We start from the raw sequence: 57671 nt of genomic DNA, 5'->3' as shown, positions 1-57671 counted from the left end.
CAGAGAGGCGACCAAGAGGACGGGGTTGATTTCACCAAGGTCCATTACGCTACCTCGCTACGGGCCGCACGGATGCGGTAGTTTGTCAGAAGATCGAAAGCCAGCAGGAAGAACAGAAGCATCCCCTGAAACACCTGAATGGCGGCGGCAGGCAGGCCAAGCTGGGACTGCGCGATTTCACCGCCGATATAGGTCAGCGCCATCAGGCCACCGGCCAGCAGGATGCCCACCGGGTGCAGGCGGCCGAGGAAGGCCACGATGATCGCGGTAAAGCCATAGCCGACGTTGAAGTCGATGCTGACCACACCCGAAGGTCCCGAGACCTCGAACATCCCGGCCAGTCCTGCCAGTGCTCCGGAAACGCCCAAGCAGAACAGGATCAGGCGGGCCGGGTTCACGCCTGCGAACTTGGCGGCGCGCGGTGCCTCTCCCGTCAGGCGGATGTGGAAGCCCAGCATGTGACGATTGAGCAGGACATAGGCAAAGATCACGGCGATCAGCGCTGTCACTACGCCCCAGTGCATCCCGGACCCGGCGATCAGTTCCGCGTTATGCGCACTGTCATAGGCTTGCAGGTTGCGCGACCCGGGAAAGCCGAACCCTTCGGGGTTTTTCAGCAGGCCCAGCGAAACCGAGGCCAGCATCTGTTCGGCCACATAGACCAGCATCAGCGACACGAGGATTTCGTTGGTGCCAAAGCGGACTTTCAGAAAGGCAGGGATCATCGCCCAGAGCCAGCCACCGAACGCACCGGCAATCACCATGATTGGAAAGATGTAGAACGCGTCCAGCGGATAGAAGGCCAGACCTGCACCTGCGCCAAAGATGGCACCCATGATGTACTGACCCTCGGCCCCGATATTCCAGATACCGGCGCGAAAGCCCAGCGACAGCCCAATTGCGATCAACACCAAAGGCGCACCTTTCACCAGAAGTTGCGGGCGGTAATAAAAGGCGAACTCACCAAACAGCGGTTCCCAGAAAATGGTACCGATGGCTTCGACCGGGTTCTTGCCCAGAATGGCGAACAGAATGCCGCCGAAAACCATTGTCGCCACTACCGCGACCAGAGGGGTGGCATAAGACCACGCCTTGGACGGCTGAGGCCGTTTCTCCAACACAATCATCTACTCACACCCCCGTTTTCATCTTTTTCTGTAATGCTTTAGACATGGGCCACCTCCATGCCGTGTGCGCCGCCCATCATCAGGCCGATTTCGTCTACCGTCAGCCCGGTGGTCGGGCGGGGCGCGCTTAGTCGTCCTTCGTTCAAGGCCGCGAAACTGTCTGAGATCTCCATCAGCTCATCCAGATCCTGACTGATGCAGATGACCGCAGTGCCCTTGGCCGCCAGGTCCAGAATGGCCTGCCGGATCGAGGCCGCCGCCGCCGCGTCCACACCCCAAGTGGGTTGGTTCACGACCAGCACATCCGGGTTTTGCAGAACTTCGCGACCGATCACGAATTTTTGCAGGTTCCCGCCCGATAGCGAACGCGCAGCGTTCTCTGGCCCCGGCGTGCGTACGTCAAACGCCTCAATGATCTTTTCCGCAAAGTTTTTGGTGTCGGCCCATTTCAGGAACCCGTTGTTTTCCAGCCCTTCGCGGACAGAACCCGTCAGCAGGGCGTTTTCGGTCAGGCTCATATCCGGTGCGGCCGCATGGCCCAGACGTTCTTCGGGCGCGGTCAGCACGCCCAGCTTGCGTCGCGCGGTGGGGCCGAGCTTGCCGATCTTCTGACCGTTGAACTTGATCGCATCGGCTGTTGTGAGAATTTCACCCGACAAAACGCCCAGCAGTTCGTCCTGACCGTTACCGGCGACGCCACCAATGCCCAGAACCTCACCTTTGCGGACAGTCATGTGCACATTGCGCAGTGCCGTACCAAATTCCGACGGCGAGGGTACCGACAATCCGCTGACATCCAGCGCGACGTCGCCAAATTCTCGGCCACCGCGTTCTGGTGTTTGCAAGGTCGAACCCACCATCATTTCAGCCATGTCGCGGGCCGAGGTTTCCGCCGGAACACATTCGCCGACGTTCTTACCCAGCCGCAGGATTGTGGCGTGGTCGCAGAGCGTGCGGATCTCTTCCAGCTTGTGCGAAATATACAGGATCGAGGTGCCCTCGGACCGCAGTTTGTTGAGCGTTTCAAACAGGATATCGACCTCTTGCGGGGTCAGAACCGAGGTCGGCTCGTCCATGATCAGCAGCTTGGGGTCCTGCAACAGGCAGCGGATGATTTCGACCCGTTGCCGCTCACCCGCGGACAGATCGCCGACGGTGCGATACGGGTCCAAAGGCAGCCCATAGGTCTCGGACACTTCGCGGATACGCGAGGCCAGATCGCCCATTGGCGGCGGGTTCTCCATCCCCAGCGCGATGTTTTCGGCCACGTTCAGCGCGTCAAACAACGAGAAATGCTGGAACACCATCGCGATCCCGTCCGCCCGAGCCGCGCGGGGTTCGGGCGGGGCAAAAGGCTGACCTCGCAGCAGCATCGTGCCACTGTCTGGCTTCACCAGCCCATAGATCATTTTCACCAGCGTGGACTTGCCCGCGCCATTCTCGCCCAGCAGGGCGTGAACTTCGCCTTCGCCGATGTCAAAGGACACCTGATCATTGGCCACGACGCCGGGATAGGCTTTGGTCAGCCCTTGTAAGCTTAGGAGTGGAGTGGTCACGCGCTCAGGTCCTTCTTCAACTCGTTCTGCCGGGCGGGGCGCAGCAATTGGGCTGCAACGCCAACGGCGATCATCTGCGGGTGTTTGCCCAGACCGGGGTCACCGATGGGGCAGGTGATCCGGCCGATCCGCTCGGGCGCGTGCCCAAGGGCCGCCAGCCGCGACCGGAATCGCGCCCATTTCGTAGCCGAGCCGATCAGCCCGGCAAAGCCAAAACCGTGCGTCAACAAGCGGTTGCAAAGTTCCAGGTCCAGATTGTGGGAATAGGTCAAAACCAGATGTTCGGCGTCACGCGGGGCATGACGGACAAGTTCGGCGGGTTTTGCGGCGGGTACAGCCGTAACAGAGGCCGGGATATGGTCGGGAAACCGTTCCGGGCCGGTATCGACCCATGTGATTGCCAGCTCGGGCAGCGGTGACAGAACGTCAACCAATGCGCGCCCGACATGGCCCGCGCCCCAGATCCACAGCTTGCGGGTCGGTTTGTGGACGGGCTCAACCATCCAACCGTCCAGAAGCTGGGGCTGCGGGACTGTTCCTTGCCCGCGCGCCTGAGCCATCAGACGTTTGACCATCAACGGCATTTCGGTGCTGGACGCTGAACGTGCGATGATCGTGTCGTCCAGCGCATTCAACGCATCAACGTCATAGACCTCTGTCAGCAAAGACACAGCGCCACCGCAGCATTGCCCCAGATCGGGACCAAGCGCGTGTTGCGTCAGGCGGGACGGTACAGTTTGAGACCGCGCTGCCTCTGCCGCCTGATATTCCAGCGTGCCGCCGCCGATCGTGCCGGATTGCCCGTCCTGCCAGACCAGCATGGCGGCGCCGACTTCGCGCGGGGATGACCCCTTGATCGCAGCGATGACGACCCGGGTGACTTTCCCGTGGGTTTTGACCGCCTCCCTCAAAGCCTCCAAGTCAAATCCCATCAGATGTCTCCCTTCATCCGTTGAATGCCATGCCAGACCTGTTCCGCCGTGGCAGGGGCATCCAGCGCGGGATAGCTGTCTCCGCACGCGGCGACCGCGTTCGACAGCGCCAGCCATGCCGAGATACCCAGCATGAAGGGCGGTTCACCCACCGCTTTCGAGCGATAGATCGTGTCCTCGCGGTTCTCGCCATCCCAAAGTGCGACGTTGAAAATATCGGGTCGGTCCGAGCAGGCCGGGATTTTGTAGGTCGAGGGCGCATGCGTGCGCAGATTGCCCTTGCCGTCCCAGACCAGTTCCTCGGTCGTCAGCCACCCCGCGCCTTGCACATAGCCGCCTTCGACCTGTCCGATGTCCAGCGCCGGGTTCAGGGACGCGCCTGCATCGTGCAGGATATCGGTACGCAGGATACGGTTTTCGCCGGTCAGCGTGTCCACCGCGACCTCGGTGATCGAGGCCCCATACGCGAAATAGAAGAACGGTCGCCCTCGGCCCGCAATCCTGTCCCATTCGATCTTGGGGGTCTTGTAGAACCCCGTCGCGGACAGGCTGATCCGACCCTGATAGGCCAGCGCCGCAGCCTCGGCGAAGGTATAACGTTCTTCGCCAACCGAAACGTGGCCATCCGTAAAGGTGACCGTCGACGGATCGGCCTGATGCCGCTCGGCCAGATAGTCAGCCATCCGGTCGCGGATCGTGTCGCAGGCGGCTTTGACAGCCATGCCGTTCAGGTCACTGCCCGAGGATGCTGCGGTTGCCGATGTATTCGGCACCTTGGCGGTGTCGGTCGCGGTGATCTTGACCATGTCCAGTGGAATTCCGAACCGAGACGCAGCAACTTGCGCAACCTTCTGGAACAGGCCCTGTCCCATCTCGGTGCCGCCATGGTTCAGGTGGACCGAGCCGTCTTGGTACACATGCACCAGCGCACCCGCCTGATTAAGGTGAGTCAGCGTGAAGGAAATCCCGAACTTGACCGGGGAGAAGGCGATACCCTTCTTGATCACGCTGTGCTCGGCGTTCCATTTCTGGATCGCGGCCTTACGCGCGGCATAGTCGCTGGATTCCAGCAATGCCTCGGTCATGCCGTGCAGCTCAAAATCGCTGACCTCCATGCCGTAGGGCGTGGTGTTGCCGCCAGCGGGCAGCGGGCGCACAGGGGCATCGCCGGTTTCAACCGCGCCACGGCTGGTCAGGTCTTCGTGCGGGTCCGGGTGGCCGAGTGGCTTGTCGGCTTGTTCAGCTTCGGCCACCTTGTGCGCGGGTTCATAGTAGTTCCGGCGGCGCAGTTCGACCGGGTCCATTGCCAACGCATGCGCGGCGTGGTCCATCACCCGCTCAATCCCGACCATCCCCTGAGGGCCGCCGAATCCGCGATAGGCGGTGGCGGATTGGGTGTTGGTCTTCAGCCGGTGGCTCTCAATCCGCGCGTTGGGCAGTAAATAGGCGTTGTCGGAATGCAGCATCGCGCGGTCCGCCACGGGCAGGGACAGGTCCTGTGCCCAGCCGCAGATGGCGTGGTGCAGGAACGACACGCCCTGAATATGACCGTTCTCATCGAACCCGGCTTTGTAGGAGATGCGGAACGCATGGCGCTTGCCGGTGATGATCATGTCATCATCGCGGTCATAACGCATCTTGCAGGCCTTACCTGTCTCACGCGCGGCCACGGCGCAGGCAACCGCCAGAGCGTTGCCCTGACTTTCCTTGCCGCCAAACCCGCCCCCCATCCGGCGGGTTTCCACACGAACAGCGTGCATTGGTACGCCCAACGCGTCTGCCACCTTGTGCTGAATCTCGGTCGGGTGCTGGGTCGAGCTGTGCACCAGCATATCCGCGCCCTCGTTCGGCACGGCAAGCGCAGCCTGACCTTCCAGATAGAAATGCTCCTGCCCGCCAAGTTCAAACGACCCTTCGATCACATGAGCCGCGTCCGCAATGGCTGCATCCGCGTCGCCTTTGGCATAGATGCGCGGACCGTCCTCGAACCGGCTGTCGGCGGCCAGCGCGTCTTCGATGGTCAGGATCGGAGTTTCCTCGGCATAGTCGATCTTGCCCAGACGCGCCGCCTTTCGCGCGGCCAGGTGGCTGGTGGCGACGACCAGAAACACCGGTTGGCCGATATAGTGAACGGTCCCGTCCGACAGCAGCGGTTCATCATGGATCGAAGGCGAGACGTCGTTGGCAAAGGGCAGGTCATCAGCTGTCATGACCATAACGACCCCGTCCGCGGCCTTCACAGCCGACAGGTCCATGTCCGAGATTTTGCCTTTGGCAATCGGGCTGAGGCCAAAGGCCAGATGCAGGCTGCCCTTGGGTGTGGGGATATCATCCACGTACCGCGCCGAGCCTGAGACATGCAGCGGGGCTGCGTCGTGGGGGAGGGGTTTGGTCACGCTCATGCCGAAACCTCCAGCACGTTGGTGATCTCGCCCTGATCTTCGAGGAAATAGCGCTCGAGCATCGCTTTGGCGGTTTCCAGACGATAGGTGGCCGAGGCGCGCATATCCGTGAGTGGTTGGTAGTCGTCAGCAAAGGCAGGCAGCGCGGCCTGAATGGTCGCAGCGGTCCACGGTTTGCCGGTCAATGCGGCCTCGACATGGGTTGCCCGTTTCGGAGTGCCTGCCATGCCGCCAAAGGCGATCCGGGCCTGAGTCACGGTGCCCTCTGAAACGGTGATATTGAAACACCCGCAGACGGCCGAGATATCCTGATCGAACCGCTTGCTGAGTTTGTACGCCTTCAGGCGGTCCGCCTGACGCGGGAAGCTGACGGCTTCGACGAATTCTCCGGGTGCGCGGTCTTGTTTGCCGTAGTCGATGAAGAAATTCTCCAGCGGCATAGACCGGCGCTTATCCCCCTTGCGCAGATGCAGGGTTGCGCCAAGGGCAATTAGCGCGGGCGGGTTGTCCCCGATGGGCGATCCGTTGGCGATGTTACCGCCCACGGTCGCGGCGTGGCGGACCTGTACGCTGGCATAACGACGGATCATCTCGGCGTAAGAGGGGTGGTGGTCGTTCAGAGCCGCGCCCATCCGGTTCATGTCGACCATGGCACCAAAGCGGATTTCTTCGTCAGAGATTGTGATCTGCTTGAGATCATCGCACTGGTTGAGGAAAATCACCGGGTCTAGATCGCGCAGTTGTTTGGTGACCCAAAGGCCCACATCCGTGGCCCCGGCAACCAGTGTCGCATCCGGGTGTTGCGTGTAAAGGGCGGCCAGTTCGTCGGCGGAGTTGGGGAGGTAGGGGGGCTCTGCCCCCCGGCCTGCGGCCTCCCCCCGAAGTATTTTTGAACAAGAGAAGGACTTGTCGTCGGTGACCCATTTCGGGACGGGGTGGGGTTCGGCGGCTTTGGCGGCACGAATAATCGGGGCGTAACCAGTGCAGCGGCAGAGATTGCCTGCAAGCTGTGTATCGTGGTCGGTTGCGCCATTTGTGTGGCTTGCGACCATCGACATCACGAAGCCGGGGGTGCAGAAGCCGCATTGCGAGCCGTGCAGGTCAACCATGGCCTGTTGCACCGGATGGGCCTCACCGCTCGGGCTGCTGGCGCCTTCGACGGTGCGCACCGCTTTGTCATGCAATTGTGGGAGAAACAAAATGCAGGAGTTCAGCGCCTTTGCGCCGCCCTCATCCGTGACCATGACGGTACAGGCCCCGCAGTCGCCTTCGTTGCAGCCTTCTTTGGTGCCGGTCAGACCGCGATCGTCGCGCAGCCAATCCAGCAGGGTGGCCGTCGGATCAACATCCGACAGCTCCACGGTCTCTCCGTTCAGAAGAAACGTGATATCCATTCGTGAAACCCGTCGCCTTACCCGGTTGCGCCCTTGGGTGCCCTCCTTCGATGCGACGTAGAAAGAGTGGCGGGCGGAGTGCTTGCCGTCAGATGTTAGAAACAGCGCGCCTTATCTGGCAAGAAAAACTGCCTGTGATATGCACCATTACGCGCGTCTGACGCGAATTCTTGTGGTTTGCTTAACAATTAGTCGGCTGTTTTTAAATAATTTTTTGGGGTGGTGTTGTTACCATTCCCGAAGCACCTTCTGGAAAAGCCGAATAATAGACGCTGATTTTTTAGGCATTGAAAGGGTGCGGTTCGCGCTTTTGCCGGGCCGCAGGCTGGGATAGCGTAGCGGTTATGAGCAGTACCCCTCGATTCATTCACCTCCGCGTTCACACCGAATATTCCCTGCTGGAAGGCGCTGTGCGGCTGAAAAAGCTGCCGGGTCTGTGTGAGAAGATGGAGATGCCCGCAGTTGCGGTCACCGACACCAATTCGATGTTCTCGGCATTGGAGTTTTCCGTGACGGCCAGCGGCGCGGGTGTGCAGCCGATCATGGGATGCCAGGTTGATTTGGCCTACGTTCAGGCGCAGCCCGGGGAAAAGCCCAAGGCACCCGCACCGCTGGTGCTGCTGGCGCAATCCGAGGTTGGGTATGAGAACCTGATGAAGCTCAGCTCGTGCCTCTATGTTGATAAGGGCGGGCAGTTGCCGCAGGTCACGTTGGAAGAATTGGCGGACCGGTCAGACGGCTTAATCTGCTTGTCCGGCGGCCCGGATGGGCCAGTTGGTATGCTGTTGCAGCAAGGGCAGCGCCCTGCGGCGGAGGCTTTGGTGGATCGGCTGGCGGGGATGTTCCCTGATCGCCTTTATATCGAACTGCAGCGCCATCCGGGGGAAGGTGGGCAGCCCGAGGCCGAACGCCTGACAGAGCGCGGCCATGTTGAGATGGCTTATGCCAAGAACTTGCCCTTGGTGGCCACCAACGACGTCTATTTCCCCTCGTCGGATATGTATGAGGCGCACGATGCGCTGATCTGTATCTCTGAGGGGGCGTATGTCGATCAGCAGGAGGGCCGACGTCGTCTGACAGCGCAGCATTATTTCAAGTCGCAGCAGGAAATGGTGACGTTGTTCGCGGACCTGCCAGAGGCGATCGAGAACACAGTTGAGATTGCACGGCGTTGCGCGTTCATGGCCTATCGCCGCGATCCGATCCTGCCGAAATTTGCCGATGACGAGGTGGCCGAACTGCGCCGTATCGCCAATGAGGGGTTGCAGAAGCGCTTGGCCGTGATCCCTCATGCGGTGACGCCCGAGGAATATCAGGAGCGTCTGGATTTCGAGCTTGGCATTATCGAAGGCATGGGCTTTCCCGGCTATTTCCTGATCGTTGCGGACTTTATCCAATGGGCCAAGGATCATGACATTCCGGTGGGGCCGGGGCGGGGCTCGGGCGCGGGATCATTGGTGGCTTATGCGCTGACGATCACTGATCTTGATCCGTTGCGCTATAGCTTGCTGTTTGAGCGGTTTTTGAACCCCGAGCGGGTCTCGATGCCCGACTTTGATATCGACTTCTGTATGGATCGCCGGGAAGAGGTGATCCGATACGTTCAACAGAAATACGGGCGCGACAAGGTGGGGCAGATCATCACCTTTGGCGCTTTGCTTTCGAAGGCCGCCGTGCGCGATATCGGGCGGGTGTTGCAGATGCCTTATGGTCAGGTGGACCGCCTGTCCAAGATGATCCCGGTTGAGGGTGTGAAACCCGTCTCCATTGAGAAGGCGTTGAAAGACGAACCTCGCCTGCGCGAAGAGGCACGCAACGAAGAGGTTGTGGACCGGTTGCTGACCTATGGCCAACAGGTCGAGGGGCTGTTGCGCAATGCGTCCACTCACGCGGCGGGGGTGGTGATTGGGGACCGGCCTCTGGATGCGCTGGTGCCTCTGTATCAGGATCCGCGATCCGACATGCCTGCGACCCAGTTCAACATGAAATGGGTGGAACAGGCCGGGCTGGTCAAATTCGACTTTCTGGGCCTGAAGACGCTGACAGTGATCCAGAACGCGATGGACATCATCTTTAAGTCCGGGCGGCCTTTGCATATCGCGGCGGATGGCACGGAACTCTATGAACCCGCAGACGGGGCAGAGAACCAGATCAACGCCATCCCGTTGGATGATGAGGCGACATATAAGCTCTATTCCGCTGCTAAGACGGTGGCGGTGTTCCAGGTGGAATCCTCGGGGATGATGGATGCGCTGAAGCGGATGAAGCCCACCTGCATCGAGGATATCGTGGCGCTTGTAGCGCTGTACCGCCCCGGCCCGATGGAGAACATTCCGACCTATTGCGAGGTCAAGAACGGGCTGCGCAAGATCGAATCCGTGCATCCCTTGATCGACCATATCCTTGAGGAAACCCAGGGCATTATCGTTTATCAGGAACAGGTGATGCAGATCGCTCAGGTCATGGCCGGGTACAGCCTCGGCGGTGCCGACCTGCTGCGCCGCGCGATGGGGAAAAAGATCAAAGAGGCGATGGATGCCGAACGCCCCAAGTTCGAAAAGGGCGCGGGTGAAAACGGCGTGGATGCCAAGAAAGCCAGCGAAGTCTTCGACCTGCTGGAGAAATTCGCCAACTACGGCTTCAACAAATCCCACGCGGCGGCTTATGCGGTGGTCAGCTATCAGACCGGCTGGCTGAAGGCGAACCACCCGGTCGAGTTCATGGCCGGGGTCATGAACTGCGATATCCATCTGACCGACAAGCTGGCGGTTTATTTCGAAGAGGTTCGCAAGGGGCTTGAACTGCCCTATGTGCCGCCCTGCGTGAACCGATCTTTGGCGACGTTCGACGTGGTGAACGGAGAGCTGGTCTATGCGCTGGGCGCGTTGAAAAACGTGGGCGTTGAGGCGATGAATCTGGTCGTCGAAGGACGCGCCGACAAGCCTTTCGTGAACCTGTTCGATTTCGCCCGCCGGGTGGATTTGAAAAAGGTCGGTAAACGCCCGCTTGAGATGATGGCACGGGCAGGGGCGTTTGATCAGTTGGACAAAAACCGCCGTCGTGTGTTCGAAAGCCTTGATCCGCTGGTGCAATATTCGGCGGCGATCCACGAACAGAAGAACTCGAACCAGGTATCGCTGTTTGGCGAGGCAGGCGATGACCTGCCCGAACCGCGCCTGTCGCCCACTCCCGATTGGCTGCCCGCTGAACGGTTGAGCGAGGAATTCAAGGCCATCGGCTTTTACCTGTCTGGCCATCCGCTGGACGACTATATGCCCGCGCTGAAACGCAAGCAGGTGATGACGCTGGATGAGGTGACGGAAAAGGCGCGCTCTGGCCCGTTTATTGCAAAGATGGCCGGTGTTGTTGCCGGTCGGCAGGAACGGAAATCGGCGCGCGGCAACCGGTTTGCCTTTGCCCAGCTTTCGGACCCCAGCGGTGCGTATGAGGTGACGCTGTTCTCGGAAACGCTGGAGAAATCGCGCGAGTATCTGGAAACCGGCGCGCAGGTGGTGCTGACGGCTGAGGCGACGATGGAGGCTGATCAGCTGAAACTGCTGGGTCGGTCGGTCGGCCCGGTGGATACGGTCGTAGCCGAAGCAGGCGCAACCGGACTGCGCATATTCGTGGATGAAGAACAAGCCCTTCCCACCGTAGCCAAAGTGCTGGAGGATGCGGCAGGCGCTGCTAAAAACGCCGCGCGCGGGCCGATCCAATTGCTGCTGATGGCCCCCGGACTACCGGGTGAGGTCGAGATGGATCTGGGCCAGAGTTTCCCCATCAACCCGCAAATCAAGGGCGCGATCAAATCGCTGGAAGGCGTGATGTCGGTTGAGGAGTTCTGAACCTCGCCTTTTGTTGCCACAGAGTTTTTGCCCGGCTAGGCTGAGACTATGCCCGTTTGGGGCGTGTCACAGGGAGGGCACTGATATGGCAATTTTAGCTAATGGTTTTAGAACACTCGCGATCGCTGCGACCGCGTCACTGGCGTTGGTCTCTGCGTCGGTCGCGGTGGCAGATGACAAAGATGACAAGAAGAAAAAGCAAACCATCGAAGGCGCCTTGATAGGTGCTGGCGTGGGTGCCTTGATTGGCGATGGCAAGGGGGCTGCCATCGGCGGTGTTGCCGGGGCAATTATCGGACACAACTGGAAGTGATGGCGATGCGGTTTACAACATTCAGAGCGCTGGCATCGGCGGTGACACTTACAGTTCCCTGTACGGCTTTTGCAGACGATGCGGCTGATCAGATGGTGCAGGATGCGCTACCGGTCATGCACTATACCTGCGCCTCGATTGCTGAGGAAGCGGATGGGGATGAAGCCTTTGTCGTGGCGGTTGTCGAGAAAATGACGGCGCTGTCGCTGAGTAACCGCCAGATCAATATCGAGGATCACGCCGCGACGGACGAGGAGAAAGCGCAACTGCGCGAGGCCTTTATCGCCGCCCTGTCCGAAGGCTGCGCGGCAGACAAGGATGCCCTTCTGGGTGGTGTGGTTGATAACGCGGTGAAATCGGCGTTGGGACTATAGGCCTTCAATAATGCGGCGGGCGCTCGTCGCCAAAGACAACACCGCCTGAACCTTCCTGTGCCCGTTCAGCCTCGCGCTGCAACAGCATCTCGACCCGGCGGGTCAGGCGGTCGATCTCGCTTTGCTGCCGCGTGACAACGGTGTTCAGCTCTTCGACCGTGCGGGTCAGATGGGCAATCTGTTCTTCCAGATGTTGCATTTGGGTCTCCTTGGGTGCGGTCATAGCGACCCAGTGGCGTCAAGGCCAGCGAAAGCGCGCCTTGCCCCGATGCGGGGCATGGGATAGACCGCGCGCGGAACACTCAACGCCCAAGGACGCCCCACATGGCCAAGCCCAAGAAACAGCCCCGCCCCAAGGCCGTAACGCCGAAAGGGTTCCGCGACTATTTCGGCCAGGAAGTCTCGCAGCGCGCGCAGATGCTGCAGACGATTGCGGACGTCTATCATCGCTACGGGTTTGACGCGTTAGAGAGCAGCGCCGTGGAAACGGTCGAGGCGCTGGGCAAGTTTCTACCCGACGTGGATCGCCCGAACGAAGGCGTATTTGCGTGGCAGGAATTTGACGAGGGCGGAAATGGCGACTGGATGGCTCTGCGCTATGACCTGACCGCGCCGCTGGCCCGTGTTTATGCGCAGCACCGCAACGACCTGCCGACGCCCTATCGCCGCTATGCGATGGGCCCGGTCTGGCGCAACGAAAAGCCGGGGCCGGGGCGGTATCGTCAATTTTATCAATGCGATGCGGATACGGTGGGCACGGCGTCGATGGCCGCCGATGCCGAGATTTGTGCGATGTTGTCGGATACGTTGGAGACCGTGGGTATCCCGCGCGGAGACTATCTGGTGCGGGTGAACAACCGCAAGGTTTTGAATGGTGTTTTGGAGGCGATGGGTCTAGGTGAAGACGCCGCCGCCCGCGACAATGTTCTGCGCACCATCGACAAGTTCGACAAGGTTGGTGAAGCCGGTGTGCGTGAGTTGTTGACCAAGGGCCGATTGGATGCCTCGGGCGCGTTTATCGACGGTGTGGGTCTGAGCGAAGATCAGGCCGAGCCGGTGATTGCCTTCCTGACCTCGAAAGCTGCGGATACCGCTGGGACGCTGGCGAACCTGCGTGCGGCCGTTGGCGACAGCAAAATCGGGGCCGACGGGATTGCCGAATTGGAACAGATTGGTGCCCTGCTGGATGCGGGCGGCTATGGCGCGGACCGGATCGAGATCGACCCCTCGGTCGTGCGGGGCCTCGGCTATTACACCGGACCGGTCTATGAGGCCGAGTTGACGTTTGAGATTTTCGACGAAAAAGGCCGCAAGCGGCAGTTCGGGTCGGTCTCGGGCGGTGGTCGATATGATGATCTGGTCAAACGGTTCACCGGGCAAGAGGTTCCTGCGACCGGCGTTTCCATCGGCGTTGACCGTCTGCTGGCCGCTCTGCGTGAAAAGGGCCGGATTGCAGCGCAGGCCACCGGCCCCGTGGTTGTGACCGTGATGGACCGCGACCGTATGGCCGATTATCAGGCCATGGTGGCCGAGCTGCGAAATGCGGGCATCCGGGCTGAGGTCTATCTGGGCAACCCCAAGAATTTCGGCAATCAGTTGAAATATGCGGACAAGCGGAATTCGCCCATCGCGGTGATCGAAGGCGGTGACGAAAAGGCCAACGGGATCGTGCAGATCAAGGACCTGATCCTAGGGGCCAAGATCGCCGAAAGCGCCACGCTTGAGGAATGGAAGGAACGTCCCAGCCAATTCGAAGTGCCACGCGGTGATCTGGTCGCCAAGGTGCGCGAAATTCTGGACAGTCAGGACTGACCCATGCCCAACCGTTCCCAGATACAGGCCCGCGCCGCGATGATGCGCGTCAGGTTCGAGGCCGCAGGCGCGCAGGTCGTGGACCCTCCGCTTCTGCAACCGGCGGACACGCTGCTGGACCTTTATGGCGAGGATATTCGCGCGCGCGCCTATGTGACCTCGGACGCATTGCGGGGTGAGCAGATGTTGCGGCCGGATTTCACGCTGCCCGTGGTGCAGATGCATATGCGCGAGGGGGCCGAGCCAGCGCGCTATACCTATTCCGGTGAGGTTTTCCGCCGTCAGGAGCACGACCCGGACCGTTCGAATGAATATATTCAGGTCGGGTACGAAGTATTCGACCGCAACGACCCCGCAGGCGCGGATGCGGAAGTTTTCTCGTTATTTGCGCTGCAACTTCGTGGCTTGCCGCTGCGCGCGGCGACCGGGGATATCGGTATCCTGACCGCAGCCGTTGCGGGTTTGAAAACCACCGACCGCCGCAAATCCGCCCTGATGCGGCACTTGTGGCGGCCTCGCCGGTTCCGCGTTCTTTTGGATCGCTTCGCTGGGCGCAAGCCCGGCCCGGAAGGGCGTGACACTCTGCTGGATGCCAAAGATCCACTTGCCATCGACGCGCCCATGATCGGCAAGCGGCGCGCAGCCGAGATCGAGGCACGGATCGCCGCGCTGCGCGAAGATCGCGATACGCCTCCGATCTCAGACAACGAATTGGTCGGGCTGGAAACCCTGTTGAACGTGCGCGAAACGATGCCCTTCGCGCTGGAGCAACTGCGGGATGTGGCGGTGGATCTGCCTCAGATTACCCCTGCGCTGGACCGGTTGGAGGCGCGGGTTGCGTCGCTGCAAGCGCGCGGAGTGGATGTGGAGCGGTTGGACTTCGAAGCTGCCTATGGCCGCACGTCGATGGAATATTACGACGGCTTTGTTTTCGGTTTCTACGCCGAAGGTCGCCCCGACCTGCCACCGGTTGCAACTGGTGGGCGCTATGACGCGCTGACCCGGCAGTTGGGGAATGGGGCCGAAATCCCGGCCGTAGGCGGCGTGATCCGCCCCGACTTGATGCTTGAAATTGAGGAGGCCGCGCAATGAGCCTGAAACTGGGCGTGCCCTCGAAGGGCCGGTTGATGGAAAAGACCTTCTCATGGTTCGAAAAGCGCGGCATCACCCTGTCGCGCAGCGGATCGGACCGGGAATACGCGGGCAAGGTCGATGGGATCGACGGTGTTTCGCTGATCCTGCTGTCCGCAGGTGAAATCCCGCGCGAACTGGCCGCCGGGCGCATTCATCTGGGCGTGACCGGCATTGATCTGGTGCACGAGAAACTGCCGCGCTGGGAACAGCAGGTCGAGGAGGTTTCGCAGCTTGGTTTTGGCAAGGCGGACCTGATCATCGCGACCCCGGCCTGTTGGGTGGACGTGGACACGCTGGACGATCTGGACGCGGCGGCGGCAGCCTTCCGCAAGACCCACGGTCACCGGCTGCGGATTGCGACCAAGTATCATCGGCTCGTGCGCGAATTCCTGACGGATGCGGGCGTGGCCGATTACACTCTGGTCGACAGTCAGGGCGCGACCGAGGGCACCGTTATGAACGAAACCGCCGAGGCGATTGCCGACATCACCTCGACCGGGGAAACGCTGCGGGCGAACCACCTGAAAATCCTGACCGACGGGTTGATCCTGCAATCGCAGGCGACGCTGTGGCGTAGCCGTGTGGCCAAGTATGAGGCTGAGGACAAAGCCGTTCTGTCCGACCTGTTGGACCGCCTGGGCTAAAGCACCCCGATATCCGCCAATGCGCGGTTCAGTTCGTCGGGCAGGGCATCGTCCTGCGCGCGACCCTTGGGTAGGTCGGCTGGGGTATCCTCGGGTTTGAGATAGCGCCACCCCTGAAACGGGCGCTTCAGGGCGTTCTGGGTGCGGTGCACTTCGGGGTCCAGCACGATGGCGCAGCGGCGGACGCCGTCCTCGCCACGCACTTCATCCAACCGCAGGATGCGCTGGCGGCATTGGATTACACCCTTGATCACCCAATAGATTGATCCGCCGTTCAAAATCTCGGCCTCGCGCTTGGGCCACATGCGGGTGACATGGCGCGGGCAACCGTCCTCATAGAGCGGTTTGCGGCTGTCTTGCCACGCCATCAACGTATCGACGCTTTCCGATCCGACCGAAAGTTTGATGAGGTTTACATAGTTATCCACAGCTTTCCCACAGAGTCGTCCCAAGCTTGATCTCTATATTGTAGCTCGCAATGCGATGTCATCAAGGTGTTGTGGTTTTGTTGTGATTTGAGGTAGTCTGGATACCTCTTTCAGGACAGGGAATCACCAATGAGCCGCTTTGCCGCCCCCATCGCCGAGCAGATCTGGGACATGAAATACCGCTTCAAGCAGGCGGATGGCACACCTATCGACCAGACGGTCGAGGATAGCTGGCGGCGCATCGCCCGCGACTTGGCGCGTGTGGAAAAAGACCCGGCCCATTGGGAGGACAAGTTCTTTGAGGCGCTGGAGGATTTCAAATACCTCCCCGCCGGACGCATCACCGCAGGCGCCGGGACCGCGCGTCAGGTAACGCTGTTCAACTGTTTTGTCATGGGCACGATCCCCGACAGCATGGGCGGTATCTTTGACATGCTGAAAGAGGCCGCGCTGACCATGCAGCAGGGCGGGGGGATCGGTTACGATTTCTCGACCATCCGACCGCGTGGCGCGGATGTGCATGGGGTAGCAGCCGATGCCTCTGGCCCGCTGTCCTTCATGGATGTGTGGGACGCGATGTGTCGCACCATCATGTCTGCTGGTTCGCGCCGTGGGGCGATGATGGCGACGATGCGCTGCGATCACCCGGATATCGAGCAATTCATCACCGCCAAATCCGACCCCGCCCGCCTGCGCATGTTCAACATGTCTGTGTTAGTCACGGACCCGTTTATGGAAGCGGTCAAAGCCGATGGCCCGTGGGAACTGGTCTTTGGCGACAAGGTTTATCACACGGTGCAAGCGCGTGATCTGTGGAACAAGATCATGCAGGCCACTTATGACTATGCCGAGCCGGGCGTGATCTTCATTGACCGTATCAATCAGGCCAACAACCTCAGCTATGTGGAAACCATCGCGGCGACGAACCCCTGTGGCGAGCAGCCCCTGCCGCCATACGGTGCGTGTCTGCTGGGCTCGATCAACCTTGCGCGGCTGGTGGCGGAACCCTTCGAGGGCGCCGCCCATCTGGATGAGACCGCGTTGCAGGAACTGGTCGCTACTGCCGTCCGCATGATGGACAACGTGGTGGATGCGTCGAAATTCCCGCTGATCGAGCAAGAGGCCGAGGCGCAGGACAAGCGCCGCATCGGGCTGGGCGTGACCGGGTTGGCCGACGCGCTGCTGATGTTGGGTCTGCGCTATGGCTCGGACGAAGCGGCGCGTCAGACCGAGCGCTGGCTGCACGCGATCGCGCGCGCCGCGTATCTGGCGTCGGTGGACTTGGCGAAGGAAAAAGGGGCGTTCCCTTTGTTTGATGCCGAGAAATATCTGGCCAGCGGCACCATGCAGCAGATGGATGAGGATGTGCGCGACGCGATTCGCGAACACGGTATCCGCAACGCTCTGCTGACCTCGATCGCGCCGACGGGGACGATTTCGCTTTATGCCGGTAACGTGTCTTCGGGGATCGAGCCGGTCTTTGCCTATGCCTATACGCGCAAGGTGTTGCAGAAGGATGGCTCGCGCACCGAGGAAGAGGTGGTGGATTATGCCGTGCAGATGTGGCGCGACAAGTTCGGTGATGCCACCTTGCCCGACTATTTCGTGAACGCTCAGACGCTGTCCCCGTCCGATCATGTCAGGATGCAGGCGGCGGCGCAGAAATGGATCGACAGTTCGATCTCGAAGACGATCAACTGCCCCGAGGATATCAGCTTTGACGCATTCAAGGACGTTTACATGCAGGCTTGGGATCAAGGCTGCAAAGGTTGCACGACCTATCGTCCGAATGATGTGACCGGATCGGTCCTGACTGTTTCTGAAAGCGCAGACAAAGTGCCGGGCGAGAGCGCCGACGCGCCGCACGAGGTTGATGGCGGCGACGTGATCTACATGTCCGAACCGCTGGACCGGCCGCAGTCGCTGGAGGGGTCGACCTACAAGCTGAAATGGCCCGACAGCGAGCACGCGATCTACCTGACTATCAACGATATTGTCATCGGTGGCCGCCGTCGTCCGTTCGAGGTGTTCATCAACTCGAAGAACATGGAACACTACGCCTGGACGCTGGCGCTGACGCGCATGATTTCTGCCGTATTCCGGCGCGGTGGCGATGTGTCCTTTGTCGTGGAAGAACTGAAGGCCGTCTTCGATCCGCGTGGCGGGGCATGGGTCAAGGGCAAGTACATCCCGTCGATCCTCGCCGCGATTGGTGGCGTCATAGAACAGCACCTGATCAATATCGGCTTTCTGGAAGGCGAGGGCATGGGCCTCAAGTCCGATCCGCAGGCGCAGGTGGTGAATATGGATGGCCCGCGCGGTAAGGCGTGCCCGTCCTGTGGTCAGTTCGATATGGTAATGATCGAGGGTTGCATGACCTGCCGCAGTTGCGGGCATTCCAAGTGTGGCTAGACGATCGGCTTTGAGGCGATGACTGTGTGGGTGGGCATAAATAGCCCATAAGGTTGATTTTTGCGCCCATTTGAACGGTCTTTAATGCCCACAGATTCTTAAGACATTGAAATAAAATAAAAAAGATTCCTGTAGAGTTTTGAGATTGTGCTGCGTTGGCGACCATCGATAACGTTCGCGCTATTGACCAAGACCAGAAAATCTCAAGACTGTGGCCATGGAACCAAATCGTCTCATACACGTCACACGCAAAAGCTGACCAGAATGTTGTACTTGCCCAGCAAAACCGCTCGGGCAGTTCCATGGCTATCGGATACCGAATTGATGAGAAACAAATCGCCTATCGAGGAGTCCCCTCAGTACTCCGAATTGAACGCTCGATTTTCCCGTTTTCTGCTGGACTTCCGAAAGGAAAAACTCGCGCAGCAACTTGCCGGAGACGACAAAAACCGTGACGAGATTACCCGCGGAGACTTTCAGTCATTCAAAGCGCGGATGACTGAGGGTTTAGAACTAACCGATTACGATCTAGATCGTATTCACCGCCGAGTATTGTCTGTACTTCTCCGCCCCGAAGCGGGCTCGGAGCTAAAAGACGAATGAAGCCGGAAGGCGGGAAACTGGCGTGTAGGCCGATCCGCTTTGACGATGAGTGACGGGTTTGAGTCCCAAGCCTCTTAGTAGTATAGAAAACAAGAGGTGCTCACTCGACCTTTTTGTCAATAAAACCAATTGTATTCGCGTTTTCCAAGAGCGTTCGAACCTTTGAGCGATCCAGCCCGGATTCGACTTCAGCGTCAATCTCTAGCTTCAATGACACCTCAGCACCTTGGAGAGTTGTAAGCTGTTCAACAATTGCTTCGACGATTTGATGCATGTCGCGGGCGGGTCGTTCGGCAGATAACATCACGGTTCCCACAAACCGCGTTGGGTCGGGGTCGTCTTTCGGAGAGTTCGGTGTGTCTACAGGTCCAGGTGGTCTGGGTTGCCCTGAGTCATCCGGTAGGGTTCCTGGTTTTGGATCAACTATGTCAGGGTCAGAAGGTTGTGGCTGCTGGCGATGTGCTTCGGCTACCTCAGGTCTCACAATGACAGAATACTGATCAATGCTCACGACTGTTGAAGACGCAGCCTCGATAGAAAGGCCAACATAGCTTCCGCTGGAGTCATCCCATCCTTCTGCATATGCAAAAGGACCCGGCACAATCGCTCCAACCGCCGCTTGCACAGCTTTTGTCAGTGTTTCTCGACCTCTCAAACGGGGCAAGTAGATATACCGGTTCGAGTATTCCCAAAGGTCCTTCAGCTTTAGGTGATCATTTTCATGCCATATGTTCTTTTCTAGCTCTCTGTTCAGCCGCTCTGGACCAATCTCGGGCAGCAGCGCTTCGTCGCTGACGAGCTTTTTACTTGCCCTGGAAAGCACACCATCCTGAGCGGCCACCTTTGCATAAGCAAATTCAACGTCAGCCGGTGCAGCCTCCTGATACGGGTAGACAAGATAGCACCAAGTGTCCTTCAAACGGGTTTTAGCCGTATCTCTGGCTTCTTTTGCTTTTTCTTTAGCCAAAGCAATATCGCTGGTTCTCAGGTTTAGACGGCCCGTCTCTGCATCGCGAACGATTCCGTCCCAAGCAAGTGATGTACGAAAGGCATCTTTCAAATTTTCCAGCTGACGGTTTTCTGCTGTGATGAAAACAAGAGTGTTTCGATAAACCCGAGGTGTTGTGCCCTTCTGAAGGAGCACATCCTTGATTTCGACCATTGCATCTGACGTATCTCGCCCATTGTGCGGGTGTTTTACGCCCAGAACGACAGCGCGAACACCTCCCGCTTCGTCCGGTACAGAACCCGACCCATCTGGGGCCACTTGTACGGCATCAAAGTGCCCTCTGTCGGCGATACCGTTGATGTACGATGCCAGCGCTTTGTCAATTTCGACGTCGATCAAGGCGTCCTCGAACTGCCCGGCTCTGTCCGCAGCGACCCTGTTCAAACTTGCGGACATGGAATACCAATGCCGGCCCAGATCGCTGTGCATGAACTTTGCTTGGTTCGTTAGTCGGCGGAGTGCATCTCCGAAAATTGCGACTCTCTCGCCAGGCTGCACCACACCCAGATTGATGTGTTTGTCGTCTATTCCCTGATTTTCTTGCCCGCTGAGAGGTGCAGTTCCCATGAATACTGTACGCGCCACCCTGCGTGTGGCCGAATACCGGTTCAAGTTAGGAGCGGCCTGATCGATTTTGTATGGCGTTGAATTGATCCCATCGATGTCACCAGCGATTATCGACTGCCACGACACATCTAGGTAGTGTAGTAATTCAGGCTCTACTCTTGCAGACCCAATCGCCACACTGCCCGGCATTATCATTACCGATCTGTCGTCGGACATCCAAAGCTCATGGATGACTTGAGCCATCAGCCGAAGTACACCTCGGGTTCGTTGGAACTTCTCAAGTGCCCCCCACGCCGTGTACAAGTGATCAAATAGATCGGGGTGAATAGGGTACGCTTTCTCCAGTTTGCGTCGGTAATCTTCATCAGCACAGCCTTGGGGGAATTCGTTCGGGTTTTCCCGATAGAGTTTGGCAAATTGCTTTAGCGTGTTGTCCCGGTGTCTGTATTTGTCCCCAGGAATTTCTTTGAATAGTCGCCGTCGGACAATCTCGTAGCTTTCCTCTTGCGACGCCGGCCGCCATGAGCTTTCGACCCGACTGAATGTCTGCTTGAGACGGGTTAGAGCTTCCTGACCACCTTCGCCGCCAACTTCGATCTGTGAGGCCGGGAGCGATGCAACCAAAAGAGTGTGTGGCGACGCCTTGACCGCTTCTGTTAGGGCTTGAACGAATGACAAGTTTGCGTCGAAAGAGCCAGAGGGAAGGCCCTCAATTTTGTAGATTTGCCGCAAATAGGCGACCCACTCATCAATCAGGATCAAACTGGGGGCGCACATCCTGAAAATCTCTTCCAGCTTCTCAGAACCAGGAGCAATTCCACTCGCGTCCTGATCGGCGACCAAGTCGAACGCACTCTTTCCGCCCAGTTGCCAAGCAAGCTCTCCCCAGGTCGTTCGGATCTCTTGACCGTCATCGAGCTTGACGACGTCGTGTGGACCACGTGAGGTCCCGACGAGAACAGCCCTGCTGACTTTCTCTGGAACGCTTAAGCCATCCTTGGAAAAAAGCTGATCCAAGCCAGGAAGGTCCTGAGCGGGTGTTTCGCCGGCCATGTGATACAGAGCCAGCATTGAGTGTGTTTTGCCGCCGCCGAAGTTGGTTTGCAGTTCGACGACAGGATCGCCCCCTTTGCCGGAAAGACGCTTGGCTGCTCCTTTGATCAGGGTGCTCAAACCGTCCGTCAGATATGTCCGCCCAAAGAACTCCTTTGGATCGCGATACTCAGGAGGAGCGCTGCCATTATGCACTTTGGCCAGATCAGCCGCAAACTCGGCCTGTTGGAACTCACCGGTCGCAACATCCTGATGCGGCTCCACGACCTCGCGCCAGGGTAGCAAGCCCGCGACCGTTTCGGTTGAGATCGCTGTCGCATTCGACTGTTTGCGCTCTTCGGAGCGCGCCATCTCTGTAAATTTAGTCCGCAGGATGCTGTCGCGCATCTTGCTGATTTCAGACGCAGACTCACCGGCGCTCACGGCTTCTAGAAGCCTGCGCATATTGTCCAGCGCACGTTCCGTGTCGTCGTAGGAGAATTTCTCATCATGCGCGAGTTTGTTTCGCACATCGGTCAGTTCGATAACAATCGAACGGTGCCCCTTGTCCAATGTCGAACGGAACGCCTCGTTCCAGCAACGATCCATGATTTGGAGTAGCTTTTGGGTGTCGAGGCTGAACTTTCCGTTTCCCTGGGGCCGCCAGTGCGGGAACTTGGCGATCACTTCCTGAGGCCACCCCTTACCCATTCCGGCTTCCAAAGAACGCATGACATAGGGTTGAAGCCCTTTCTGCATGTGCTCCATGCCTTCGAATACATACTGGCGATTGCTTTTTGCCATGCGCTCGTCCTCAGAGGTCCATCGCCGATTGGCGATTCATATCGGTATCGTGGATCGTGGCGGCCAGACGTGTGAGCTCGGTCCAGCCTGAAATCAAGGCATTGTAATGGGTGGCTTCCTTGGCATCCTGTCGCTTGTTCGAACAGACGTCATAGAGGTAATAGGCAAGATCTTTGACCGCCCCGGCCTTGTCGCTGCCAATCCTCTTCAGAAGAACCGCGGCAGCGTATTCACCATCACTTTCCATGACCCGGATCAGGTGCTGACAGCCTTCCCAGATCGTTGGATGATCGTCAGTGGCGGGATCCCAATCCAGTTCTATCTCTTCCCGCTTCAGTATTCGAACATTGCCCGCGGAACTTTCAACAATTCCAGCGTGCTTGACGTTATCGACGGAAATTCCGCGCGCCCGAGCCAGGTTATCGGCATCTCCAAAAGGACCGGTATTGTAACCATGTTGAGTGAACCATGTAATCGCGAACCTAGTGTCAGGGTCGAAGTCGCCTTCCTGCTCCGACAAGAGTTCATCGAGTGTTTCATTGATGACTTGCAAAGCCCTCCAAACAGACATTGCGGAGTCATCACTTTCCAGTACTTTCCGATATCGGCTAAAGACGCCAATCCCTGGACCGATTGCAGATTGAGGAACATCCACGGGCGCAATGTTCGCTCTTTGCAAGTCTGACATTGCGGCCTGAAGTTCCTTTCTGAGTATTCTGATGAACTCGGATCGAGAAACCGTGTGAGCATTTGCAGACCTTGGTCGACAAGAAAGCACGACTGACGTCGCTAAAGCGTTCCTATTTTTTTTGAGGTTGCCAACCAATTCGGTTCTTACAGGCCAGGTTGCGCCAATTTGGTATCCTGCGCTAATTACCGCTTGCAAGAAGGTAGCCCAGCCTTTTGAGGCCATACCTCCATCGTCAACTTCCCCCTGTCGGAACGCATAGTAAATCGTGGCTGGAATATCCTGCCGCCCTTGGCTAGCCATATTGTGCATGACCTCGGTCATACCTCTTAGAAAGAACTGATCTGCTGGCTCTTTTCCGCTGTGACGCTGATGATCGGCCACTAGTTCCTCCGCCTTCGGGACCAACATCGTACCGAAAATTTCCGGATAGAGCGCTTTCATTGATTTTCTCAACCAAACATAAAAGAAATCTGAAAGATCAGCGTATGGAACATTGTCGTAATAGGGTGGATCGGTTGACACAACACAATCTGAAAAGTCTACAGTTTGCGCGTTTTTTTGGAGCTCACGACTACCGTTCTGCGTTGCCGGCAAATTCGCAACTGCCTTGGCCAAATACTCTACTTGACCCACGAAGTTGCCGGACGATTGCGAAAATGGATTGCCCTCGGCTGTGTCCCAGCGCATGGGAAGAGCCTGCATTGCAAAAACTTGTTCTACTTTTTCTCCTTGCGTGTGCCAAAACGTGCTAGTTGACTGCCGATTTGCCAAACGTCCCACTCCTAGTGACAAGTAAGTTGCAATAGCTTTCTTGTATTCATCACTTGCATCAATGTCCGAGACTACGCTGGGGATTAGGTCTATGAACGTGTTGAGCGCAACGGTTTGTCTGTCAGTGAACAAATCCGACCAATTTGTGGGACCATAGTTTGTCACACTCATATACTGCGGATGTTGCGACATTGGTGCTTCGGGCCGCCAATCGGGTTCTTCAGAGAAAGCAACAGTTTCATGCTTCTCGTTTGGCGAAACATACCGCCTTCCGCCTTTTCCTTCCGCAACGATTGCGAGAAGCTGCCACCCCATGCGCCCCGCCATGCCTTCTGCCTTTACATAATCAGCAGTGATAGCGTCACCTGTCACAGGGCAAGTGAAATTCGCTCCGCGTCCAACCTTGTTTCCTTTTCCGATTTTCTCTTCATCCCTCGGAGTTCCGGTCACTACCTCAAACCGAACTGTTGTTCCTTCGACATGAGGTTCGACCCAAACCTTCTTTTTCGGCTTCTTGCAAAGCCAATAGCTGGACACCAAAGGAACTTGGACGCCGCCTAAAGCAGGATTTGGGCTTGGAACAGTTCTAGCCCAGATCCATGCCAAAACGGTTTCTACGCCACCACCATCACGGTCTTCTAAATCCACCTTGGGGTAGAGGTGACCGATCTTTTCCGATGCGCGTTCTCGCAACACTTTAGCATAAAACAAAATGTCCTCAGCGAGTCCTTGCGCATTGCGATAGCCACCATGACCTGCTTCGGGTTCCCCTGGATGGACGGGCTCCATGTCCTTGAACATTGGCGGAATCTCAATCATCGCCTTGCCGATCATCACCGCCACAGGGTTCAGGTCGGAGCCATAGGCGGGCATACCTAGCCGCTGCGCCTCAAGCGGTATAGACCCGCCACCCGAGAATGGGTCATAGACCGGAGGCAGTTCGCCCCCGCAGCTGGCGCGGATCTCGACCCGCGCGCGCTCCAGTACCTCCTCATTGGTCGAGTTCTCCCACTTCACCAAGTCTTCAATGATTTGGAACAGCCGCTTGCGTTCCGCCTCCACACCCTCCTCGGTGGGGAACTTGTCCGGATGGCTCGAAGGATCGTCCACTAGCTGTGCAAACAGCACCGCCCGACACGCTGCCAATGGCCGCCGTGCCCACCACAGATGAAGCGTCGACGGATGGCCACGTCGGATCGACTTCTCTCGTGCCGACGCTGCATTGATCGCCTCAAGTGGGATGGCGACTTCGATCAGTTTCTTCTTGTAGATTTGGTCCATTGGAATGTCAGCTTTCGTCGGGTTTTTTTGCTCGCGGCTGCGCAATGACCATGTCTACGCCTAAGCCGATCCTGGCAAGTTCTCTTGTTACTACCAATGTGTCAGAAACCGCCATAGTGTCTTCGTCCAAATCTGACTGCTCGGCAATTGCGGAACGCAAAAAACCTAACCTTGCTCTGATTGTGCCTTCTTGGTTCCGCATGTCGGCTGGGAGAAATTTAAAAACGAGCTGCTTCGCTTTGTCGGCGGCCTCACGCAAGTCACCAGTCTGCTTCGAATCCGAGAAGAGTTCACGTAGCCTTCCTGAGATGTCTCTATAGTCGAGAGGTTTTGCTGGCTTAGGTTCGGAACAGAACCACGCAAGCTTCGGATTTTGCTGATACGCAATCGAGTGTTTCTGGTCGTCCGGCAAGGGGCCTATGTCCGTTGGAGAGAAAAAGATGCAGGATTGGTGGACGCTTTGTATGCAATAAGCAGTGTTAAATTGAACTTGATCCTGCATGACGGGCGTCACGTAGAAAACGGAGCCCGGGGAACCAGTTTCTAGATCTATGAGCAACTGGTGCTGATTGGAAAGATCTCTTCGCATCAAAGGCATTCGAAAGAACGGTGTAGTCAGCCGCGGCAGCGCGTAGTCAGAAATCTCTTTTGCTGTGTGACGAACCATCAACTCAGGCAACTTGAACTGGAAAAAGAGGGGAAACCCCGGCAAATCAATCGAAACATCATATCCGAGCTGAGCCTCCTGTACTAGATTTGGAAAAACTGGAGCTCCCGCAGGTCCTGTCGCAGTGGAACGGACCAAATTCTCGGTGAACGCGTAACCAAAGGAAAATTCAGTATAGCCTAGTTTCAAGAAGGCACCTCCGCCCGCTCGAGAAGATGCTTGATTTTGAACTGAATGGCGTTCTGTTCGAAGGGTGGTTCGCGCGTATCAAGTGGACCATGAAAGTACTTTGGTTCGTGTACGACTCCATCACCAATTTGTACAATGGCAAGAATGAATTTCTTTGGCTCATTCAGGGACGTGATTAGTTCCTGCCGAGTGATCATAATAGTGTCAGCACTATCAATACGACCTTTGACCTCGATAAAGCGCATGTGGTCTGTCTTTGGATCGTAGGAAGCGATGTCGTAACCGACTTTTTGGGCAGAAACATCCTGCGGCTCATTGCCTAATGCGATTTCCGCTGACATTACAGCGTTCATGGCTTTGAGTTCGATTTCTCGCCGAGCTACTGGGTCTTCAGAGAAACCAGTTGGTGTTGCCGTTGGCGCACCACCATAGCTTATTTCAGACAACATGCCTCGAGGTACGACGATCATTCCGCCCCGGATCCTTGGCGGTTGAGCAGAGATGAATCGCTCCTGATCAATAACTTGCAGACGCCGTTTGAGACGTTCGGCTAAGTCTTCCGCCCTCCGTTGCGCGTTTTTCCAGTTGAGGCGTGTCTTCTTCCCGGCTTTCTCTTCTTCCTGAAGTTCGAATGCTCTCGAATCCCAGTAGTTTATTTCTTTCTTTAGCCGGGCCTTCACTTCATGTTCAACTTTTTCGATTTCAGGAATCCGGCGCTTGCGAACCTCAGCTAGGTGTTCTTGTGCCATTTCGATGGTAGCGAACTGAACAACCCGTTTTTCAAGGTCATTTCTTAGCCAGTCGGTATTCAGTGCGTCCTTCGCCAGTTCGATTTCTTCTGGCTTAGCTGCACGGAGGTTCAAGTGCGGAGCTATCCCGGCGTTCGTGACCACGTCTTCTTTGCCAATTGAAGCAAACTGTAGCCGTTGCGACAGAACATTTGGGTTTCCTGAGCTTATAATGCGACCGTCTTGTACGCTGTGTTCCAGCAGGAATAATGCCGACAACTCAGTGCCATCGTCTGTATCATCAACAAGCACGGCGCCTTGTTTCATCAAGTGTTCGTTCTGTTCCCGAACAAGGCTGATCACTGCTTCAAGCAACGGATGCCCGGGATACACAAATGCGGCTACAGGCTGCTGATTGATTTTGTCTTTCTCAAAACAGATACGTTCGTACTTCTTTTGTAATGGCGCGCCGATTCCGATCTGGCGATCCCGCTCTCTGACCGCCAAAGGAACATGGGATATCTCCCAGCGACCATCTTCACGGCTCTTTATTTGCCCTCCAAGTTGCCGGAAGGACTCAATAAAAAAGCTCTGAACGTGGTGTGGTTGAAGTCGTTGCGCTTCGGCAAGTTCCATCTGGAGGCGAAGCTCCTGAACGCGAGCTTTCGGCATTGTGTCGTTAGTCAGTTGCCGCTGTTGAAGTAGGTGTAGCAAATGGCTTTGGTCGACAGCTCCATCGACGGTCTCGAATAGACGAGCTTTGACTTCTTCCTGCTCTCCGTATTGGATCGCATCGAACAGTAGGTCTTTCAAGGCTCGCTCTTCAAATAGCTCTCCAAGAACATCATACACGCGTCCACCTAAAGCCTCTCGCGCGGCTTCGAGCTTTTCAAGCAAGCGTGCATAGACTTCACCCTCTCGGGTGTCATTGGCCACGAGGTTCCAAAGATGGCAAACCTCGGTTTGCCCGATGCGATGGATTCGGCCGAAACGCTGTTCAATCTTGTTTGGATTCCAAGGCAGGTCGTAGTTCACCATCAGGTGCCCCCGTTGAAGGTTCACACCTTCTCCAGCGGCGTCATTGGCTATTAGTACCAACAAGTCACGATCCTGCATAAAGCGCTCGACAACTTTTCGTCGTTCTTCTCGTGTCACGCCGCCGTGGATCACCTCTACTGCTTCTGGACGGCCCAATCGTGCGGTCACCCTCTGTCTCAGGTACTCGAGCGTATCTTTGGGTTCAGTGAAGATGATCAGCTTTCGGCGATGTCCCTCGGCATCCACCATTAGATCATCATCCAGAATGCGATCCAATTGCTGCCACTTCGTGTCTTTGCCGGAACTGAGTACAGCCAAGGCCAAGTTCTCCAAACCTTTCAGGGTTTCGACTTCGAGCTCAAGCTGTTCGACTGTCTCCGCCGTCGTCGCTCCCGTAGAGATGAGTTCTTCTAGTTCGTCGATCTCTTCCTGCCCGTACTCTTCGAGGTTTCGGAGCATTTCGTTGCTGATGTTTGGTAAATTAAATGATGCTGACCCACCTCTGACGACCAGTCTCGCCTCAGCTAAGTCGCTTTCGAGCCGCTCTCTACGTCTCTTTAGCGATTGATAGATTGCAGCTGGGCTGGAGGCGAGGCGTCTCTGAAGTATCTGTAGAGCAAATCCAACATTGTTGCGCTTGCGTCCGTCAACTTCGGCGAAACGTTGTACCCTATTCATTTCATTGCGGACGTATTCGGTCACAACCGAGTAGAGTTCTGCTTCTTCAGGCGAAAGATCGTACTTGGCTGTATATGCGCGCCGTTCTGGGAAGAGTGGGCGGCCATCAAAGCGCAGCAACTCCTCTTTGGTTAGCCGCCGCATCATGTCTTCAACGTCTGCTACATGAACACCGTCGCGAAACCGGCCTTCAAACCGATCTCCGTCAAGTAAGGCCATGAAAAGCTGAAAATCCTTCTCTTTACCGTTGTGCGGCGTGGCGGACATCAAAAGAAAATGCCGACATACCTGACCCAGCTTCTGTCCGAGCTGGTAGCGCTTTGTAAACTTGGCTTCGTTTCCAAAAAATGTCGCGGACATCCTATGAGCTTCATCGGCGATGATCACGTCCCACTCGGTTGATGCTTGTAGCTTTTCCTGAAGATCTTCATTTCGAGCTAGAACATCCAAGCGAGCAATCATTCTGTTGCAATCGTTGAACGGATTTCCTGAGCGGGAGCTCTCAATCATATCTCGGGTAAGAATATCGAATTCAAGATTGAACTTGTCCCCCAGCTCGTCCTGCCATTGTTCAACCAGACTGCCAGGAGCAACGATAAGGCACCGCTCTAAGTCGCTTCGCGCAATCAGTTCTTTTACCAAGAGCCCGGCCATAATCGTCTTGCCCGCACCGGGGTCATCCGCCAGCAGGAATCTGAGTGGCTGTCTGGGAAGCATCTCTCCATAAACCGCTGAAATCTGGTGTGGCAGCGGATCTACAAGGCTTGTGTGTATCGCAAGGTATGGGTCAAAGAAGTGAGCCAGTCTGATCCTGTTGGCCTCAGTCACCAGACGCAACATGGAGCCGTCTGCGTCAAAAGACCAATTCTGTCCTCTATCAATAACCTCCAAGCGGTGCTCATCTTCTCGGAATATTGTAGTCTCGGAAACCTGACCCCTCGGCGCTCGATAAACGACGTTCACGGCTTGATCACCAATCCATTCGACGGAAACAATGTCGACCGGGTGCCCGGGTGTTATCCCATTGACTTTACTGCCAGGTTTCAGTTGTTTAAGATCCAATTATTGCTCCATTTTCCGTGCTGACAGAGCTGCACAAACTGCCATTTTCCACTTTGAACCACTGATCGGCAAGCAACAAGTATGATCTCTAAGCCTTCCCAATTAGCAGTGCAAACGGGCTGGGTTCACGCTGATGGCTATTCGGGCTTCAACGGGTTGTTCGGCACGGACAAAGGCGCGGGAGTATCTTGAGAACGGCCGCCTGGAATTGGATAACAACACAGCGGAAACCGTCCCGATTGATTGGCTGAGATAGCACTGACGCAAATTGTTCGAAGTCTGCTGAAGGTTCGAAAGAACTCCGGCTCCAGTTTCAACAAGCGGCGAATCACCTCGCTCAGGACACGGGTGATTTGGCTGTTGAGGCCATTTGACCAGACGAAAGCGAAGGAATTCTATTCTTACACTTGGGCGCTCCCTCATGCCGCAACGACAACCATCTCTCTTTGAATTTATCCTTACTCGCAAGAAGTGAATTAGGCAGAGCCTAATTCAGGGTCGGTTTTTGCAACGCAAGCGCGCCCAAGGATAAATGTTTAAAAACAAAGAGTTATTGAGACATTGGCGGAAGTTTGATATGCTGATTGGCGTGTCAAACCTATCCCAACCTGGGGGGTGCACGAAATGAAAGCGAGGCTGAGAAATATGCCATTCATTGTAGATAAATTTGCTGCCGGTGACGCAGTGCTGAGTTCGGAGGCGCCTTTTCGTTGAAAAAGACGAAAAGCACAAATCGGCTAATCAATGAGGTAGCCAGTTGTTTAGAGTGGGGTCGAATGATCTGACAAATTAGTCACACTTTGTTGGCGTAAAAGTCACGTCATCTGTACCCGCATCTTTTCGCTTGCGCAGACCTCCGAGTTTTGAGTACGAGGAACGCCCATGCAAAATGCTGACCATCATATCGCGCCCAATCAGATACGGGTTTTCTGAGTTTCCGATCCGTTGGTAGCTCTCTTCAGCGATAGGTTCACATATCCTTCTTCTGCTGCGAGCTCCTGTAGGCACTAAGTCGATATGAGGCGCTTGTCATGGCGTTTACTACAAAACTTTTGGGGTTCTTGAAGATGTGTTGCGATAGCCATCGCGACATCAATCCTTCTTTTGCTCCGCGTTTCTTGAATCTCACGCGAATAGCCGTGTGATCGGGCGGTTTCGGCCGCCTGCTTCCCACCAAAATTCAAATCACGAGTTTTTCTACCGAACGCGTTTCGGTGGGCTCGATAAGACGTGAGGTATTCACATGAAGAAAAACCTTCCTGACGGAATCCGACTCCCGTCAGATTTTCGTTCAGACCGTGCCATTGCGAAGGCCGCGAAACACCATTGCACTGCCTACACCGTGATCGGTTCAAACCCGGGTGTAAGAGTTCAGGCGGAGTCTCATCTTGAGTTGGTCAATCTGCTGGTATTGAACGCCCAGCTGGAGATTGAAGACATCTTCGATCAAGTGCGGTTCCGTTGGAATGGCTTCAGCGAAAAGGTCCGGGAGCATGTGTTCGACTACGTCGCACACATTCGTGGAGGCTCTAAAGTTGCCTTTGCCGTAAAGCCAAGTCTCCGGGCTACGAAGCCAGAATTTGTGAAGCAAATGCAGGAGATTGCGTGGTTTTCCACTCGGTCTGGCTTTTGCGATGAAGTACGGATCCTGACGGAGCACAGCGCAGACCGGATTGAACAACAGAATGCTCAGTTGTTCTGGGCGGCGCGTCATCCAATGCCCAGTGCCGACGAAGTGGCCTGGAATGTAGCCCAAGACCTTGTTGGCGCTGCTTCGCTGCGCGACCTGACGATCAAAACTGGGCTTGGCGTAGACGGTTGGCGAGCGCTCGTGCGTTTGGTTGCCGCTCAACACCTTGTGCCACTTACCCGCGAAATCATCGACCCCCAAACACTTGTCCAACGGAAAGGATAATTCCCATGACTGTTCACTATGATCTGACCAAGAAAATGGCTGAAGCGAAGAATATCGCAAGCGCTTCAACAAAAAGCCGCTTCGAAATCTCGATGCATGACCGCGTAACTATTGCAGGCAAACGTATGCGGTTGGCCGGCAAAACTGCAAACGGCTATGTCCTTTACCCAACTTCCGGATCAGGACTTGCCGAGTTTTTTGGTTATGAAGAATTGAGCCGTCGCAACGCCTCTGGCGAAATTGTGCATGAACGTAACCACTTCCTGCCCAAGGCGGATCGCAATCAAAACTTCAATAACTCTATCTCGCTGTTCGATTTGACGGAAAAGCAGAAAGAGCGGTTCTGGAAACGCTACAGCTTGGTAAGCGCTTATCTGGAGCTGGAAAGCGAGGATCGCGTCTCACCAAATGACAAATCGATCAAGGAGCGTATGGCGGATATTTGTCAATTGGCCGCAACAATCGCCTCAGAAGAGATGCCAACCCCAGAAGAGTGCATGCGCGACGAAGAAATTCGGTCTGGAAAGCGGCGGCGTCGGCAGGGCGGCGGACGGATTGTAGGGAGCGTTGAGCCCGTCCATGCGACCACGCTGAGGAAGTGGGTGACTGCATATCGTCGAAACGGCAAGCTTGGTCTTATCGATAGCGTTCATAACCGCGGAAATCGGTATAGTTACTTCAGCTCCGAAGAGAAAAAATTGCTCGATGCAGAAACGCGAAAAAGTTACTTCAATCTCAACCGACCGACTCAAAAGAAGACTACCGAAGACGTTCAGCGGGCGTTTGAAAGGGTCAACGAGGAACGTGAAAAAGAGGGTCTGACCCCATTCCGCGTGCCTAGTCGCGATGCAGTGCGCCGATGCATCAAGAGCTATCGTGAGTTCGAAGTTTTGCTGCACCGGTACGGGTACGACGAGGCGATGAAACGCTGCAAGCCGGTAGGGCGGGGAATTGAGACTTCTCGATTGCTCCAAAAAGCTCAAATGGATGAATGGCGGGTCGATCTTTGCACCCTTGTGAACAGCACAGGTCTTGGCGAACTGTTCAATCAGAAAGAGCTCGAGGACCTTGGTTTGCTTGGCGAAAAAGGGGCGAAGAGCACACGTTGGTGGCTGTCTGTCATGATTGATTGCCGCAGTCGCTGCATTCTTGCGATGAAACTGACGAAGAACCCTAAATCCGCCACGGCAATCGATTGCTTGCAAATGGCGGTACAGGACAAAGGTGCATGGGTGGATTCCGTAGGCGCCGAAGCGGCTTGGGACATGTTTGGCTTGCCGGAAGTCCTTGTTACGGACAATGGAGCTGCCTTCAAATCGCAAGAGTTCATCAGCACTTGCCTGGATCTGGGTATTACCGTTGAAAGAACCATCGCCGGCATGCCCGGTATGCGCGGAACAGTCGAAAGGTTTTTTAAGACTGCATCGACGGGGCTTGCTGCCCGACTTCATGGTCGCACGTTTTCGAATTCAGTTGAACGCGGAGATCATCCGACAGAGGAGCGCACCCGCTTGAACACAGAAGATCTGTGCTTTGCGCTGGTGCGCTGGATTGTGGACGTTTACCACAATACACCCCATGCAGGTCTGCACGGCCGGACACCGCTCGAGCAATGGAACAAAGACATCGCGGACGGCAACTTCCCCGCTCAGGCAACGCCTGATATGCGCAAGAGGCGGCTGATTTTTGGAAAGAAACTTGAGCGGACCCTGAGCAAATCAGGTGTCACCGTTTTGGGTGTTCAGTACCACTCAGAGCAATTGGCGGAGTGGTTTGCACATCGTGGCAAGCAGGATCTGCAAGTCAGCTGGTTGCCTGAGAATATTGGGGCAATCTTTGTGAAGCTTGGGGAACACTGGCATGAAGTGCCAGCGGTTTACGATGAATTCGACAGTGTTCATGCACAACAGTGGGTTGCGGCTCGACGCAAGATGAAGAGTTCTGAACCGCGTAAAAGGGCGTGGGAACAGAATGTCGTTGCAAATGCGCTTGAAGCCATTGATGCAATGAACCTCAAAAAATCGCTCGAGTTCGGTCTGGTTTCACAGGTCTACTCTGAGACACGCATGGCGGCGTTGGAAAAGGAACTGTTTGTCGGATTTACCGTTTCCTCGTCTGAGACACGGCTGGAACAGGGGCCAACGCAGTTTGGCATTACCGTTGCTCCGAAAAAACCCGACTACTTGTCCGAGGACGAGGGTAATCAGGACCGTCATCCACCCGTTGAAAAAGATGTTTGGGAGAGCGACGAGGAGGATTACAAATGAACCAGATCAACCCAGTTATCGATCCTCAGACGGTTATGCAGTCGTTGCGGGCCAAGTACTTCACAAACAATCGGCACCACCAAATTACGCGTGAACTCGACCGTTTGCTTCAACCCGACCAGCAAGGTGGTAGGTTGCCTGCTCCGGAACTCCATGCAGGAGGGCTTGAGGCCAGGGGGCTTATGGTTGTTGCGAAGCCGGGAGATGGCAAAACTACCGCGGTTCACAGGGTCCTGAGTCGCCACCCGTCGTTGCAAGCGGCGACGGGGCAGGACTTGCCTCGGTACATCCGCATTCAGGTGCCAAGTCCAGCAACACTTAAGAGCTTGGGCCGAGCCATTCTCGGAGAACTCGGAATGACCGGTGTTTCAGATCGAGCCCCCGCTTGGGACATCTGGCGTGTCGTGAAGCATCGCTTGTCGTTGTTGGGCATCGTCGTGCTTTGGATCGATGAAGCCCAAGACGTTTTCTTGTCACGCTCAGCACGTGAGATTGACGACATGCTCAAAACGCTGAAATCGTTGATGCAAGGAGACCAAGCAGTGGTCCTCGTTCTCAGTGGTACTGACCGGCTTCTTGAGGTGGCGCGCTACGACCAGCAAGTCGACCGACGGTTCAGGAAAATCATGTCTCGACCGCTTGTCGTGGGTCACCACGAACAAAACCTTCAAAGCTTGATTGATACATATTGTCAGATGGCCGGTATCCGGCCCGACATCGAACCGGATACACTGAGGCGACTTATCCATGGCAGCCGGGGTCTGTTCGGAAGAGCAATCGAGACTATTCTCGCGGCCATCGAACAAGCCCTCTATGAAGAGAGCCGCTGTTTGAAGCGATCTCATTTTGCGGAAGCGTGGAGCATCCAAGAAGGCTGCTCTTGGGATCAAAACGTGTTCGAGATCAATGATTGGGCAGCGCTGGAGATCGATAGCGACGCCGAAGAGTTTGATGCAGAACGAACCCGGCGGCAACATCAGCAAGTTGGACGGGGTTGATTCGTTGAGTACAATTTTGCCAATGATGCCCATTTTGCCAGGTGAGAGCTTTGTTTCATGGGTCAGCCGGTTCGCCCGTGTTCAATGTGATATGTCTGCTAAAGAGTTTTCTTCTTTTGTGCGTATTCCGCTTCAAGACCTCGCCAGGACTCGAGACAACGCGGTTGAGCAGATGCATCAGCTGACCGGCATTCCTGCGGAGCGACTTACGCAGGGCGGATACAAACAGCTTGCCTTTCGCTACTACAAACATCGAGATGAAGAGTTTCATTCAGAGTTCGTTGCGGGCAATCGGGTAAGTTATTGCCCGCAATGCATCTTGAACGACATCTCGGACTGCCCTCAGTCGTTGAGAATGCCGGTTGGGAAGATCAATTGGGCTTTTTCACCTGTGAGAACTTGTCCCGTTCATTCCGTTCCTTTGGTCCGAGAGCCTGGGAGAGGCCGAGGCAATCTCTTTCTGGATTTGGCTGCCCATATGCCAGACGAAGCGCGATTGGCAAAGCTGGCCGAAATTGGGAAACAGAGGCGCGTCTCTGAACTGCAATCTTACCTTGAAGCCAGGCTTGAAGGGCGCCCAGGGCCAGAGTGGCTGGACGGGCAGCTGATTGATCTAGCCTCACGTGCATCTGAAATGCTTGGTGCGTGTATCGTATTTGGTCCAAATGCAAATCTTCCAAATCTGTCGCAAGAGGATTGGGACTTGGCCGGGGCGGTTGGGTACGAGTTTACAAAACGTGGCCCTGGAGGCGTTAGAGAAGGGCTGGAAGCGGTGCAGTCGAAGACGCCATGCTCAAAAATTCAAGCCGGGCCGCAAGGTGTGTTCGGTGTTCTGTATAAGTGGATTCAGTTCAAAAAAAACCGAAAACCGATTGGGCCATTTCGGGAGGTTTTCCGTGAGCATATTCTGGAAACCATGCCAATTGGTGCGGGAACGATTCTGTTTGGAGAACTCGTTTTGCAGCGGCGGCGTCATTCTGTAGTGTCGCTGAGCCAGAAGTTTGGTGTGCATCCCAGAACTGTTCAAAATGCGCTGATGGTCGCCGATCTGCTGCCTGCGGACTATGACGCGAAACAGGATTTAGGAGCCATTGACGTTGCACGTTCTGAAGACCTTCTCAGGAGGATGCGGCGTTCGGTTCCGATTTCTGAGGTTCCAAAATATCTAGGCTGCAAACGGCCCCAAGTGGCGCAGCTCATCGAAGCTGGGATGCTTAAACCAATCGCGGGCTGTAGAGATGGCCGAAGGAGCATTGCTCAGGGAGTTGACGCCAACGACCTGGACAGTTTTGTGAACCGCTTGCGAAGTTTCGGGCAGTCCATTTCTGAACCCTCAGAGGGTGTGTTGGGAATTGCCAACGCGGCCGAAGCCTTGAAAGTGCCCGCTGTCAAGATTGTCGAACTGTTGCTCCATAGGCAACTAACTGGAGTTGAGCTTCTCGACGAAGAACTGCGTTACCAATCTGTACTTGTTGACGTGGCAGAAGTGGGTGAAAAACTCGGTTGCCGAACTGGTTCTCCCGGGAAATCGATTTCGGATGTCGCGCGAAAGCTTGGCCTTTCTGCCACCTCAGTCGACTTCCTTCTTCGAACTCCACCAGACGGAATGGAACCGGTTCTGACAATTTGCGGACAAACTAGACACATGGGGCAGATGCGTGATCTTGTTAGCCCTGCTAGCGTGGACCGTTTCAAGGTGGACTACCAAAAGATCACCGACGTTGCGACGAGAATGGCAACAACAGTTCCGGAAGCCCGAAGGAAGTTAAAATCTCGAGGGATCTTGCCAGTTTGGGAACCCAAAGCGGCGGGAGTGGAGCTCTACAGAACCTCAGAATTCTAGAAGAACAAAAAGCTGAAGTAGCAGCCGCCCTTTGGGGCGGCCTTTTTGTTGCCTAAATTTTTTTGTGGGCGACAATGAGTTGTCAAGATGGGCGAAGTGGCCGCGGCATAATCAAGGGTGATAATAAATATATATAAAAATCAATGCTTTAAATTTTGGGAGCTGCCGATTATGGGTTATTTATGCCCAACGGAACAATGACATGAACCGCCAGGCAATACGAACCCATTTCGGCGGTTTTTGCGCCCATTAACAAAGTCATTAGCGCCCACAACGCGCAAATCTAAGGATTTATAAGGAAACAAGGCGCCGGATCGTTGATCAACGGCGCCTTGTTGTTTGCAAGATTGGGAGTGTAGGCAACCTTACTGGTGATTGAGAGTATTTTGAGTTAGTGGCCTGACGGCATGCCAGGCCCTCACTAATCAAGTCCGGGCGCTAGAGACCTCGAAGTGGGTTTTCACCACACGCAACAAGTGCTCATAATCACCTTGGACGGCGTCCTCAAGGAAGCCCTGAATTCTGGCTTGTTCTGCTCCGGCTCTTTCGGCTGCGGACTGGCAGCGCGCCAGCACTTCAAAAGCGTTTGCGTTTGTCCTGGGCAGGTCAATGGTTGCAAGTTTTTTCATGTCAAATCCTCATGTAGAATACCGTGAAACCATCGCAGGTCGAAATTAATCTCACGTATAAGAATTGCTGACTTTGGCCTCATCCAGCGAACTTCTCCAGATTTGACATAAGCCGCGATAATAGGCTCAGCGGCAAATGATCCCTATTAAAAGCGGCCATACGTTCAGTATGCAGCAAATGACGGTATTGAGCCCACATAGACCGATGCTGCGCGAAGCCCCAATGACATCAATGCGCAGTAAGCGGACATGGCGTATCTGCTCAGCATTCGGCTTCAAGGGCATTGAGAGCGGCTATTGTCGTATCTCGGAATCCTTGAGCTGAAGGAGAGACAACCATGAAAAACTATGTTGGCTTAGACGTAGGGAGCTCGACCCTGAAGAGCTGGAAGATGAGATTGAGCTGCACCTGGAGAGAGGGAAAAAGGCTGCACGCCGGCAAGTCTTTTCCACAAAAGTGAACCCGCGGCTTTATCGCAAGTGGGATAAGATCGCCAAGAAGAAGGGCAAGAGTGTCGTCGTTGCAATGGAGGAATCGATGCTGGCTTTCCTTAGAGAGCACGATGTCGACTTCAAGTTTTAAGTCAGTAAAGACTAGACAAGAGTTTGCCTAATTTTACAGCAGGGCAGGGGCCTCTTCTCAAATCCCCATATTTGTCTTGGAGCCCGACTATTGTAAAATTGTCGGTGCCGGCGGTGGTAAGGCTTCATCTGTTTCCGTTGGATCGGTGCCAGTCATGACGAGAACCGACGCCGTTGTGCCTACAAGTAATTCGACTCCCTCGGGGAGTTGGTCAATTTCTACTCTTACCGGAATTCGCTGTGCCAGTCGGATCCATTCAAACGTTGGACTCACGTTTGGCAAGAGATTGACCCCAACACTCCCATCACTTTTTGCGATTCCTCGCCCGATGCTATCCACCACCCCAGGAATTACGATATCGGGGTTAGACATGAGCGTTATGGCGGCGCGATTACCAGGGGATATATCGCCCACATAGTTTTCGCGGAAATAAGCGTCGACCCAAAAGCTTTGGGCATCAATGAGTGCAAGGATCGGTTGATTAGCGACAGCCTGGCTGCCGAGACGCAATGTCAGATTTGCCACATATCCGTCAACTGAGGCATGTACTTTAGTGAATTCAAGGTTGAGGCGCGCAGCTTCTAGAGCAGCTTTGGCCTCGCGGAGGCTTGAGTTTTCCTCACCAGTTACGCCGCGGCTTGCAATTGAGCCCTCCAGTGAAGCCTGCGCTTGGGCGAGCGCGGCTTTGGCCTGAACCACTCCGCCTTGTGCTCTGGCGGTGTTTGCTTGAGCAACGTCCAAATCTCTTTGTAATTCGTCGAATTGTGACTCGGGGATGCGACCGTCGCTTACCAAAACAGAGGCCCGGTCAAATTGACGTTGTGCCTCTGTCTGCTGGGCTTTTGCGGATGACAATTGAGACTCGGCTTGTTGGATCGACGATTCATATTGCTGAACACTCGCACGGGCGGCCTCAATTTGCTTATCCAAAGAAGCCAGATCTTCGACGGTTTTGTCGAATCTCGCTTGTGCTTGCGACAGTGCTGCTTCGAAAGTGCGCGGATCGATTTCGAAGAGGAGATCCCCAGCCTTTACAAACTGGTTGTCTCGTATCGGAAGGTTGACGATTGGCCCGGAAACGCGCGGTGCAACTTCCAGAACATTTGCGCGAACCTGCCCATTGCGCGTCCAAGGGTTGGAAACGTAATTGGCATATTTCAAGAACACGGCGCCCAGAGCGACGAGTACGATTGCAACTGTGACGATCAACTTGATGTTTCGGTTCATTTGACTAGGCCGGGATAAGAAAGGTTCCGATGACGGACGTATAGATTGCTACAAGTGCAACAAAAACCAACGCCGGATGAGAGATGAAACGCGACATTCGGAAACGGTTCAAAACACGCGCCGTCATCATAGTTAGAACGACTGCCAGTAGGGAAGATACGAAAAGTGGTGAGAGGTAGACGCCAAAAAAGTCGAATTCGCTTGGAACAGGTAGCATTTTTTCTTCGACCTCAAAAACGGGACTCTCGTAGTGCTGGCCAATCAATGAATGCCGCTCGGCCGGTGTACCCCAAAACACCCTCCGCAAGACCTCGATACGCGCCAAGAAGACGGTACATGTTTTCGTAGTCAGCGGTATTCAAATTTGAATTAGGCTCTTTGTTAATTAGGACTTCTACAGTCTTCTCAAGAGCTACAGTAGCGCTTTGAAGCCTGTTTTGCAGATATTCAGGGTCAATCCCCCCTGGGTCGCGTTCAATATCCAACATTACATCCGCAACGGCCAAGCGCCACTGCTTCATTGCTTCGCCACCGCCTTCTCTCAGTGAAGCTGCCTGTGACAGTCTTCGGGTTGCAGCAAATTCAATTAACTTGCTGCTCAGCGCTTCCAAACTTGCCGCGATTTGAAGCGCATCCGTCCTTTTGGTATTGCCCAGTGCTGGTTCCGACAATGCAGATAGCCAAGGAACAAGTTTGGTCGGAATGCTATCTATCTCGCTGACATGTAGCGAAAGGCGCATCCGATTAAACCAGTTTGGTTGCTCACTTTGGTCGGTGAGGCTGTGTCGGACCACATAATCCGCGCTAGAAAAGAAACGCTTTATCAGAGCTTCCACACGGACTTCCGGCCTTAAAGAAACCGGGAAAAAACGAGTGCATTCGATGATCACAATTACACAGAACAAACCGATGAACATGGTTGCAAAGAAGAGGAAACTGTATTGCTGCTGATTATCGATCTGAAGGCCGACCAGAAACAAGTTCAGGAAAAAACTTCGAACAATCATTTGTTCTGGGCGGGAAGTTAAGTAAGCCACCAGGACTGTGGTGCCGAAGATTAACAAAGCTAGCTGCCAGAATGTGGCCAACAGAGGTAATAGAACAAGGTGAACAGTTCCTACGATCAACAGTAGAATCGCTGCGAAAGGCAACGCGATGGAGACAGACGCCTGCGGATGGAACACAAGGTTCAGAGCGAGAGAAACGCCTATGCAGATTACAAGAGCCGGATTGGGAAATCCTGGAACAAACAGGACGCACGCCACTGTCGCAAGAAATATTACCTGAACACGGATTAGAGCGCTCCACATATCCCGATCAAGGAATTCGGATGTGGGTTTAGGTTGTTGGGAGGAGGCCAAATGCCGGGTGTTTGCCTTCCGGCTTGCATCTTTGATGTCGGCCATCAATTCTGACAAAGACCGACTGTATTCTAGCGACCGTTGGATATTGTGACGGGTAGCAGTCATGGCAGCAAGTTGGAAGTGTCCTAGCCCGCTGTTGACCATTTCTTGGTTAACCTGGTTTTCGGTGTGATCCCCAACTTGCGATGCTGTTCCGGAGAGAGTTTTCTCTGCTTCAATAAGATATTGCTCGGTACTCAGTATCGCGGAACAAAGCGATTGGACTTGGGCTGTGTCACGGGAGATTTCCAAGTCTCTTGCGTTCAAATATAGGCGCTGAAGCTCTCGGTCCAGTGACGCCATATTTGCCACGAATTGACGCCAGACAATGCGTCTATCCCAGACATCATAACTATCGACAATTGCGGCATCCAAAAGCCTCTCGACAGTGGAGTGCAATTGAGCGATCTGCATCCGAAGCTTTGGCAGGTCTTCCTTGCGCTCATTTCCAGTCAAGATGTCCAATGTCGCCATCAGAAGACGTCGTTTCAAAGTAAGCGCTTTGCGTACTTCTTCTTCGAACTGTTCCCGACTGCTGTAGGGCCATAACAGTGAGTAGACGACACTGAAGCACACAATACCAAGAACGGTTTGCTGAGCTCGAAGAACCACAACAGTAAAATCATTGACCGGGTTTTCGCCGCCTCCAATGACCAATATGGGCACCACAAATCCGGCAGTCATCCAGAAGTATGAGCGAGACGTTCGGAACATATTGAAGCAACAGAATGCCAGCCATAAACTGAGCGCTGCGATAAATAGCCAACGATCCTGCGGGAACAGCGACAGTAGAGCAATCGCAACGACAATTGCCAAGAACGTGCCACCCAGCCGGAGTAGTCCTTTGTGAAAGGACTCGCCAAATGTTGTCAACGAACATGCAACTATTGAGAGACCGGCCCAGTAAGGCTTGGCCCAATCCATCGACAAGGCTATCCAATACGCGAGCACCAAAGCTAACGCTAATTTGATAGCAGATTTAAGGCGCAAGGAATCCATGGTCAGGGCATCGTTTGATGGGATCGTTGGAATGCATAAATCGAAATGTATTTTGATCTTACGAGTTTACCAATTGCAATCCTAAACAGGCTGAAATGGCGCGTTCACTCCCCTCCTTGGCTAGTATTGCCCTGTGTGACAGCCGCGTGTCACAGATTGGTCGCCTACATTGTGAAGTTGTTGAAAACGCTTGATGACAAGTCATATTTTGCTGAATAACTTGCCTAAAGCAGCCAGAGACGGTGGTGTTTGAGACAGAATACTTGGCCTTGGACATCGATTAGTGTGCCGCAATATTGCAGTTGAAGAACTAGCCTGATCGGGAGAGACGCGTGGAAGCTTTGATTTCTTATGCTCGAGAAAATGTTGTCATTCTTCTCTTTGTTGTCATCGGATTGGGGTATCTGGTCGGCAAGCTGAAGATTGCCGGTATCGGGCTTGGACCAACTACAGGAATACTGATTGTCGGGTTGGTTATCGGATTGGCACAAATCGAAGTTCCGGAAATAATCAAAGGGTTGACGTTTACAATTTACCTTTTTGTTCTGGGAACGATGGTTGGACCTGGACTGGTGCGTGTCTTAACAAGTAAGTCGGCTTTCAAATACTTGGTAATGTGCGTTTTTACTGCCGTGGTCGCTGGGGTCTCGGTTTATCTCATGGCTTTGGTGTTTGGCTTGAACAACATTGTCGCCGGTGGGCTGACTGCCGGCGCGGTCACAACATCTGCGGTCCTAGCTGCCGCTCAAGGCGCCGTGTTTTCCGGATCGGTTCAGCTTCCAGAGGGTTTGGCGCCGTCAGATGCGGGCAACATCCTCGCCAGCGCCTACGCCATCACTTATCTGTATGGCACATTTGGACTAATTATCCTTATTAAGTTGTGCCCAACGCTCGTGGGAGCAGACATAGCTAAAGAAGCCGCGAAACTTGACGCAGTCGGGAGTGTGCCCCAGAAGCGCATAGCGCCATCCGTGCGTGCCTGGAGGCTGGAATTACCGAAGTACATCGGAAGTACAGCTGGCGAGCTTGTCAAAAACGTTGAAAAGCGGCGAGAAGAAGGAGCTCTACCTTCACTTGAGCAGGTAATTCGCAATGGAGAACGTTTGAACGTCACTGATGACCTGGTCCTTGCGAAAGATGATATCCTGACCTTCCTTGCGCCCAGCCATTTGCTCATGAGGGGTAATGAGACCCTGGGGCCGGAAGTTGCGGAAACTGACGCTTTGGCCGTGGATATGGCATCGGCAGAACTCGTTCTCACTAACAATGCACACGTCGGCAGAAAACTCTCGGAACTGCTAAACGAGCATGGGTACGGTATCAGCCTGGAGCGCGTAGTGCGGCTTGGTACAGAAATGCCAATAGACGACGAGGATTTTGAGCTGATCGCTGGGGACGTGCTGTTTGTGTTTGGTTCAGCACGGTGTGTGTCGATATTTGCCGACGAAGTCGGTTACGAGGTCACAAACCAGATGACAACTGATTTGATGAATACTTCGTTTTTCATCGCCATATTTGCGGCATTGGGTACGATTACAGTGACCGTAGCCGGGATTGAAATTCCACCCCTCGGGGGGTCCGCAATGGGTGCCATGTTTGGCGGGGCTATTCTCGGTTGGTTAAGGACCCGCAGCCCCAGCATGGGGTCAGTATCCGCGCCCGCGGCAACTGCGCTCTCTGACCTAGGGTTGTCAATCTTTATTGCGGCCGTCGCAATTGGCGCAGGTGGTTCGTTGATTTCGACCATGCAGGCATTTGGGGTAAACCTTTTGATTGCCGGAGCATTTGTGACGACGGTTTGCACGATTTCTTGTTTCTTGTTCGGGCACTTCATCATGAGGTTGAACGTGGCTGAGAACGCCGGTGCCACGACTGGCGTTATGACAGGCGTCGCAATCGCTGAGGTCTGCAAGGATGCCAAGAGTTCCGCACCGGCTGTTGCCTTTGGCTTACCCGGCGCTGTATCCAGCTTGACATTTATTGTCGTCGGACTCGTCATTCTGGCCATAGTGCCCTAAAAAGACTTTTTGCCGCCACTGGATCGGTTTCTCAATCGATTGTGTATTGTCTTGCTGTTGATCAAACAGGTCGCGAGGTGCACGTGCATCTCTCGACTGGTGAAGGTGCGAAAAAAGAAAAATCTGTCGAAGTGCCTACTTGTGGGCAGCTTTTTTCAACGGCGACTCGCAAACTTCAGGGGTAACTTTAGGCTTCCGCCTCAATACCAAGGAATTCACCGACTTTGATCCGGTCTGGCGGGCTGTATCCCATCACGCGAAAGACCGGGGGAAGGTTACTTTCCACGTCTTTGGTAAGGCACCTTTGGTCAAGATAGGGGCGCCAAGCGAATGACCCACAAGTTTGACCAGAAAACAGTTGCATCTATCTCGATTCATGATCTTGTTTGATTTCATTGTGATATTGGACAAACGCAAGTTTCATTACAGCTGGGAGCAAAAATGGCGAATACATCGACCGATGGACCTATCCTCGCGAAACCCGAAGATCTCAGTACAAACGTGCCGCTTGACCGGGTGCTTGAAATCAGCGCCTACCTGAACGCGCCTGAGAACATGGTCAAGGTTCAGTTTCCATCACCGGAAACGCAGTACTCCTATGTGAACTTCTCAAAAATCAGACCAACTGCGCAGGTAATGCGCGGTGGACCCGTGGTCGACCTGCCCTACGCAGTCGACCCGTCAATCGGGAATATCGAATACCGGAACAAGCATGGTGACTGGGTCAGCGTGGATGAACATTTTGCCACCAAACCAATCGACGCCATGATGGTCGTGAAAGGTGGTGAGATCGTTTACGAACGCTATCGCACGATGAAACCGCATGAGAAGCATCTGTGGATGTCCGTCACCAAAGTCACCGGGTCAACCATGATGGCGATGCATGAACATGAGGGGAATGTCGATGTGGACGCGCCGGTCAGTTCCTACCTGACAGAATTGCAAGGATCGGTATGGGACACGGTGAAAGTCGTCGAAGCCATGGACATGGCCACGGGCCTCAACGGCACAGAGCACGATGAGCCGGAGCCAAACTCGCGCACCGATCCTGACCAAATCTGGTTTCGCTGGGCAGCGACGAGCGCGGTCGGCATGTTGCCCGATGTGCGCGGTCGCAATGAAACATGGGTTGATGTCTTGCGCGATATGGAGCGGCATTCTCCACCGCATCAGAAGTTTGAATACAACTCCATCGACACCTTTGTCATGAACCGGATTAATGAGCGGATCGCCGACAAACCGCTCTATGCGCAGTTCTCAGAACGGTTGTGGTCTAAGCTTGGCATGGAGCATGACGCTTTTTACGTGGTCAGCCCGACCGGAAATACCCTCGGTTTTTTCGGCATGAACTCTACGCTGCGCGATCTTGCCAGGTTCGGCATGGCCTTTTCGCCAAGCTGCACGAAGCTGGCTGGTGAGCAACTGATCCCTGACGCGGTCATGGCCAAGATCTATGACCGGACGTATCTCGACATGTACGACAAGGGCTGGATCGGCAAGAAGAACTGCATCACCTTCTGGGATGATGCCGGCGCGATCTCTAACCGTTACCAGTGGGATGCTGTCTTTTCAGACGGCGACCTGTTCAAGGCCGGAGTGGGCGGGCAGGGGATTTACATCTCACCCGAGACCGACACCGTCGTGGCATTCTTCAGCACCAGTGATGGGGAAAACCAGGAAGAAGGCATGGCGCGTGCTATCGTTCGGGCAATCAACGGTAATCCGCTGCCTAGGTAACCTTCAAAGTTTTGAAGCGACAGTCAGGCCAAGATCAACAGTAGAGTATGAGACAAGGAGAACACCATGTGTTCGCGCATTTTTTTCAACAAGGATGGCCAACCAATGCTGGTAGGCCGGAATGAGGATTGGTTCGAGAGCTTGCAAACCAAAGTTTACGCGTTTCCCAAAGGGATGAAGCGTGACGGCGCGGTAGACCACAATCCTGAGACCTGGACATCGAAGTACGGAAGTATAGTTGGGGCCTGCTACGGCGCGGCAATTACTGATGGCATGAACGAAGCGGGATTGAACGCTAACCTGTTGTATCTCGCGGAGTCGGACTTTGGCGCTCGCGATACCTCAAAGGGTGGTCTGTCAGTTTCGATTTTTGCACAATGGATGCTCGACAACTTCGCGACGGTGGACGAAGTGCTCGCTGCGCTCGACAGCATACAGATCGTGCCAATCTACATGATGCATTTTGATGACAAGGTGCAGTCACCCTTCCACTACTCGATTGCCGACAAGACCGGAAATTCGGCGGTAATCGAGGTGTTGGACGGCGAGTTCAGCGTTCACAAAGGCCGTGACGTCACAATCATGACGAACTCGCCTCCATACGAACAACAGCTTGAAAACATGAAGAAGTATGTTGGTCTTGGCGGGGATCAACCGCTTCCGGGCGGCTCGCAGGCCGACGAACGTTTTGTGCGCGGCGCCTATTACCTCAGTGCGCTGCCTGAGGAGCCGGCTGACTACCATGAGGCTGTCGCAAATGTACTGGCCGTCATTCGCAACATGTCGACACCCTGGGGCATTAGTGATCCGGCCCGGCCCAACGTCTCCCCGACCCGCTGGCGCACCATCAGTGATCTAACCAATGGACGGTACTACTTCGAGTTCACTCAGAATCCGACAGTCGCTTGGATAGATTTGCACAAGCTCAACCTCAGCGACGGAGCGCCAGTCGTAATGTTCGATCTAAAGAAGGACATTCGAGCAACAGGAGAGGTTTCTGACTGCTTTAATCCGTCAAAAGAACTGGCGTGGTTGCGCGGCGGATCAGTGCTCAACCCAGCCGAATTGTGAATACCCAAAATAGCGGAGGAGATCCTGTCTCCTCCAATCTGATTTTCACAGGAGTAAGCAATTATGAACAGCGGCCCCGCCCCCAAACCTGTTGCGGCGTTCAAAGACGGTTTCACGCTCGAGGAGCAAAAACGCTTCAAGAACAATCCCAGTCTCGCTGATTGGTTGGGGGGAGGGGATGCATCTGTCTGGGTCAACATCAGACCGGCCGAAGCCTTTCCGTCAACAGCTGTTGTTCCAAACCGGTTACCACCAGCGGCCTTGCCGAAGTCTATCAACCCTGAAATCGGTAAGATCGCCACCGAAACCAAGAATTTCGGCAAAATAACTCTGGATGAGTACATGGTTCACCCCGACGGGCGGGCGCAGGCTTTCATGGTTATTCACAAGGGGTAGATCGTATACGAAAATTTCCCTGCGATGCATCCGACCGACAACCACGTCTGGATGTCTACAGCCAAGGTTTTGCCGGGATTGATCATAGGTATGCTCATTAGCGACGGCAAAATAGACGAACAGAAAACGGTGGGCGACTACGTCGATGAACTCAAGAATTCTGCCTGGGACGGGATCAAGATAATTGACGTCATGGACATGACGACCGGTCTTGATGTTCAGGAGATGCAGGACGGTATCTCCTATAAGCCTGGTTCTATCGTACAGCGCATGTTGTCAGCCGAATTCGGTATGCCGAATAACGGAGTGGTCGAAGATTTTGTGGACGTTTTGCGAGATGCCAAAAAGGTGCTCGAACCCGGATATCAGTACGATTACTCATCCGTGGCAACCCAAGTCCTTGTAATGCTGTGCGAAACAATCACCGGTGAACGCTGGGCGGAAACGGTGGACAAACGCGTCTGGTCGAAGGTTGGCTTCGAAGGACCTCTCCTTGTTCATACAACGCCTACTGGTTTGGCCGTTGGGCATGGCATGCTGAGCAGTCGTTTGTCAGACCTAGGACGTTTCGCGATGCTCTACACTCCAAGCTGGAGCAAGATAGCAAAGGAACAGGTGGTGACTGATGAAATCCTCGCGCGCATTCAGAATGGTACGCGTGACAAAGAGTTCTTCATGCGCGGCTACGGACCTGAAGAGGTGAGCCATCTCAATGACGACACCATGATTTCGAACAGCCGTCAGTGGGATGTACTCTGGCCAGATGGCGACATGTTCAAGGCTGGCTTCCAACGGCAGGCAATCTATGCGTCGCCGTCTCGCGATTTGGTTATTGTGCATTTCTCGGTGAACGCGGCGGACGATTCGATCATGCACTACCTGAGGCCCATCGCGACGTCGGGGCTTTTTGACTGAACAATATGAATGCAATGTAAATCGGAGTAACTGAAATGAAACCACGTACTACTGTTGCAGAGATTTCGGGTCTTCTGCCATCCATAGGCCATCGTATTGTTCATTCACCAGACGATCCAATGAGCGTACCGGGCGCTAAAGTTTCATTGCCAATAAGCGTTGTGCGGGATGGATTTGACCTCGAATTTATCGCCGCAGCGAGGAAAAATTTCAGCAATACGCATATGCAGCTTGGCGGCGATCATGCGCTTTACTACACAACGCATTTCACCGAATTCGTCACTGGATCCCTGGCCAATCCTCACGGTCCCGTCAGCGAGTTAACGCGTCGCCCGGATCCGTCTTTGGGCGCGTTAACTTACACGCTTGGCGATGGTACAGAATCCGCGCCTCTGGACGAACATATTGTCGACTTCAATTCTCGCGTACAGGGTGTGATGATCCTTCACAAAGGCGATGTCGTCTACGAGGCATTTCCCGGTATGCGGCCCGAGCAAGTGCACATATGGGCGTCGGTCGCGAAGTCGATGGTCGGAACGCTGCTGACGATGCTGGAGCTTGAAGGCAAGCTCGATACCTCCAAGCCGATTACAGACTATGCATCCGGGCTCAAGGGATCTGCATGGGACACGGTGCCGTTGATACATGCAATGAACATGGCTTCCGGTCTCGATATCACGGAAGACGCCAAGAACACGATGGATCCGAGGTCGGTTTTCCAGCGAATGTTGGCGGCGGATTTTGACGTGCCGAATGCTGATGGTGTGAAGGAAAACGAAAATGAAGTCCTTCGCGGTGCGGTGCAGCTTGAAGGTGAACCCGCCGGGAGCGCGGCGCGCTACAGTTCGGTTATTACAAAAGTGCTGTGCGAGGTCGTCGAAACGGTCACTCAGAAGGCTTACACTGCGGTCGTGGAAGAGCGCATCTGGTCCAAGATCGGTGCTCGCGCGCCATTGGTGATGAGCTTGTCCCCGGCCGGGCTGGCAATTGGCTACGGGGCACAGCATTCCACGCTCGAAGACTTGGCGCGCTACGCGCTGATCTTTACCCCAAGTTGGGACAAGGTGGCGGCCGAACCCATCGTTTCGTCCGACGTGCTGCGCAAAATGCAGACTGGTAGCAGTAAGGACGCCTACCTTGCTGGTGACTTCACCGACCATTCGTGGGTAAAGATGTGCTTTGGCAATGATATGCCAATCTTTAACTCGCACCAGTGGGATGCAGTTTGGGAAGACGGAGCGCTTTTCAAGCACGGGAATCTGTATCAGGGCATTTACACCGATCCGGCTCGCGATGTCGTGGGTGTGTTCTTCTCGACTTCGCCTGTCAATCTCGCACCGGACCTCAACCCCGGTTATATGCGCGCAGCGGCAAAGCAGCTGGCAGGCGGTTGAACATCGATGGGCCGCTCGTACGCTTTCGGGCGGCCCGCATTCCCACTATTCTGGGACCGGAGGTAGAAGTTCGTGGAACAACGCGGCAGTGTTAGTCTGAATCATACATGCTTTACCGTCACTGATATTGGCAAGACCATTCAGTTTTTCGAGGAATGTCTCGGTTATCAGGTAGAAGTCCGGCAGCAGGTGCCGGGGGTGATCGGACGCCTTATTGGAGTGCCGGATGCGACGGCAGAGCAGGCCTTTCTAAAAGGTAACGGAAGCCGGATCGAATTGCTTTGTTACCAGTCGCCATCCAATCGCACGGTCATTTCCTCATCGCCGGTAGATACAGGGTCCGTCCACATCGGCGTTTACGTTGACGATGCCAAGGCTGCGGTCGCCAAAGCCGCGGGGCACGGCTTCGCGCTTCTGGGTGACTTCATTGACGTGGACAGCGATCAATACTCCAGCCCGGTGAAAGCAGTTGCTTGGGTCCGAAACTCAGACGGTATCACAGTAGAGTTTTTAGAGATGAAGTAGTTGGCCGCGCGTACGCCACGCTTTCTTTGACCAGCGTATGAGAGGGAAAACAAGTGACTAACAATACACCAGGCAAGGCGGAATCCGACGCCCAGATCAGAGAATACTTAGTCGATCTGATGCAGCTCCTTCTATCTTGGAGCTGGGAAGGCGTTGTAGGCCATGAGGAAGTCGTGGAAAAGGCTGCCGCCTCTTTTGGTGTAAAGGATGTCACGGTCGTCTATGGTGCAGAGTCTGCAATTTTGGAGTACAAAGGTCAGACCGTTCTCGTGAAGGTAGATATGCCTGGGTTCCCGGCGCTCACGAACACGCAAAAACTAAAGAACCACCTAGCAGACGTCTTTGAAGGCAAGCTGACTCCGGAAGAAGCCCGCAAGAATCTTTCTGATCTGAAGTCGAGTAAACCTCCTTATTCGCCATTTCTCGTTTGGCTTGGCGTCGTCTCGGTGTCAGCGGCTTTTGCTGTTGAAGTCGTCGGTACGTGGGAAGGTATCTTTTTCGGCATTTTGACGGGCATGGCAACCGGTGCCGTGTTTCTGGCCGTGGACAAGAACCCGGCTTTGGCAAGGCTTGGTCCCTTAATTGCAGCATTTGCGAGTGGCCTGATTGCGATGGTCGGTTGGCAAACAGGTTATGCCTTAGCTGCACCGGGGCTTTTGCTGATCGCATCCACATTTGTCTTCATCCCAGGGGACTCCATCAGTATGCAGGCTTACGAGCTAGCGCAGGGTAGGTGGTCGCCTGCTGTAGATCGATTTTTCTACAGTGTCTTCATACTGGTGCTCTTGGCTTCTGGTGCATACTTCGCTGCGGTTGTTACTTCGACACCGGTCTCAGCTCTTCTCCCTGTTGCGCCCGACGGCGAGGAATTTCCATGGTGGGCCATCTATTTGGCTCGAATTCCATTCCTTCTTGGTATCATGTGGGCGTTTCAGATGGACAAGGACCATTTCCTGACTGCACTGGGCGTCTTGTTGCTCTCCACGGCTACAGCGCAGGCTGTAGCGATAGGCACAAACGGTATCTTTGGAACGTTGGTTTCAGCAGCGGTGTGTATGTACGTAAGCTTGTGGATTTCACAAAAACCACGCGCTGTTCCGACGTTTGTGCTGATGGTGCCGGTCGTTTTTGCGTTGTCACCCGGATCTCACGGTGTTCGTGAAATCGAAACGTGGATTTCTCATGGTGAGATGACAGGTGTTGCAGACCTCATGCCGCTGTTCGGCAATCTCCTCGCAATTGGCCTAGGGATGCTGATTGGACGAATGATCTCCGGGAAGCATTGGATCAAGGGGTTCGAGGAAAAAATGAGCGCATGATCATCGTTCCACCAATCCAAGATCACGAGCTACGCGTCACCCGAAAGCAAGCAGATTTTCGCGCGAAGAGTGCTTCGAAAAGCTGTTCTATTGGCACGTCAGTGCTGAGTGTTCTTGGTTTATGCCGCTGGACAAAGGTCATCGCAGCATTTCTTTGCTGGATGTTTATCGGTCAGCAAGCGATTGCGCAGGCAATCACGGAAGATATTGAGCCATTCGAAAGCCTGCCGCCGGTTTTGACGCATTCGCCACGAGACACGTTGCAGTCATTGGAAAACTTGCGCGAAGCTCTCATTGGCATCTACTTGGAATACCAGGTTGGGAAATCAGCTCAACAGTGGGAGCAACTGGTTCTAATCGGTGATGCGCTCATTTCACTTCTTGATCTAACGGAAGAAAACGTGGCGGAGAGACGTGATGCGAGCATTAGAACTGCCCTTGCTCTCATCGACATCATTGGTGAAGTTGGAACGGAAGAAGCGGAAGCTCTACCCGACGATGAGACGGTGTACTTGGAGGATCGAACTACTTTTTTGGTGCCCAATACCCCACTAATAATCCAAAGGGTCAACGCCGGAAACCGTGAGGGTGAGTTTCTTTTCTCGGCGAGTTCGTCGCAAATCGCACCACGCTACTTGCGTGAAATTGCAATGCAGTCACCGCATCGCGTCGGCGAGTTATGGAGCACTCGTTTTCTTCAACTCAGTGGTCCGTTTATCCCTGTGTTTGTCGAGAACGCTCTTCCCCCCGCCTCCCGTAAGATCTTTTGGGGAACCCCAATTTGGAAGATTTGTTTCACTGTCTTCTTCTTAATGATCTCTCTGGTACTTCTTTACGGGCTTAGATTTCTGCTTAACCGTCGCGTTGCTTCGGGACAAATGCCAGAATCGACACGGAAGTTCGTTTTTGCCAGCGCTGCGCTTTTGATCTTACTCGCGCTCAACAATTTCTTTAACAACCAACTCTTTTTGACAGGTTCTTTCGCTCTGACGGAGACCTTCTTTGCTACAATCGCGATCTATGCAGCTGCGGCCTTAACCTTCTGGCGGTTTATGTCCCTCTTGAGCGACAGGGTAGCCCAGAAAAAAACGTCCATCGTGCGTCAGTATGATGAAAGTATGATGCGGTTGCTCAACCATATTATCGCTCTTGTTGGAGCCACATGGATTCTCGCCTATGGAGCGCAAACCCTCGGATTCCCGCTCTTGAGCATTATCGCAGGACTTGGCGTTGGCGGTCTTGCAGTCGCACTCGCGATCCGCCCGACCCTTGAGAACCTGATCAGCGGCTTTGTGATCTATATGGAAAAGGCTGTGAAAGTTGGTGATTATTGCTCGTTCCTCGACAAGGAAGGAACAATTGAAAGTATTGGCGTACGATCAACCCACGTTCGTGGCTTGGACCGAACCACGATAGCCATTCCGAATTCCAAGTTTGTTAATATGGAGCTCGTCAACTGGGCCCGTTGTGATGAAATGATGATCCGGACAACGCTTGGCTTGCGACTTGAAACGGATACTGACCAGTTGAGGTACGTTCTCGCCGAAATTCGTTCAATGATGTATGCACACCCACGTATCACTTCAGATACAGCGCGGGTGAGGTTTATTGGTTATGGAGACTCATCTCTGAATATTGAAATTCGTGTTTACGCTCAAACCCGCGAGTGGAACGCATTTTATGCAATTCAGGAAGATGTCTTGTTCAGAACGAAGGAAATTGTCGAAGCTTCGGGTACTGGCTTCGCGTTTCCCAGCCAAACTGTCTACATGTCTCAGGACGGAGGGCTTGATGCTGCAAAGTCGAAGCATGCCGTCGAACAGGTTGAGCAGTGGCGCCGCCGACGTGATCTTCCATTCCCGGATTTTTCAACTGCCGAACGCGATAGGCTTGAGGGCACGTTACGTTACCCCCCAAGAGGATCTCCGGAATTTGATGGCCCGGACGATGAGAAAAGCAGTGTTGAGGAACCGTTGTCCGTTGAAGAGCCTGAAGCTGAAGAGACAAGCAACGGCGAGGATAGTGCACCTAACGATGAAGAAAATAGCCCGCTCCCTCAAACGCGAGATGACAAACCCTCATGAACGAAAGCCGTGGGAAGTCCTACTTTCAAACTCCCGTTTGGTCTCAGGAACTTAGCTACAAACAACCGGAAACCAATTGAACCTTCAAGTAATCGGCTCAGGAGATTGATGTTATGAGCGATGACGTGGAATCTCGCACCACCAGTTCTTTGATCGCCTCGCTCGTAACCGTCGGCGGAATGGTGGCACTGATATTCGCATCAGTTTTGCTGTTCGGTGAAAAAGCCGAAGATGGTCCATTACAGATTGCCATGACGCTTGGTCTCACACTTGCACTTGTGATCGCCATCACGACTGGCAATTCCGCCGAAGACCTCGCAGCGGTCATGTCCGATAGTATCAATTCAGCTCTGGGAACAATTTTTGTGCTGATTGCGGTGGGTGCTCTAATTGGAGCACTTTTTATGTCTGGGACGATTGCTTCAGTGATTTATTTCGGGGCTCAATACGGTTCGCCGCGCTTTCTGTACATAATCGTCTTTGTGGTCGCATCTGGTCTTTCGTATGCAATTGGAAGTTCATTCACCACGATAGCCGCTGTGGGTTTGCCGTTTGTAGCTCTCGCACCAGCTATGCAAGTTTCTCCACTGGTCACAGCAGCCGCTGCCGTTTGTGGAGCGTTTACGGGGGACAGCCTAGGTCGAATTTCAGATACCTTCATTCTCACGGCATCGGTGGTGGGTGCCGAAGCTAAGGACCACGCACGCGCGCTACGTACTGTCCTTGCGCCTGGCTGGATTGCTAGCGCAGTGCTTTTCCTTTTTCTTGGTTGGCGACACGGTATGTCTGACAACTATGACAGTGCTCAAATACTCCAGGCTATTGACGAGCATTTTACCGTGTCTTTCATCTCATTCTTGCCACTCATCTTGGTTCTCGTGCTGTCGGCGCGGACGACCGCGTTCTTGTCGTTGATGGCAGGAGCAATAACTGCGGCAGTACTCGCTGCATTTACACAGCAGGATCTGATTGACGCATTAATGATCGACGAGGGCCTTGGAGCGTTAGGAGGCTGGGGTAAGCTTTCACTTGAAGTATTGGGCAACGGTTTTTCACTAAACAGCGGGAGTGAAACACTCGATTCCACGTTCGTAGGCGGTGGCGTTGTGTCCATGTTGCCGACTATTTGGTTGATACTCGTTGCCGCTGCATTTGGAGCGCTGGTCGAGTTTACCGGGATGCTTAGGCGTTTGCTTGCTCCGCTGTTGGCCTGGGCCACTGGTGGCGCACGTCTGATTGTCGCTACAGCGGTAACTGGTATTGGCTTGAACGCGGCAACGGCAGATCCTTACATGTCGATAATACTCAATTCAGCGACCTATCGAGAACGCTATATAAAGGCTCGTCTGGAACCATATGTCGCCTCAGCAGCAATAGCGGGATCAGGGTCCATTTTTTCACCATTGATTCCGTGGAACGTTCATGGCGCCTTTGTGGCGGGCACAATGGGCATAGGTGTTCTTTCGATAGCGCCTTACGCCGTCCTGCTCTGGATCACACCCGTCGTTCTGATTGGTATTGGAATTACAAAGTTCAAGCGGGATGAAATCCCAGATTCCGTGACCGCGGAAGAGACCTATGGTTCCGAACCCAGCGAGCTCCCGCAGCGGCGAACTTCAACTTAGAGGACCGCATATTTTCCGACTTGGGGTGCCTTTCTGGAACGCGTTGTTACTTCGGTGACTATGCGGCTAACTACATGAAAAAGTACTTTTACATATGTATGCATATGTGAGTTGCCAACGAAAAATTGACTTGTGCGATCTGAGAAGGGCAGAGCGGTATCAGTTGTCCGTCCATCACGGCAGAGTCACTGTTCCACGACTCGATGCCAACGCTAAGACGTGCAGCCAGGGGCAATGGCCTCGTAACGGCCGCCCTTATTCGAGCTTTGGTGCGCATCGCGGAGGCAACTCCAGATGAAGGTGTGCGGGCTGTTGTAGATGAACTATCTGCGGTCAGAGATGAGACCCTAGAAAGCGATATGCTTAAGCGCGATATTGATAAGTTTTGTGGCCAGGTCGAAAACGCACTTGAACGAATTTAGTCACCCGTCCTGGACCATTGTAGTCCAGTTCGGCTGGGAGGGTGGTTTGTGAGTGGGCCATCCCCCAACTAATGGGAAAGTGCTTTTCGATTGGTCTTTGTTTCATTTCATCGAAATGTAGTCAGTGGGTGGTTAAACCAAACGGCTACTTTGTCCGCGTTAACGTCATTCGAGAGTGCTTCAGCTACGGCAGACAACATGATTTCCCGAACGTCGCGCATGTCCTAGTGAATGGCTTGGTGCAAGACTGAAAAGCGTGATTGTGAATGTCTGGTTTGGGCTGTGTGCCGTCGTAGGCACGGGAAGCAGCGAAGGTCCAATGCGAGCCCTAAGTTCAATTTTCTGCATCGTGCATCAATGCCGGAAGTGCAGAAGAAAGCTGTCGTTGAGTGTTCTATTCAAACCGCACCTTCTTCACTTTTTGGGTTGTGCTTTTGCTTCCAAGGGGTGTCTCATACAAATTGTAATGTGATCATTGGATCTTAGCCGTGTTCGACGCGTCGACATACCTTGCGATAACTTCGATTGCAGTCATCGGCACTGTTCACGTCTTCTGCGTGTCTTTTTACCGGAGATTCCCCGCCCTGGCAGGCTGGCTTTCTGATTTTTCATCTGGGATCGGACTTGGCTATGCTTTCCTTTTCTTACTGCCAAAAATCGGTGAGTTGTCGGCCGATTTGGCTGCAAATGGGAAATGGGAAAACTCGCTGTTCGGTTATTCGCTCCTAGGATTTCTCATTTACTACTTGCTTGAAGCCAGTCGCGACACGGGGGCCGATAACAGGTTGTCGCTTGGCTTGGACACGGTGGCACTTGGAACCTATAACTGCTTGCTTGCCATTACCGTCATGCAAACGACGGGAACATCACCTGAGCTGTACGCTGTTGGAACGTTGGCCTATTCATTGCATTTGTTTGGGGTGAATATCTTTCTCTATAAGACCCACCCCGGACACATGTCTGGATGGCTACGCGCATACTTTGTCGCGTCGCTTGCAGTCGGCATATTGATCGGTCTCAACGCAGACAAAAGTAGCATGATCTATTCAATTGCGACTGGGTTAACAGGAGGTGTGATAATAGCCCTGTCTCTTCGGGTTAAACTACCCAGCTTTTCGGCAGTGAATACAAAAGCTCTGTTGATTGGTGTGGTGTTTGCTGCGGTCGCAGTCGAGGTCACCCGGTACTGACCCGACGACACTGTTAAGTCTTTCCGAAGTAAAAGCCGAGCCATTTGGCTCAGCTTACCAGATTAAGATAATCTGAAATTCATTTACTCAAAGTCTCTGCAATTCCTTTCATCGCAACCATAGAGTCCAGGTACATAGGTGTATTTTGAACGTCTGGCTGGCTTGATAGCTTCACCATAACCACATTGGCTTTCTGGTTCACATACAATAGCTGCCCATAGACACCAATGCCGTAAAACGCACCTTTTTCTCTGTCTTTCACCCAAACCTGATTACGGTAGTGGAAGCCTTCAAACACCTCTGCATATGCGCTTTTCTCATAAGCTGCGATAACGTCATCATTTGCTTGAATCGTGTCAGCTATCCAATCAGGAGGAATAACTTGAGTGTCGTAAACCTTTCCGTTGTCCAGCATCATTATGCCAAATCGCAATAGGTCACGAGAGCTGGTAAATAACCCACCACTCGTTTGCACAATCCTTTTGGGCCCTAGTTCGCTATATGCAGGGTCCTGAGCACCGATGTCCTGCCACAACTCGGCCAGTACATCCAGATAGCTTTCTCCAGTTGCCGACTCGATAACCATACCCAGCAACGCAGATAGCACTGAACGGTAACTATAAACTTCACCGTCTTCTACCAAGGTCTCGCGATCACTAAGAGAGATCATGTACTCCTTAACGCCCGACTCTGTATCACAAATTTCAACTTTTTCAGAGAGGTCCTGACCAAACGCACAGAACAGATCACCAGCATCGTCTAAGTAGCCGCTAGAAGCATCTTTCCAATCAACAGCAGCGGTCATATCAAGTAGGTGTCTAACCGTTGTATTTTTGAATGCTGGGCCTTCCAACTCTGGCAGGTATTCGGTGATCAGCTTTTTAGGATCTAATTCTCCCGCCTCAACCGCCAGCCCTGCTGCCATACCCAACACTGTCTTGGTGATCGAGTGAATGCGGTGAGGCGTATCAGCTCTCATACCATTGAAGTACTTTTCAGCGACCAATTTGCCATCGTGATAAATCAAAAAGCTATCGGTATGCGTTTGATGCAACCAATCGTTGATGTTCCGTTCTTCACTATTGCTAGCTGTGAAAACAAAAGTCTCAAGCTCAGTTGGGTATGCCGCTTTTTCCAAAGCACGTACCCAATCTGACGGTGGAACTCGTGCTAATTCGCCAAAAACATTTGTGCCTTCGAATATCCAAGGGCTTCTATCTACGGACTCAACGGTTTCATCCCAGAAATAACCAGCCTCTGCGCTTACTGGTTGTGTAGAAGCAGTAAATACCGCACCGGAGGCCAAAAGAGCGATAGCAATAGCGGAAGTCACTAACAGCTTGTTTGCATTTCTTTTCATTTTGGGGATCTCCGTCCGACTAGACAATCTCTGAACAATCCAGCCATGCTTCAGCTCTGGTGTCTAGCCTCTTGTGTTTGAGCAGCCTCATCTGACTGGTCCAATTTGATTGTTAGTGCATCGTCGGCCTGTAATCCATTGGGATGGTGGTTTCAGGTGCTGGCGGGCGATAGCCCAATGCACTGTGGGGCCGCTTTGTGTTGTAGTGTCTCCTCCATTGTTCGATCAGAATTTGAGCTTCGCGTAGGCTGTAGAAGA

41 protein-coding genes (1 of these 41 running past the window's edge) are annotated in these 57671 nt (G+C 54.3%); 23 read left to right on the top strand and 18 right to left on the bottom strand.

The window, feature by feature from the left end:
- The 6 genes in view from ACR0MS_RS19340 to xdhA are tightly spaced (at most 38 nt apart) and all read right to left on the bottom strand, a layout consistent with a single transcriptional unit that may run on beyond the window.
- Window positions 1–45, bottom strand: the 5' portion of a protein-coding gene (locus tag ACR0MS_RS19340; protein ID WP_480577478.1) for an ABC transporter permease. It extends 876 nt beyond the left edge of the window; the window shows 45 of its 921 coding nt (coding positions 1–45); it begins with the start codon at window positions 43–45; its stop codon lies off the left edge, out of view.
- Window positions 45–1127, bottom strand: coding sequence for an ABC transporter permease (locus tag ACR0MS_RS19335; RefSeq protein WP_480577481.1), 1083 nt, complete (start codon window positions 1125–1127; stop codon window positions 45–47). The genes ACR0MS_RS19340 and ACR0MS_RS19335 overlap by 1 nt, the downstream gene beginning before the upstream one ends.
- A 38-nt stretch (window positions 1128–1165) precedes the next feature.
- On the bottom strand, window positions 1166–2683 hold the full coding sequence (locus tag ACR0MS_RS19330; RefSeq protein ID WP_480577484.1) for an ABC transporter ATP-binding protein: 1518 nt from the start codon (window positions 2681–2683) through the stop codon (window positions 1166–1168).
- Window positions 2680–3615: a xanthine dehydrogenase accessory protein XdhC gene (gene xdhC, locus ACR0MS_RS19325; RefSeq protein WP_480577487.1), complete on the bottom strand. Its 936-nt coding sequence runs from the start codon at window positions 3613–3615 to the stop codon at window positions 2680–2682. The genes ACR0MS_RS19330 and xdhC overlap by 4 nt, the downstream gene beginning before the upstream one ends.
- Window positions 3615–6017 carry a xanthine dehydrogenase molybdopterin binding subunit gene (gene xdhB / locus ACR0MS_RS19320; protein WP_480577489.1) on the bottom strand — a complete coding sequence of 801 codons (2403 nt, stop codon included), beginning with the start codon at window positions 6015–6017 and terminating at the stop codon, window positions 3615–3617. Before xdhB ends, xdhC begins: the two co-directional genes overlap by 1 nt.
- Complete coding sequence (xdhA, locus tag ACR0MS_RS19315) at window positions 6014–7411, bottom strand: xanthine dehydrogenase small subunit (RefSeq protein ID WP_480577492.1); 1398 nt, start codon at window positions 7409–7411, stop codon at window positions 6014–6016. Before xdhA ends, xdhB begins: the two co-directional genes overlap by 4 nt.
- A gap of 344 nt (window positions 7412–7755) precedes the next feature.
- Between xdhA and dnaE the strand changes: the two genes are divergently transcribed.
- The 3 genes from dnaE (at window position 7756) to ACR0MS_RS19300 (ending at window position 11943) form a co-directional block, all read left to right on the top strand.
- The gene (gene dnaE / locus ACR0MS_RS19310) at window positions 7756–11256 is read left to right on the top strand and encodes a DNA polymerase III subunit alpha (protein WP_480577495.1); all 3501 of its coding nucleotides are present in this window, start codon (window positions 7756–7758) and stop codon (window positions 11254–11256) included.
- A gap of 85 nt (window positions 11257–11341) precedes the next feature.
- Window positions 11342–11569, top strand: a complete 228-nt coding sequence (locus ACR0MS_RS19305; RefSeq protein WP_480577498.1) for a YMGG-like glycine zipper-containing protein — start codon at window positions 11342–11344, stop codon at window positions 11567–11569.
- A 5-nt stretch (window positions 11570–11574) separates the two neighbouring features.
- Window positions 11575–11943: a hypothetical protein gene (locus ACR0MS_RS19300; protein WP_480577501.1), complete on the top strand. Its 369-nt coding sequence runs from the start codon at window positions 11575–11577 to the stop codon at window positions 11941–11943.
- Window positions 11944–11947: 4 nt separating this feature from the next.
- On the opposite strand, the gene ACR0MS_RS19295 is transcribed toward ACR0MS_RS19300, so the two are convergent.
- Complete coding sequence (locus ACR0MS_RS19295) at window positions 11948–12142, bottom strand: SlyX family protein (RefSeq protein WP_170440680.1); 195 nt, start codon at window positions 12140–12142, stop codon at window positions 11948–11950.
- Window positions 12143–12267: 125 nt separating this feature from the next.
- Between ACR0MS_RS19295 and hisS the strand changes: the two genes are divergently transcribed.
- From hisS to hisG, 3 genes are read left to right on the top strand one after another with little or no spacing between them, the layout of a single operon-like run.
- Window positions 12268–13755 carry a histidine--tRNA ligase gene (gene hisS / locus ACR0MS_RS19290; RefSeq protein WP_480577504.1) on the top strand — a complete coding sequence of 496 codons (1488 nt, stop codon included), beginning with the start codon at window positions 12268–12270 and terminating at the stop codon, window positions 13753–13755.
- Window positions 13756–13758: 3 nt separating this feature from the next.
- Window positions 13759–14847, top strand: a complete 1089-nt coding sequence (locus ACR0MS_RS19285) for an ATP phosphoribosyltransferase regulatory subunit (RefSeq protein WP_480577507.1) — start codon at window positions 13759–13761, stop codon at window positions 14845–14847.
- Entirely contained in the window at window positions 14844–15533 is a 690-nt protein-coding gene (hisG, locus tag ACR0MS_RS19280) for an ATP phosphoribosyltransferase (protein WP_480577510.1), read from the top strand. Before ACR0MS_RS19285 ends, hisG begins: the two co-directional genes overlap by 4 nt.
- Here hisG and ACR0MS_RS19275 read toward each other — a convergent pair.
- Window positions 15530–15961 carry a DUF1489 family protein gene (locus tag ACR0MS_RS19275; RefSeq protein ID WP_480577513.1) on the bottom strand — a complete coding sequence of 144 codons (432 nt, stop codon included), beginning with the start codon at window positions 15959–15961 and terminating at the stop codon, window positions 15530–15532. The genes hisG and ACR0MS_RS19275 overlap by 4 nt on opposite strands.
- A 129-nt stretch (window positions 15962–16090) precedes the next feature.
- Between ACR0MS_RS19275 and ACR0MS_RS19270 the strand changes: the two genes are divergently transcribed.
- On the top strand, window positions 16091–18373 hold the full coding sequence (locus ACR0MS_RS19270; protein WP_480577516.1) for an adenosylcobalamin-dependent ribonucleoside-diphosphate reductase: 2283 nt from the start codon (window positions 16091–16093) through the stop codon (window positions 18371–18373).
- A 324-nt stretch (window positions 18374–18697) separates the two neighbouring features.
- On the top strand, window positions 18698–18976 hold the full coding sequence (locus tag ACR0MS_RS19265) for a hypothetical protein (protein ID WP_480577518.1): 279 nt from the start codon (window positions 18698–18700) through the stop codon (window positions 18974–18976).
- 100 nt (window positions 18977–19076) lie between these two features.
- On the opposite strand, the gene ACR0MS_RS19260 is transcribed toward ACR0MS_RS19265, so the two are convergent.
- The 4 genes from ACR0MS_RS19260 to ACR0MS_RS19245 are packed head-to-tail and all read right to left on the bottom strand — an operon-like array spanning window position 19077 to window position 29493.
- The gene (locus tag ACR0MS_RS19260) at window positions 19077–22388 is read right to left on the bottom strand and encodes a DUF499 domain-containing protein (protein ID WP_480577521.1); all 3312 of its coding nucleotides are present in this window, start codon (window positions 22386–22388) and stop codon (window positions 19077–19079) included.
- 10 nt (window positions 22389–22398) lie between these two features.
- Window positions 22399–25131 (bottom strand): DUF1156 domain-containing protein, encoded by a 2733-nt coding sequence (locus tag ACR0MS_RS19255; protein ID WP_480577525.1) that lies wholly within the window; start codon window positions 25129–25131, stop codon window positions 22399–22401.
- Between the two features lie 7 nt (window positions 25132–25138).
- Window positions 25139–25987 (bottom strand): hypothetical protein, encoded by an 849-nt coding sequence (locus ACR0MS_RS19250; RefSeq protein WP_480577528.1) that lies wholly within the window; start codon window positions 25985–25987, stop codon window positions 25139–25141.
- Window positions 25984–29493: a helicase-related protein gene (locus ACR0MS_RS19245; RefSeq protein ID WP_480577531.1), complete on the bottom strand. Its 3510-nt coding sequence runs from the start codon at window positions 29491–29493 to the stop codon at window positions 25984–25986. Before ACR0MS_RS19245 ends, ACR0MS_RS19250 begins: the two co-directional genes overlap by 4 nt.
- Before the next feature lie 1243 nt (window positions 29494–30736).
- Here ACR0MS_RS19245 and ACR0MS_RS19240 point away from each other — a divergent pair.
- From ACR0MS_RS19240 to ACR0MS_RS19225, 4 genes are read left to right on the top strand one after another with little or no spacing between them, the layout of a single operon-like run.
- Window positions 30737–31408: a hypothetical protein gene (locus ACR0MS_RS19240; RefSeq protein ID WP_480577534.1), complete on the top strand. Its 672-nt coding sequence runs from the start codon at window positions 30737–30739 to the stop codon at window positions 31406–31408.
- A 5-nt stretch (window positions 31409–31413) separates the two neighbouring features.
- Window positions 31414–33675, top strand: coding sequence for a DDE-type integrase/transposase/recombinase (locus tag ACR0MS_RS19235; protein WP_480577537.1), 2262 nt, complete (start codon window positions 31414–31416; stop codon window positions 33673–33675).
- Window positions 33672–34673, top strand: coding sequence for a TniB family NTP-binding protein (locus ACR0MS_RS19230; RefSeq protein WP_480577540.1), 1002 nt, complete (start codon window positions 33672–33674; stop codon window positions 34671–34673). Before ACR0MS_RS19235 ends, ACR0MS_RS19230 begins: the two co-directional genes overlap by 4 nt.
- Window positions 34627–36516, top strand: coding sequence for a TniQ family protein (locus ACR0MS_RS19225; RefSeq protein ID WP_480577543.1), 1890 nt, complete (start codon window positions 34627–34629; stop codon window positions 36514–36516). The genes ACR0MS_RS19230 and ACR0MS_RS19225 overlap by 47 nt, the downstream gene beginning before the upstream one ends.
- A gap of 425 nt (window positions 36517–36941) precedes the next feature.
- Here ACR0MS_RS19225 and ACR0MS_RS19220 read toward each other — a convergent pair whose 3' ends face one another.
- From ACR0MS_RS19220 to ACR0MS_RS19205, 4 genes are all read right to left on the bottom strand, one after another.
- The gene (locus tag ACR0MS_RS19220; RefSeq protein WP_170787385.1) at window positions 36942–37145 is read right to left on the bottom strand and encodes a hypothetical protein; all 204 of its coding nucleotides are present in this window, start codon (window positions 37143–37145) and stop codon (window positions 36942–36944) included.
- 670 nt (window positions 37146–37815) lie between these two features.
- Window positions 37816–38955 (bottom strand): HlyD family secretion protein, encoded by a 1140-nt coding sequence (locus ACR0MS_RS19215; RefSeq protein WP_480577547.1) that lies wholly within the window; start codon window positions 38953–38955, stop codon window positions 37816–37818.
- A gap of 4 nt (window positions 38956–38959) precedes the next feature.
- The gene (locus ACR0MS_RS19210) at window positions 38960–39172 is read right to left on the bottom strand and encodes a DUF1656 domain-containing protein (protein ID WP_170782336.1); all 213 of its coding nucleotides are present in this window, start codon (window positions 39170–39172) and stop codon (window positions 38960–38962) included.
- A 13-nt stretch (window positions 39173–39185) separates the two neighbouring features.
- The gene (locus ACR0MS_RS19205; RefSeq protein WP_480577550.1) at window positions 39186–41357 is read right to left on the bottom strand and encodes an FUSC family protein; all 2172 of its coding nucleotides are present in this window, start codon (window positions 41355–41357) and stop codon (window positions 39186–39188) included.
- A 332-nt stretch (window positions 41358–41689) separates the two neighbouring features.
- Between ACR0MS_RS19205 and ACR0MS_RS19200 the strand changes: the two genes are divergently transcribed.
- The 11 genes from ACR0MS_RS19200 to ACR0MS_RS19150 all read left to right on the top strand — a co-directional run bounded on the left by ACR0MS_RS19200 (window position 41690) and on the right by ACR0MS_RS19150 (window position 56053).
- Window positions 41690–43375 (top strand): aspartate-alanine antiporter-like transporter, encoded by a 1686-nt coding sequence (locus ACR0MS_RS19200; RefSeq protein ID WP_480577553.1) that lies wholly within the window; start codon window positions 41690–41692, stop codon window positions 43373–43375.
- A 441-nt stretch (window positions 43376–43816) separates the two neighbouring features.
- Entirely contained in the window at window positions 43817–45112 is a 1296-nt protein-coding gene (locus ACR0MS_RS19195; protein WP_480577556.1) for a serine hydrolase domain-containing protein, read from the top strand.
- A gap of 66 nt (window positions 45113–45178) precedes the next feature.
- Window positions 45179–46183, top strand: a complete 1005-nt coding sequence (locus tag ACR0MS_RS19190) for a linear amide C-N hydrolase (protein ID WP_480577559.1) — start codon at window positions 45179–45181, stop codon at window positions 46181–46183.
- Window positions 46184–46246: 63 nt separating this feature from the next.
- Complete coding sequence (locus tag ACR0MS_RS19185; RefSeq protein ID WP_480577562.1) at window positions 46247–46579, top strand: hypothetical protein; 333 nt, start codon at window positions 46247–46249, stop codon at window positions 46577–46579.
- Window positions 46580–46603: 24 nt separating this feature from the next.
- Entirely contained in the window at window positions 46604–47494 is an 891-nt protein-coding gene (locus ACR0MS_RS19180) for a serine hydrolase domain-containing protein (RefSeq protein ID WP_480577565.1), read from the top strand.
- Window positions 47495–47529: 35 nt separating this feature from the next.
- Window positions 47530–48888 carry a serine hydrolase domain-containing protein gene (locus ACR0MS_RS19175; RefSeq protein WP_480577568.1) on the top strand — a complete coding sequence of 453 codons (1359 nt, stop codon included), beginning with the start codon at window positions 47530–47532 and terminating at the stop codon, window positions 48886–48888.
- A 72-nt stretch (window positions 48889–48960) separates the two neighbouring features.
- The gene (locus ACR0MS_RS19170; protein WP_170782343.1) at window positions 48961–49413 is read left to right on the top strand and encodes a VOC family protein; all 453 of its coding nucleotides are present in this window, start codon (window positions 48961–48963) and stop codon (window positions 49411–49413) included.
- A gap of 53 nt (window positions 49414–49466) precedes the next feature.
- The gene (locus ACR0MS_RS19165) at window positions 49467–50732 is read left to right on the top strand and encodes a threonine/serine exporter family protein (RefSeq protein ID WP_480577572.1); all 1266 of its coding nucleotides are present in this window, start codon (window positions 49467–49469) and stop codon (window positions 50730–50732) included.
- Window positions 50729–52816, top strand: coding sequence for a mechanosensitive ion channel family protein (locus tag ACR0MS_RS19160; RefSeq protein WP_480577575.1), 2088 nt, complete (start codon window positions 50729–50731; stop codon window positions 52814–52816). Before ACR0MS_RS19165 ends, ACR0MS_RS19160 begins: the two co-directional genes overlap by 4 nt.
- A 113-nt stretch (window positions 52817–52929) precedes the next feature.
- Window positions 52930–54441, top strand: coding sequence for a Na+/H+ antiporter NhaC family protein (locus ACR0MS_RS19155; RefSeq protein ID WP_480577578.1), 1512 nt, complete (start codon window positions 52930–52932; stop codon window positions 54439–54441).
- A gap of 910 nt (window positions 54442–55351) precedes the next feature.
- Entirely contained in the window at window positions 55352–56053 is a 702-nt protein-coding gene (locus ACR0MS_RS19150; protein WP_480577581.1) for a hypothetical protein, read from the top strand.
- A 79-nt stretch (window positions 56054–56132) separates the two neighbouring features.
- Here ACR0MS_RS19150 and ACR0MS_RS19145 read toward each other — a convergent pair whose 3' ends face one another.
- Together ACR0MS_RS19145 and ACR0MS_RS19140 are read right to left on the bottom strand one after the other, a co-directional pair.
- Window positions 56133–57413, bottom strand: coding sequence for a serine hydrolase domain-containing protein (locus tag ACR0MS_RS19145; RefSeq protein ID WP_480577584.1), 1281 nt, complete (start codon window positions 57411–57413; stop codon window positions 56133–56135).
- 112 nt (window positions 57414–57525) lie between these two features.
- Window positions 57526–57671 (bottom strand): integrase core domain-containing protein (locus ACR0MS_RS19140; RefSeq protein ID WP_480579026.1); only part of this gene is annotated, 146 nt, incomplete at its 5' end.

The sequence above is a fragment of the Ruegeria sp. CJ2 genome (genome assembly GCF_056536745.1).
This window is presented reverse-complemented; position numbering and strand designations above follow the sequence as displayed.

What these genes read in the sequence shown, in the direction of transcription:
- ACR0MS_RS19335 (WP_480577481.1), bottom strand. Translation starts at nt 1,127, where the DNA reads ATGATTGTGTTGGAGAAACGGCCTCAGCCGTCCAAGGCGTGGTCTTAT.
- xdhC (WP_480577487.1), bottom strand. Translation starts at nt 3,615, where the DNA reads ATGGGATTTGACTTGGAGGCTTTGAGGGAGGCGGTCAAAACCCACGGG.
- xdhB (WP_480577489.1), bottom strand. Translation starts at nt 6,017, where the DNA reads ATGAGCGTGACCAAACCCCTCCCCCACGACGCAGCCCCGCTGCATGTC.
- xdhA (WP_480577492.1), bottom strand. Translation starts at nt 7,411, where the DNA reads ATGGATATCACGTTTCTTCTGAACGGAGAGACCGTGGAGCTGTCGGAT.
- dnaE (WP_480577495.1), top strand. Translation starts at nt 7,756, where the DNA reads ATGAGCAGTACCCCTCGATTCATTCACCTCCGCGTTCACACCGAATAT.
- ACR0MS_RS19305 (WP_480577498.1), top strand. Translation starts at nt 11,342, where the DNA reads ATGGCAATTTTAGCTAATGGTTTTAGAACACTCGCGATCGCTGCGACC.
- ACR0MS_RS19300 (WP_480577501.1), top strand. Translation starts at nt 11,575, where the DNA reads ATGCGGTTTACAACATTCAGAGCGCTGGCATCGGCGGTGACACTTACA.
- ACR0MS_RS19295 (WP_170440680.1), bottom strand. Translation starts at nt 12,142, where the DNA reads ATGCAACATCTGGAAGAACAGATTGCCCATCTGACCCGCACGGTCGAA.
- hisS (WP_480577504.1), top strand. Translation starts at nt 12,268, where the DNA reads ATGGCCAAGCCCAAGAAACAGCCCCGCCCCAAGGCCGTAACGCCGAAA.
- ACR0MS_RS19285 (WP_480577507.1), top strand. Translation starts at nt 13,759, where the DNA reads ATGCCCAACCGTTCCCAGATACAGGCCCGCGCCGCGATGATGCGCGTC.
- hisG (WP_480577510.1), top strand. Translation starts at nt 14,844, where the DNA reads ATGAGCCTGAAACTGGGCGTGCCCTCGAAGGGCCGGTTGATGGAAAAG.
- ACR0MS_RS19270 (WP_480577516.1), top strand. Translation starts at nt 16,091, where the DNA reads ATGAGCCGCTTTGCCGCCCCCATCGCCGAGCAGATCTGGGACATGAAA.
- ACR0MS_RS19265 (WP_480577518.1), top strand. Translation starts at nt 18,698, where the DNA reads ATGAGAAACAAATCGCCTATCGAGGAGTCCCCTCAGTACTCCGAATTG.
- ACR0MS_RS19260 (WP_480577521.1), bottom strand. Translation starts at nt 22,388, where the DNA reads ATGGCAAAAAGCAATCGCCAGTATGTATTCGAAGGCATGGAGCACATG.
- ACR0MS_RS19255 (WP_480577525.1), bottom strand. Translation starts at nt 25,131, where the DNA reads ATGGACCAAATCTACAAGAAGAAACTGATCGAAGTCGCCATCCCACTT.
- ACR0MS_RS19240 (WP_480577534.1), top strand. Translation starts at nt 30,737, where the DNA reads ATGAAGAAAAACCTTCCTGACGGAATCCGACTCCCGTCAGATTTTCGT.
- ACR0MS_RS19235 (WP_480577537.1), top strand. Translation starts at nt 31,414, where the DNA reads ATGACTGTTCACTATGATCTGACCAAGAAAATGGCTGAAGCGAAGAAT.
- ACR0MS_RS19230 (WP_480577540.1), top strand. Translation starts at nt 33,672, where the DNA reads ATGAACCAGATCAACCCAGTTATCGATCCTCAGACGGTTATGCAGTCG.
- ACR0MS_RS19225 (WP_480577543.1), top strand. Translation starts at nt 34,627, where the DNA reads ATGCAGAACGAACCCGGCGGCAACATCAGCAAGTTGGACGGGGTTGAT.
- ACR0MS_RS19220 (WP_170787385.1), bottom strand. Translation starts at nt 37,145, where the DNA reads ATGAAAAAACTTGCAACCATTGACCTGCCCAGGACAAACGCAAACGCT.
- ACR0MS_RS19215 (WP_480577547.1), bottom strand. Translation starts at nt 38,955, where the DNA reads ATGAACCGAAACATCAAGTTGATCGTCACAGTTGCAATCGTACTCGTC.
- ACR0MS_RS19210 (WP_170782336.1), bottom strand. Translation starts at nt 39,172, where the DNA reads ATGCTACCTGTTCCAAGCGAATTCGACTTTTTTGGCGTCTACCTCTCA.
- ACR0MS_RS19205 (WP_480577550.1), bottom strand. Translation starts at nt 41,357, where the DNA reads ATGGATTCCTTGCGCCTTAAATCTGCTATCAAATTAGCGTTAGCTTTG.
- ACR0MS_RS19195 (WP_480577556.1), top strand. Translation starts at nt 43,817, where the DNA reads ATGGCGAATACATCGACCGATGGACCTATCCTCGCGAAACCCGAAGAT.
- ACR0MS_RS19190 (WP_480577559.1), top strand. Translation starts at nt 45,179, where the DNA reads ATGTGTTCGCGCATTTTTTTCAACAAGGATGGCCAACCAATGCTGGTA.
- ACR0MS_RS19185 (WP_480577562.1), top strand. Translation starts at nt 46,247, where the DNA reads ATGAACAGCGGCCCCGCCCCCAAACCTGTTGCGGCGTTCAAAGACGGT.
- ACR0MS_RS19180 (WP_480577565.1), top strand. Translation starts at nt 46,604, where the DNA reads ATGCATCCGACCGACAACCACGTCTGGATGTCTACAGCCAAGGTTTTG.
- ACR0MS_RS19175 (WP_480577568.1), top strand. Translation starts at nt 47,530, where the DNA reads ATGAAACCACGTACTACTGTTGCAGAGATTTCGGGTCTTCTGCCATCC.
- ACR0MS_RS19160 (WP_480577575.1), top strand. Translation starts at nt 50,729, where the DNA reads ATGATCATCGTTCCACCAATCCAAGATCACGAGCTACGCGTCACCCGA.
- ACR0MS_RS19155 (WP_480577578.1), top strand. Translation starts at nt 52,930, where the DNA reads ATGAGCGATGACGTGGAATCTCGCACCACCAGTTCTTTGATCGCCTCG.
- ACR0MS_RS19145 (WP_480577584.1), bottom strand. Translation starts at nt 57,413, where the DNA reads ATGAAAAGAAATGCAAACAAGCTGTTAGTGACTTCCGCTATTGCTATC.